We start from the raw sequence: 57,671 nt of genomic DNA on the forward strand, positions 1-57,671 counted from the left end.
TTCTTAAATCAACAAAACAAAAGGACACATCGTCACCAACATCAAACGTTCGAAATGGGGTGATTTGTTGCACGTTTCTAACGCCATCTGTTGCGCTTTTTATCCAAGCTGCTTTGATCTTTTTAGAGAGAGTAATCGCCCACAAGTATGGATTGGTCCCCTGAACATACGGGTAATTATTCCAATATTCGTGATCATCGGCTAAAAACCAGCACCCGCCGTGGCGATACAGTTTACGGTTGATATCCCACGTCTCTTCGTAATCCGTCGCGATTCGCTTATGCACTTCATTAATAACAGGAGAAAGCGAGTCTACCCCAATATCAAGATACACCTGATCACCCGTCAGAAATTTAACATGGGGGCGTTCTTCCGGTTTTCCCTGAAAATATAAGTGAGTGTATGCCTTGGCAGCCTGTCCCTTCTCATGCTTGCCGTTGTAAAAACAACTTCCAAGCATGGCAACAAAGGGCTCGGTTTCTGAAAGTGAAGTGGGTAAGGTTTTTAATGTGCCGGTTTCAAGCACTGTTTCTTGGATGGTCTTGTTGTGATTGTCACAGCCGCTAAACGTGTGCTCACCGCGGACAAAATCGATGTAATAGGTTTGATTAGGCGCCAACCCCGTAATAACGACAACCTTGAAAAAGCGTTCGCGCAGTTTGGTAAACGGCCGTTCCCAGTCCTGCTGTCGAATAAAGTAGGTGGCTATGGGGTGACGTTCTCGCTCAGTGATAGGTTGAGTGAACACGTTAACTTTGAAGGTATCCGGCTTGCCTTGGTATTCCGATAGCGTACCGACCCAGATCTTTGCTTGGTGGGTTCCCACCTCTTGAATAACCAAGTTCCATTTGTTTTTGCTCATCACTCATCCTGTGCTCTATCAGGCGATAAAGCAGGATTCGCCTAGGCTATATGGAATGATCCCCTGTTATTCTTGAAGTAATTGTTATTATTGTCAATGTTAATAATGAGAAACCGTTAGATGATGTCTGCGTCAAACCTCGCCGCTCTTGCCTGCGCGAGTGTGCAGTTGGTGTTTTCCATCAATTCAGCAAGGGTAATATTGGGATTAGCCAAGATAAGGGATCTCAGTTGATCTGAAAGAGGAAGGTGCTGTTCTCGTAATGCCTCCATACGTTCGTCAATTTTCTTGATGATGAATTGGTAGGATTCATAGTCGATTTCAGTCAAGGCAGCAGAGAAAGCACGCAGGTCTTCAAATTCGGCGACAACTTGCCAGTTTCTTGAACGGCGAACCCTTTTCAACTCCGCTTGATGTTGAAGTGCAATGGATTTGGCCTGTTTGGCATTTTCCCCCCCAACCCTATGGATCAGAGAAGGCAACGAGACAGCAATGTTATTTTTTCGCATGCCGATAATTGTGCAATGTTGCTGATGGAATAGCTATCAATATCCTTTTCCTCTTTAAAGACCTGTGATTTGGTACTTTGTATCGTAAATGTGCGGAGTCACTCTCAATTTTTCAGTCACCAATATTGAGTGTGTGGTTTCATATTTTTGTAACTGTATGATTTCACCGTCTTAGTTATATATCAATGGCTTTAAAAAGAGAAAAAATGAAAGAAGTTAAGTATTTAAATGTCAGTTATCCTTCTATGGTGAAAGACAGTAGGCTTGTGATTTTTGGTGAGGGTAGTCATTCCATTCCTCATTACAAAGAGGAAGTGATTCGTGCTTTGCCGATTCTTAAAGGGATGGGATTTACTCATTTAGCGATGGAGATGCTTCCTGTATCTCTTCAAGAAAAAGTGGACCTCTATAATAAAACAGGAAAAGGTGAACAGCATCTGGTTGACCATTTTAATCGTCATTGGGCTCATGGGATGCCTGCTGCAGAAAATGCCGCCAGATATTATAAGATTGTTGTCCAAGCTCGGAATGACAGTAGTTCCCTTAGATATGCCATATGAATTATACGACAGCCTCAAACTCGATTGTGATAGAAAAAATATGATGAAGGGTAAGTGTAAGGATAAGCATGTAATTAGAAATGAAATGTGGTCTAGAAATTTGGGACAGCTTCTAAAAAATGGATATAAAGTCGTTTCGTTCATGCATCACTACCACTCAGTAGTAAGATGGAAAAAGGATGTTGGAGTAAGAACGTTGGTAAGAGAACAGGGTTACAAAGCGGTTGTAATAAACATGATAGGGGGAGCATTCTGTTCTACTGAATCTGAAGATAGCTGTTCCGGAGGTAGTAAAGTTGAAGCTCCATATAATAAAAAACGCTTTTATATTGAAGTAGAAGCTGATCGAAATAAGGATTACGCGAAAGCCAATTATCAAGTTCATCTTCCCCAAGTTAGAGAACCGAGAAAAATGCGATGAGCTTCTTAAAATTTTGTATTCCAGTTATCTTCTTTGCCACGATTTCTATAGATGTATTTGCTGTCGTTCGACCCAGTGAACCATTTTGGAAGTACAAAATTGATGATCCTAACCTAACTCTAAAGCAGGCTGATGAGCGTTGTGTTAATAGCTTAACAATGGACACTTGGGGTATAGGAAAGTGGTGCCGAAAAGCCAAAGAGCTAGGGTCTGAATCCGCAGATGAGATAATGCTGTTGCATTTTGGTGACAGCATAAAGCACTTTCAAATTAATCTTGAAAAAGCAAAACAAGGTGATGCTATTGCGGCCGAAGCCGTAGGCCACGAGTATTTTTTAGATTTGGTGGTAGCGAAAGATGAATCTAAGACTATGTATTGGTACGAGAAATCGTACGCTGGTAGAAATGTCAGTGCAGGATTCAGATTAGCGAATTTTTATCTACACTTTTCTGAGCGATATCAGAACCCCAAAAGGGGAATAGAGATATTAAATGAACTGGCTGAACTCCCCGTTTACTCCGGTGTTAATGGAGTCTCCGAACAACAATTTAGAGCTCGTAGGAAACTGGCGGTGTTGTATCTTAAAGGTGACGTTGTTAAGAATAATCTCGCGTTAGCTTGGTATTACTTCGAGCGTGCATATAGTAATCGAAAATATGATTCGTATGAGATAGGTTATATGTACTTTCATGGACTTAGCGTGGATAAAAACATAGCTGAATCGAAAAAACACTTTTCCCGTAAACAATCCTTTGAGGCAATACTTTCTTCAAAAGAACAATTTCATCCTGAAGCTTTATATTATTTGGGATTAATGAAATATAAGGGCTTAGAAGCACCCCAAGACCTTGCTATGGCATATTCGCTATTTAAGCTAAGCAGCGAGGGATTGTACAATCGTTATGATTGGACGGAAGACTTAGACCCCGAATTCAGATCACATATGTATTACCTTTTGGGGTATATGTCGGAAATGGGAGTGGGTACGGACAAGGATATTTCTCTGGCGAAATATTATTATGAAAGATCTCAAAGGTTCGAATCCGAGTTTTCGGCTCTAAGTGCAGCAAGAATTTCCAAATTATAAAGCGCAGAGGAGCCCTGCGCTTTGAGTGTTGCTTTTTGAGAGGTTATTTCCCCAAATTCATCGACCACATTCTTGCCACGTTTTCAGACAGGTTAGTGAGGTTGTCACCAGCTTCCTGAAAGGCTGTGGGGAGATCTAACGCTCGGGGAACGGCCGCGAAAATAGCATCGATACCACATTGGTATGCGGCTTGGTAGTTTTCGCCGATGCATCCCGCGAGGGCGATTACGGGGAGGTCAAATTTCTTAGCCAGCGACGCAACGCCCATCGGGGTTTTTCCGTGCGCCGTTTGCCAGTCTATTCTGCCTTCTCCGGTGACCACCAAATCCGCCCCTTCAAGTTGGCTTTCTAAGTCAACGGTTTCGAGCACGATGTCTATCCCAGGTTGTAACTTAGCGTGAGTAAATGCGATCAATGCTGCTCCCATTCCCCCAGCGGCTCCAGCCCCTGTTTTGGTTAACACATCGCGACCGATTTGCTGGCGGATAAGTTGCCCGTAATGATTGAGGTTGTTATCGAGTAGGTGGATGTCGGCTTCGGTTGCCCCCTTCTGCGGTCCAAAGGTGGCCGAGGCCCCTTTACTTCCACACAGAGGGTTATCAACATCACACGCCACCAAAATTTCACAGTCGGCTAGCTTTGGGTTTAAGCCGGACAGCTCAATGTGCACAAGCTCTTTTAAGCCACTGCCATTGAGTGCGATAGGTTGACCATTTTGGCTTAAAAATTTGGCTCCTAATGCCGCCATCATGCCAACACCACCATCATTTGTGGCACTGCCTCCTAAGCCAATAATCAACTTTTTTGCACCTTGCTCAAGCGCATGGTTGATGAGCTGCCCTGTGCCAAAGGACGTGGTCAGCTTAGGATCGCGTTGAGAAAGCGACACATGGTGAAGACCACTGGCCGCCGCCATTTCAATCACAGCCGTTTGGTTATCGCCAAGCAACCCATAAAAGGCATCGACTGAGTTGCCTAAAGGTCCCGTCACCACAAGGTGAACCAAATGGCCTTTTGTGGCATCGACCAGTGATTGCACTGTGCCTTCTCCACCATCTGCGACAGGGACGTGAATGAACTCACTGTCTGTCCAAACTCGGCGAAGTCCAGATTCGATGGCCAGACATACTTCTTTGGCAGTCAGGCTTTCCTTAAATGAATCTGGGGCGATAACTACTTTCATATCACTCTCCTAACGCGGTGATGATTACAATAAAACAAGGCTTAGAATGTAAACCAGTACAATGGCTGTGATACCTTGCACTAAGGTTGCCATGGTCTGTGCGCGATATGCCAGCCCAACGCTCATGCGGCTAAACTGAGAGACGACCCAGAAGAAACTGTCGTTTGCATGAGAAACCGTCATTGCACCCGCACCAATGGCCATGACTGTAAGCACTCGGCCCATTTCGGAATCCAAGCCTAGCTGGCTAAGCAATGGAGCGACCAGTGCAGACGTGGTAACTAATGCAACGGTTGAAGAACCTTGTGCCGATTTAAGCGCCGCGGCAACGATAAATGGCATGAAAATGCCTATGCCTAATGCCGATAAGGTCGTGCCTAAATACTCCCCTAAAGGTGTGGCTTTCAAGACAGCACCAAATGCACCCCCTGCCCCTGTGATCAACAGAATGGGTGCCGCCGCCGTGATACCTTGGCTAATGCGTTCGCTGAACTCAACTGCTTTGTTATCCGATTTAAGCAAGCGAACGGCCAGCAGTAGACCAATAACCAACGCCGTTAAAGGCTGTCCAAGGAAATTGAGCGTGTCAAATAAGAAGCCATCACCCAATGGCGCACTTGGGAAGCGAGCAACCGAGCCTAAACAGATGAGCAAAATAGGCACGAAGATAGGCGCGAAAGCTTGTCCAGCAGTGGGCAGTATGCCGTAAGATTCTTTCAGTGCTTTCCAATCGATGTTTTCCGCTGGGTTTTGAGCGTCTTCTCCATCGGGTTCCACATCTTTAAAGCGATTCGCCCACAACATACCAGCGAGTGCCGCGACGCCCGCAACAAAAATACCGACGGCGATGACGAGACCAAGATTCGATTCCAAACCAAGGTTACCGGCTGCGGCAATAGGGCCTGGCGTTGGTGGAACGAAGGTATGAGTTGCGTATAAGCCAGTTGCTAACGCAACACTCATGGCGACGCTAGAGGTTTTCATCCGGTTCGCTAGTGATTCTTTCAGTGAGTTCAAGATGACGAAGCCAGAATCACAAAAAACGGGAACGGATACGATGTAACCAATCAGTGACATGGTCAGTGTTGGGAATCGATCACCCAAGACTTTGATCACGGTATCCGCCATGGTGATGGCCGCGCCGCTTTTTTCGAGAATGACACCGATAATGGTCCCTAATACGATGACCAAACCAATGTAGCCGAGTATGCCTCCAAATCCTTTGGTTATCGTTTTGGCAATACTGTCGGCAGGAAGCCCGTAAGCGAATGCTGCAATGAATGCAGCGACTAACAAGGCAAGAAAGGGGTGTAGCTTAAATTTGGTGGTTGCAATGACGATAAACGCGATCACAGCCAGCAGGATTAGTATAAGACTCATAATAACTCCGTTTATTTTTACCACTTTACTTACGTTTTTAAGCGTATTGCTCTTAAGCGTATTGCTCTTATGCGCAATGTTCCTATGTGTACCGCTTTTGTGCGTAAGGAGCGGTTATCTCTTTTTCCAAGCGTAGGTCTTCTTGGAATGCAATCCCTTATTCTTCTGATCGGCTGATCGGCTGATCGGCTGATCGGCTGATCGTCTTAGGGAATGGGACTATTATCGGAGTTTATTGAGTGAAATCCTTTAGGCAATGGTGACAAATTCGCTGCCAATGTGAAGCTTTGATTTTGTGCTTATGCACAATTTTGTGGTTGTTTTGTGATCTGGCTTGCAATATAAAGCTCGACCAATCCGGTAAAGTTTTTTGGAGAAATATGAGTGATCTTCTCTATCTTATCCAATCGGTATCGTAAGGTGTTCCTGTGTATAAATAAGGCTTCAGCACAGAGTTTTTGATTTCCTTGGTGTTCGAATAACACGTGCAATGTTTTGAGTAATTGCCCACTTCTATCAGCTTGGTTTAATTTAACGATGGATTGACATAATTGGTCACCTTGCCAAAAATCACCTAATGGTGAGAGCAACACAGGTAAGCGCATTTCTTCAAACAGGTATTTGTTTTTTTCAGGGTGATGCTTTTGTCCAAAGTGCAGAACTTGTTTGGCGCTTTGATAAGAGAGGTGAATATCGTTGATATTAGGGAAGTACTCACCCAGTGCGATATCCAGTTGATTGATCCCTTGTTGATTTAATCTGTCGAGTAAAATATCGATACGCAAGCTTTCTTGTTCGCTGTCCCACTTTCCATGTCTATTGTGGCTGGGTTTAAGCACAACAATCTCATGCATTGAAATGACCGCGACCAAATTGTCACGTTTGGGGTATTCCAGCAATTCTACTATTTGGCGGGTTTGTTCCAAGCTGATCGGAGCGCGTTCTGAATGCAATTCAATCACGACGGCGACACGAGGTGTATCAAGATTGATATCCAAGCGTGCCGCCCAATCTTTGAGTTCGGCAGAGGACACCGTATTGTGGATCCAAGCGGAGATGAATTCTTCTTTGTGTCTTCTATCCCATTGGAGCTGTTCAATAAGTGCAGCTTGGTTAACGATCATTTCAGCCGTCATCTTTACGAGTGACGCGTAATTCCGAATGGAGTTGGGATCGCCAGTAATGCCCACCACGCCAATGACTTCATGCTGGCTTTTCATTAACATGTTGATGCCCGGTTTGGCACCTTTAAGTGACTGGCAGCTGTGCTGGGTTACCTCAACCGTGTCGCCATGCTTTAGAGCCAAAAGCGCACCATCATGAGTTTGACCAATCCGGTAAGCGTCACCACTGCCGATAATGACACCAGCCTGATTCATTACATTGATATTATTGCCGATGATTGCCATGGTTCGGTCGACAATTTGTTGAGCCAGTTGCTGTTCTAGAATCATGACTTGACCTTAGCGTCGTACCGAATCCACAAGGTTATCGATAAGAGAGAGATGATGACTTTCAACCCCCGCAATTCTTCCGTATTTAGGTTTGAGGCGATCGTTTTCAAGAGGATGATGCCAGCCCAGTGTTGACTGAATAAAGTACTCTGCAAATGGAGTGGAGATGGATAAACACCCAGCCAAAACGGTATCAACGTAACTTTGCATTATGGGAGTACGAGGGCAGGGAGGTGTCGTCTCGTCTTTTACGTACATCCATATTTCACCGTGACGGTCGATCGTGTGCTCGCTGTCAAACTCAGAAACAGGAACCCGTACTCGGTGGTATCCTGCTTCACGTTTATCGAACTCCGCTAATTCTGCATGGTCGATTTCGAACAGTACCCCATTTAATGTGCCTTCACCGCGTGTCACCACTAACGGGGAAATTTGATAGCTGCCATCCACTTTACTCCAGTGACGGTTGAATCCGCGCACAATGGCAGGGTAAGCGTTGCCTGTTTGTCCCGTTAACTTGCGAGACTCAGGGTTGATCAAGCTGCCGTATCCGAAGATGTACATAGGTGAGTCGTGTCCTTTTCATGCGGTTCAATTAAGTATATACCCAAGTAACATGAAGAGGCTTGGTTCAACGAAGATGAACTGGAACAGAATAGGAGGCTCTGTATCCTGCGTCTTTAGGTTACTTAGGTTACTTAGGTTACTTAGGTTACTTAGGTACACCAGTATTCCATGAACTTCAAATCTCGTCGAATCGAACAGGTAAGTAAAAGTGGTTAGAAACGCGATTCTAAAATAGAAGAGATATTGTGATGATTATTTTCTATTGGGCTCATCAGCCGTGCGGCTATATTTTTTTAGAACGATGGGTGGGTAATATTTAAGATTATTATTGTTACATCCATTCCAATAATGGCGAATTTTATTTGGTCTTTAATTGTTTTCTTGATTCCTTGCTATTTTCCAATTAGCTCTTTCGGTGTCATACTTCTCATTATTTAATTATTGAAGACTGAGTTTAATGCTTATAGAAATTCTTATAACATTAGCTCTGAATATTTTTCTAGTTCTTTTCTAATCTCGGTAATCAATACTCTCATCTCAAATATCGGAAATTAACATTTAAATATACAGTTCACTATTCTTGGATATGGTTGGTGGTTTTTAATGTTGATTATGTTATTTTTTGCAATATATAAATCTACCATTAGTACTTTGGTGTTTTTCTAATTGATTGATAAGTAAAGTTTTATTTTTTATATGACAATAAATGCTTATTTATTTCCTACTTTTATATTGATCTGGTTGTATTGGTTTTTGAACCACCTCACAAATATTAATGATAAAAGTAAAAATATTATGAAATTATTTATTAGATGATCTTTAAATACGCCTGATACTTTTCTGGTTTTCAGTGGTACTAAAAAGTATTAATTAAAATAAGGTTATTTAAATAGAAATGGACTTCGGGGAATTGAATATGAGAGTCATAAAAAAGCTAGCGTTACTTTCTTTAGCAGCAATAGCGCCTAGCGCGATGGCAGTAACGGATACGTTCAACTCTAGTATTACTGTTTTAGAGCCACTGTCTATCTCCAAAACAAACGATCTAGATTTTGGTTCTATCTTCACGGATCAAGCGACGAATGTCACTGTTACGACGGCGGATACTGGTGCAGCCGCCTTCACTATTACTGGTCAAAGTGGCAGTACCGTTGACGTAACCGTTGATACTACGGCAACAATGGCAGACGGCAGTGGTAACAGTATTGGTGTAAACAGTATCGCTGTAGACAATGCATCGCCAGCACTAACTGGCGGTACAGCTACGGTTAAAATTGGTGGTGTGGCGAATATCGTTGGAGCAGGTACATTGGTTGCAGGTAACTACTCTGGCACAGTTAACATAACGGTTGCTTACCAATAAAACATCGGTCTAAGGTGGCTTTGTGTCACCTTATTTCCCCCTCCTTAACATTATGTCGCGCATCTACTTAGGTACTTTGCTGTTTTTCGGTTTGATGAGTTCAGCTCATTCAGTGCCGATAGAAATTACGCAATTGGCCCCCATGCAATTTGAAACGACGGTTGGCGGTTCCAGAACGGTTGTGTATCTAAAGCCTGACACATCGACAAACGGTGTCTTTCTCTTTAGGGTGGCTGGCGTTCCCACAAAGAAAATTCAAGTTACCGTGAATGGCTCTGAATTTCGAATGCTTAACCCTCTGTCTGGTCGCCATGTCATTGTAAAGGGCTTCAAGTATGGATGCGGGTTAAATATCAGAGGGCGAGTTCGGTTAAATGGACAAGGGCAATCCGGAGTGTTGTGCATTGGGGCAAGGGCGGTGGTAAAGGCAAGTTCTAAGTCCGGTGTATTTCTCACTTCTATTCCATTCACAGTGAAGTATTTATGAAGTTTCTTTTCTTAATTCTTGTTTGCCTTATCGGGGTTAGCCCGATGAGCTACGCGCAATTAAAAATTGCTCCTACTCGCATTGTCACTGAAGGTGAGCAACCTTCAACACATAAGCTCTTTATTGAAAACACGACTTCGGAGCCCATAAGGGTTAAGGTGTCGGTTATTTATCGCTCGGCACTCGTGGGGAATGATAAATCAAAGACTCGGCTTCAAGAGGGCATTGAAGTTAAAGAAGATTTGAGTCAATTTGTCAAAGTCTCTCCCCCTATCATTGGAAATTTGAAACCCAACCAAAGACGAACGGTACGCGTCAGAATTCAAGGTTTGCCCTCGGAATATGAAGAGGGTGAGTACCGAACATATCTGCTTTTTCAACCAGTTCCGATCTCTTCTCAAGACGTGGATAAAAACTCAGATGGGCAGAGTATGACGATGAACTTGGATTTTATTATTAACACCATGATCCCCGTTTATTCTCAAAAAGGCTCAGTAGAACGTCGAGTGCATTTGGAGTGTAAGGAAAATTCCATTCGGGTTTACAACCAAAGTAATTTTCAGCTGAAAGGCAAGCTTGTCTCGGGGAATGATGTACAAAACGTTTTCTTGGTTCGTAATGCATCACTGGATAAACCGGTTCGCAGTTCTGTAGGTGCTCAATTTATCGTTGATGATCAAATTGTGAGCTCCTGTCAGTAAGTTCATTGTTGAGTTGATCCGGCTTTGTGAAAACCAGTTTTGTGAATAACAGCTTTGTGAAGCGAAGTTTAGCGAGATTGAGAGCACCGTTTTTTGCTCTGTTAGCCTGTGCATTTGCTTGGGCAGGAAAGGCGCAAGCGAATATTGAGCAAAGCAACGACTCGAATAGGATCGACATTGTTGAAGCCTACGTTGAGTTGTTCATGCAATATGAACACAATAGTTTTTATCGAGTCATGCAAAACGCCAGTGAGGAACCCTATTTAGCGCTTCAAACGTTTGCTACACAATGGCTTCAGCTTGAAGGTGGCTGTCGCAATCAAGTGTGCTTGTTTTATCAACCAAAGGATGTTCAAGAGCAGCGGCAACCTTATCAGCTGGATTTGAACCGCAATCAGTGTCTTTTGCCCAACAGCAAAGACATTCGGACGATCGACTTTGTGACCATAGAAGGGGAGGCATGGCTTCATTGGGCATCGTTTGTTGATTGCTTCCCTATCTCCATTTTATGGGATATCGAGACCTATTCTCTCAAAGTGAAGCTCCATTACAACACGTATAAAGAATTAGAGAAAAAACTGGCGCAACGCCGAGAGATAGCAAAACAAAAAGCCAAAGAATTGGAAGAACGAAAAGCCCAAAAGCGTATCGAATCTACCCCAGTGACCTCAGCTTCAGCAAGAATAAAAGGGCGAGCAGAGTTTTCATCCAGTGGGCAGCCTAATTACAACCTCAGAACCGATGCTTACCTTGCCCATCGCGATGCTCGCTTTGAAGTATCTTACGACACCAACGTACCCAAAAACGTGGATTATTATCAATTTGAAATTAGCCCATTTCCCTTGGGGCATCAGCTTCAAGTGGGTCATGTCGTATTGGATCCGGGCTTGGCCACTAGCAGCGAAACGTTTGAAAACGGTGTGTACTACTCCCGATTAAAACCCAAGACGCAATCAGGGCGATTGGTCATCGAGGAGCAAACCCTACCCAATACCTTCGTGGATGTCTATGTGAACGACATTTATCGTGGAACACTCAGATCGGATGCCTCTGGGCGTTACAGTATTTCTGACTACCCCCTGTCAGCGGGCGATCAAGTTGAACTGCATGAAATGGTTCGCTCTGGTGTAGTGGAGCACAAAACCATAGAAGTGGCCGACATTGACGAAGTGCTCTTAGATAAAGGGCAGTGGGACTTGGAATTGGGTGCATCACTGACCGATGAACACACTGGTAAAGTCCAAATTAGTTATGGCGCAACCCACTCATTAACATTGGTTGGCTCCGCCTACAACATTGATGAGGATGCGATAGGAGGGCTCGGGCTGCGATGGCTTCCAACCCATTTTTTCTCTATTGCAATGGAATGGCTGCCTGATCAGTTTGTTATGCCAACTAGCATTGAGCTGGCTATCGGTGAAAAACATAGACTTGAAGCAAATATTAACCATGTTGATCTCTTTGGTCGTACTCCTAAAAAACGAGCGCATCAAATTCATTATCGCTACTTAGATAGCCCTATCAGCTTTAACCTAGATGCGACCTACGATGGCAACGAGCTGGCGGTGATTCCCCAAATTCGGGCACAAACCGTCTCGTCGCAATTTTTAACGTTAGAGCTCAAACATCGCCGAACCCCACAAATTATCCGAGATGAATTGAGCGCAAAATACGCAATACATACTCATAAATATGGTTCACTTAACCTCAGTTCTATTTTTAGCGACGGTAAGAGCCCAAGATATCGTGTTGGTTACCGTTATCTTTGTTCCAACTGTTTTTTCTCCGGTTGGTGGCAAACACTGCAAAGTAGCTACAGTACGCAACTGACCTGGCAGAATGCCAAGTTTGAGTATTCAGGCAATGCCAAATGGGCATTAACACCAAATTGGTCAGGAGAGGTTGCGATTCACAATGACAGCGTTTCTCTCGCCTTGGAAACAAAATGGGGAGGCAGGTTATCCAAAAGCGGAGCATCGGTATCGAGCTTAGAGCTTCCATGGGAAGAATTTATTTACGCCGAGCTCACAGGGCGGGTGCTGGATAACCACGATCAGCCAGTCGCGAATGTCGAGTTAAAGGTGAACAATAAAAAAGCCATCAGTGATGAAAATGGCGAGTTCCATTTTACTGGGATTGGTTACGGGGAAGACATGCAACTTCATATTGACGACTCAACACTAGACCTCCATCTAAAGCCAGAAGAAAACCCAATCTATTTTCACGCGAAGAAAGGCGGTAAAACACATATTGATATTCGGGTTAACAAGAGTTTTGGTGTCGATGGCATAGTAACAGCACCATACAGTTTCAGCGGTTGGCATGTGAATTTTTATCACGAAGAGAGCAGTCGTTCGTTTTCTACCAAAGTAGAGCAAGATGGCTTCTATTTTGTTGAAGACCTGATACCGGGAGATTATCGAATTGTGGTTGAAGATAACGATATAGAAGTGGAGACTCGCGCTCGTATTCGCAGTGAAGATTGGGTTAGCGGTTTAAACTTTATGATCTATAAGTTGCACAAAAACGCTAAACCCATACTTCAAATCGTATACCAACCTTGATGAAATCACCTGAACTTGGGATGACCGATTGTTTTCTCATGGCTCATGAGAAAGATCCGATTGAGAATAGGTATTGTCATGGATTCGCTAGCCGCTTATATCCCAAGTTCGGGTGCGATATTTTGTCTGCCAGTAAGTTAACTGATATTTTAATCAAGATTAAGATGGAACTATCCTGCCGCTAACGCATCCTAGGTCAACAGACACTAGTAATGGAGTCGATATATGAAGCAATTGGGCGTCATCGAGTCAGTGCTTACTGGCAAAACTCAGTCCTATTCACGAGGGGCTCTCAGTGCCATTAATAAAACGATCCAATCTGATAGATTACAAGTGACGACGCTGGGTTTTACTGAGGACGAACAGGGTGATCCTCGCTTCCATGGGGGAGTGGAAAAAGCGTTACATATCTACCCTTCAGAACACTACCAAAAGTGGCGCAGCGAGCTTGGTGAAAAACCCATTTTCGAATCGGTTGGGGCATTTGGTGAAAATCTGAGTTCTCGCGGTGTCGATGAGCATTCACTTTGCATCGGAGATGTTGTGCAAATGGGCAGCACCACGCTTCAAGTATCACAAGGGCGGCTGCCTTGTTGGAAGCTCAATGATCGCTGCGATGAACCGGATATGGCGCTTCGGTTTCAAATGACCATGCGAACAGGATGGTATTTTCGTGTGCTCGAAGAAGGGGATATTGGCGCGGGTGATGCCATATACCTGATAGAGCGCCCCTATCCAGATTGGTCTCTAGCACGTGTAATGGGGTTAATTTATCGCGGTGTGTTAGACGAACACGAACTGAAAGCCGTGCTGGATATTCCTTTGGTGTACTCATGGCGTGCGCTATTCGAAAGACGCATCGAAACAGGCAGCGTTGAGAACTGGGCATTTAGGTTGTTTGGCAATCAACACTAATGTTAACAAGCGATTTTCTTGTTTATTTATACCTAAGTCACCTCAAGATACTTGGTTCGGCGGGAATGAACTGGATTTTAGGTAAGACATCGATATGAAGACCTAGCGGCGCTAAATTAAGTACCTTGAGGTCACTGAGTATAAGATAAGAACCTAGATATCTAGGTTCTTATCTTTACTTATAGTTTCGGTTAAAAAGTTTTAATTATCGAATATTTGTCGTTGTTTGATTTTCTGGTGATCACATATCCAATTTGATTTTGATATGAACCACCACTCACTGAGTTAGAGGCATATATCAAGGCATCTTCAAAACCGTCGTGGTTAAAATCACCTTTCCACACAATGCTCATTCGCTGAATGCTTCCTACATTGTCTCTATATTCAGTAGTATTTGAATCTATTACGTTTACGTCAGTAATTTTTGTAACGTCTGACCAAGTTTTTGAAGCTGTAATTTTTGCTTGGGATTCGTCAGAGATACTTAATAGAAATTCTGAGGGGGCAAGAGATGGGAAATTTTTGTCTAGTTTAAGACCGGAAATAAATGTTTGTTCAGAGGAAGTTAAGGATAATGAAGCTTCTACCAATTTACAATTTAAGTAAACTGCATCAACCCAAGCCTTATCCATTTGACTTAATGGACTTGAGTGCTGATATTTGGATATCAAGTTTGAACAGTTATCTACGTCAAACTCTTCTTTCTTCTCGTTTAGCAAAGGCATTGAATAGTCCCAAGTGGTAACTAGAAGGTTCTGTATGTCCTTTTGTTTGATGAGTTCAACGCTTTGGTTTATGGGTAGCAAGCTTACAATATTTGAATATGTTGGGGAGAAGTTACACCCAAATACTAAAGGTGATGATACAGATGATAAAATTGCCAGTGATATAAATCTTTTTTTAACCATTGCTATTTCTCAGTAGGTTTTTGACGTAAGTGTTACGTTCCGGCGATATTCCTTTTCGATTACACTCCAAAGCTGCTTTGGTGAAGTCCCTAGCTTTAATGTGTTTATTGAAATTGACGAAAAGGCTTTTGAGCTTCGTCATGCCTAAGTTAAAAATCATGTCAAATAATGCAAGTTTCACTTTATCGGGATAGCTATAAAAATCATTGCTTCCGTAAATACTGACAAGTTCTTTTTCAAAACTATTGATGTGCTGATTAGTGATCTTATCTATTTCGGAGTCAGTGAGAACTAGTTTTGTATACTTCTTAAAAGTCCGTGCTCCATAGATATTACCAAACGGTTGTTTTTTTTAGGAGTTCAAACTCCGATTCAATATCTGCAGAAACTTTTTGATGGCTGCTACAGTTTTTGATCTTTCTGGTACGACGCCCAGTTTCCCATCAATTTTTAATTCTGGGTTCACTGTTTTTAGCTTATTTAGGGAAGTTTGTACCCATTTAATGTCTTCTTTATTGTTGAAACCACCTATGCCTACCGACTTATTCATGGTCATATCCATATCTCCTGAAAATTTAACTATATAAATCATTGATATAAGCTAATTACAATATTGAAAAGTTAATAAAATGAACGTTTTAGGTAGACTTACTGCTTTAGTGTAATAGGTTAAGTAATCAATTACATGAATGCTGGAAAATAGAAGTGAGTCAGGTATTTTAAAACAATCTCGGGTACATTAAGAAAATACAAACGAGTGATAGGTAAAATAGGGATGAGCAAACAGCAACTAAAAATTGATTTGGTATCCGATGTCTCTTGTCCGTGGTGTATTGTCGGGTATAAAAGGTTGGAACAAGCGATGGCGCAAGTTGCCGACCAAATTGAGGTGGAAGTGAATTGGCATCCGTTTGAGCTTAACCTCGATCTTCATCAAGGGGGCGTTAACTTGCGTGACTACCTGATGAAACGTTATGGCACAACCGCAGAGCAAAGTATTCAGGTGCGAAATAATCTGACTCAATTAGGGAAAGAGGTCGGCTTTGATTTTAACTTCTCCGACGAAATGAACGTATACAATACCCGCGATGCTCACAAGCTGGTCGCTTGGGCGGGTGGCTTCCATAAGCAAACCGAGATGAAGCTCGCGTTATTCCAAGCGTATTTTAGCGATGGGAAAGCGATTGAAAATCACGAAGTACTAACCCATTGCGCCGAATCGGTTGGACTTGACCCTGCGGAAGCGAGACAGGTTCTCTTATCTGAGCAGTGGAACAAAACGGTAGAAGATGAAGAAGTGCACTGGCTATCACTCGGTGTGCACGCTGTTCCGGCGATGGTGATCAATGAGCAGCATCTGATCAGTGGCGCACAACCCGTGAATATTTTGGTCGAGGCAATGAAAGACATTGCCTCGCAATAGGGGAAAGCTTACTTAAGCCACCAAGCTTGCTCGCCTAGCAGCCATTTTCGTATTAGTTATCTATTGCGTCTTTGATTTTCTGATCCGTTTTGTATTGGCTCAAGGCATAGACCGACCAAATCGCAGCAGGAATCCAACCAATTAATGTAATTTGCAGAATCAGGCAGATGATGCCACTGAATGGTCTGCCGATGGTGAAAAATTGCAGCCAAGGTAGCAGCAAAGCTAAAAGTAAACGCATAGTCTATATCCATGATTTGTTATGTCGTTCCACTATTATTGCGCCTGCTATCCAATTTAAAAAGTCTTATGAGTGAGAATGTTCCCTACAACCCTTTTCTAAAGGAAAAATCATGCCTTCTTTGTTTGATAGACCTCACAATCGTATAGGAACGGGCTCAGTGAAGTGGGACTGCAACCAACAGAAATTTGGTGCTGTCAGTGATGATGCTATTCCTATGTGGGTATCTGATTACGATTTTGCCATTCCTCCGCCAGTGTCTAAAGCGTTGCAGTCGCGGCTAGAACAGGGGGTTTTTGGGTACACCGAGATCACCCCAACGTATTTCGACACTGTCAAAACGTGGTATCAAGAGCAGCATCAGCTCAATCTGGATACCAATTGGGTACTGCCAGTGAATGGCGTTATGCCGGGCATCGCATTGGTGATTGAGCAAATCACAAACGAAGGCGATTCTATTGCGGTTCAGTCTCCGGGGTACGGTAAGTTTAAAGAAGCCGTTGCTCTATCAAATAGAGTGGTCGAAGAGATTGCCATGGTGTCGGGAGCCGAGGGTTATGGCATGGATCTGAATGCCATCGAAGCCGCTTTTGCATCCGGTGTGAAAGGATTCATTCTATGCAATCCTCACAACCCTGTAGGGCGGGTTTGGCGCTCTGAAGAGGTGCAAGCGATAGCGGAATTGTGCTACCGCTACGATGTGTGGCTGATCAGTGATGAGATATGGTGCGATTTAGCGTTAGCAGGGCACCAATGCTGGAGCGCGCTGAACTTGGAAGAACGGTATTTACAAAAGCTGGTGGTAACAACGGCTGCGACCAAAACGTTTGGATTGGCTTCCTTAAGGTTAGCCAACCTTGTTATACCGAATCCCGCGCTTAAAGGAGCGCTGGAAAAGCGAAGAAAAGCGCTGTTCCTTGATTTGTTTGATGCCATGGCCATCATTGCATCCCAAACGGCTTATGGTACATCGTTGAGTTGGTTAAATGACCTAAAGGCATACGTACTTGGGAACATGGAATACTTGAATGATTTTCTGCGTCAGTATATTCCAGAGGTTTCATTTCGAATGCCACAATGTGGATACCTTGTGTGGGTCGATTGCAGAGCACTCAATCTGACCGATGAAGCGCTTCGTCAGCAATTTGTTGATATTGGTGTATTGCCTTCGATGGGCACTGAGTTTGGTGTGGGTGGCAGTGGGTTTGTTCGATTGAATTTAGGGTGTCCCCGCGACACATTAGCACAGGCGTGCCAAAGGCTGTTAAAGCTTAAGAGCTAAAAAGCAGACACAAAAAGACCAGCGTCATGCTGGTCTTATAATATTAATATAAACAAAAGTTTACGTGTTTATACAATGCCATCACAATCGAGGTGATCAGTTATTGCTGTGAAGCTCGCTGTTTAACTCAACGGCTGTTTTGTTGGTTAGGCACTCAATTTGTCCTGTGACCGAGTTGCGACGGAACAAGAGATCCGATTTACCAGCAAGGTCACGTGCTTTCACTACTTCGACTTCTTTTCCGTCTGAATCCAGCATGCGCACTTTAGAACCCGCTGTAACGTACAGACCCGACTCAACCGTACAACGATCGCCCAGCGGGAAACCAAGACCAGCGTTAGCGCCAAGCAGTGAGTTCTCACCGATAGAGACAACGACTGTACCACCGCCAGAAAGCGTACCCATGATGGACGCACCACCACCGATATCAGAGCCATTACCGACAACCACACCCGCAGAAATACGACCTTCAACCATGCTCACACCAGCCGTACCAGCGTTGAAGTTGATGAAACCTTCGTGCATAACCGTCGTGCCTTCACCTACGTGCGCACCAAGGCGAACGCGAGACGTATCCGCAATACGAACACCAGTCGGTACGATGTAATCCACCATTTTCGGGAATTTATCCACGCAATCAACAGACAGGTTACGACCTGCTAAGCGTGCTTCGATTTGACGATCGGCCAGTTCAGGCAGATCGATCGGACCTTCGTTAGTCCATGCGATGTTATGCAGCAGACCAAAGATACCATCAAGTACGGTGCCATGAGGTTGTACTAGGCGGTTAGAGATCAGTTGAAGCTTTAGGAAACCTTCGGCAACAGAGGTTGGTTTCTCATCCGTTGCGAGCACAACAAGAACTAATGGTTGCTCTGATTCTGCTGCTTTTGCGGCAAAAGAAGCGTTAGCCGCGTCGCCGTTTGCTTCGAATGCGTTTGCCAATTCTGCACTTTGAGCCGCAGAGATTTCAATTGCTTGGTTGCCCTCTTGGTAACCCGCCACTTCCGCTACTGCTTTCACCAATGCATCGTTTGGGTTGAGCGTTGGGTTAGGGAAGAAAGCTTCAATGATTTTGCCGTCGCGGTTCTTGGTAGCCGTACCAAATGCCAGAGAAAATGTTGCCATGAGTGAAATCTCCTTGGTTGAATTTCTTTCGTTTGCTTAGGCGGGGGTCACCACCCAAACAAATCATCAATCTCGTTGACATGCATCCTACTTACCCCGCAGACGAGATGAAAGAGGGAAAAGCCGGATAGTCTGCCAAACGATATATGCTGTCTGATTAGAGATATAATATCTCTAAAAAGAAAATAGCCAGCAATATTAAACTGGCTATTTGGGTCAATGATGAGTGCGTAGCGCCGATGCAGATTAGGCTGCGTCTTCTTCAGGCTCGTTCGAGTCGTCCGCTTTATCTTTCACCGCTTTAGGCTTTTTAGGCGTCTCGGCTTTGCGCTTTTTCGCGCCAAGAGCATACAACACTTCATCTTTATTCTTCGCCAGATAAAGAGACAGTTCTTCTTGTTTCCCTTCATCTTCAATGAGATTGCTTCCTGATATAATACCGAACAGCTCATCAGCCATATCTAACATTTTGTCATAAGCGTCGGCTTCAGCCTTAGAGGTAAAAGTCATCTTTTCTTCTCCGTTGCGCTCCACCACGTACTTGACGATTACAGCCATGGTTATCCTCTTTTGAACTTAGATTTGATCTACTGGTTGTTTATACAGATTGTTTGCCTGAGTGTCTAGCCCACAAACGTATTGTGAGAGGTCAATACCTGTGTCTTCAAGCCCTATGTCTTCCAATCCTATTTCTTCCAACCCTGTCTTTGCCACACCTAAACCTGCCAACGTGAACAGAACTCCAAGAATGCTTTAAGAAGCGGGCTTTGGTACTTTTCTTTGTGCAGCAGTATCCAGAACTTTCGTTGAAAATCGATCGGCAAATCTAAAACAACAACTCGCCCAGCGTCAATCGCGTGTTGTACCGACCGGCGAGATATACACGCTAGCCCCAAGTTTGCGGTTGTACCGTTGATAATGGCTTCGGTTGTATTCAGTTGAAAAGATTCTTGCCAATACTCAATGCGTGGTGCAATTCGTTGGGTGAAAAACTCTCGGCTTCCCGACCCAGATTCACGTAAAAGCCAATCGGTGTATTCTAAATGTCGCACACCTAAGTTTGTCTGCTTTGCGAGTTCATGTTTTGGGCTTGCGATGATACACATTTCATCCAAGCACCAAGGTTGAGTGATGAGCTGGGGGTGCTGCGTTTTTCCCTCTATTAATCCAATGTCCAATTCATAGTCTGCCAGTTTTTCGCAAATGAGGGCGGTATTGGCAATAAAAAGCGATTGGTGATGGTGTTGAGTGACAGAGCGAAAATGACTGAGCATAAATGGGGCGATTTGGTTACCTATGGTATCACTGGCACCAATATTCAGTTCGCCATGTAGGGCTTGATCACTTTGGAATAACTGATCGATATCGTTGGCTCGATGCAACAGTTCGTCGGCAATGGGCAGCAGCCTTTTCCCTTCACGGTTCAATATTAAGCGATTGTTCACGCGGTCAAATAAAACATGCTTGACCTGCTTTTCGAGTTCGCTCAACGACATACTGACCGCCGCTTTGGACAAGTAAAGCTGGTCTGCAGCGGCGGTGATGGTTTTTTCCTGTGTTATAGCCACAAAAACTCGGAGCTGTTTCAGCGAAATATTCATTACGTTCAGTTTTTCTTAACCTTGGTTTAAATATATTCAGATATAATTAAATGGTTGGCAAGGTTATTATGTTACTACTGAGTTAATAGAAGATAAGCATCCATGATCAAGAAAATGACCACCAGAAGTGCTCTGGCACCTACTCCAATGGCAGGGTTAGCACTTGGTATTGCAAGTTTAGGGTGGAGTTGGGAAAACGCCGCCAATCTAAACGGTATAGGGCAATGGCTAAGTGCTGGTATTGCGAGTGTTCTCTTGATCATCTTAACGATTAAGTTCATGTCTCATCGGCATTTGCTTAAGGAGGACATGGCGCATCCTGTTGTTGGAAGTGTATTGCCTACTTTTGCGATGGCTTTGATGGTGATCTCTCACAGTCTCGGACAATGGAATCAAGGGCTTGGTGATGCTGTTTGGATGGCGGCGGTCTTAATACACCTCTCCTTTTTGGTTAGCTTTATCTATCACCGAAGCTTGAATTTCCAGTTAAGCCATATGGTGCCGAGTTGGTTTGTTCCACCAGTTGGTTTGATTGTTGCTGATGTCTCGTTTTCAGGGACGCCTGCGCTGAGGTATATTGCTGAAGGTGTGCTTAATTTTGGCTTGGTGACTTACGCCATTTTGTTGCCAACCATGATTTACCGTCTTGTTTTTTGTGACAATGTCCCCGATGCTGCGAAACCGACTATTGCGATTCTTGCGGCACCTGCCAGCCTATCTTTGGCGGGCTACTTGTCGGTAACACAAGAACCCTCTCCTATTTTGGTGGCATTATTATTTGGTATTGCCATTCTGATGACGGTGATCATTTATGCTGCTTTCTTCCACTTGCTTCGTTTGCCTTTTAGCCCTGCGTATGCCGCTTTTACCTTTCCAATGGTGATTGGTGCAACGGCGTTATTTAAGATGGCGGATTGGTTAGAAAGCATTGCTGTAATGCAGCAGTACGTTGAACAAGTTCGTTTTCTTGCAAATATTGAGCTGTTTGTTGCCAGTGCGGTCGTTGGTTATGTGTGTTGGTGTTACATTCGGCATGTACTACCAACCGTGATCATGTGCAAAAAAGTGGTGAATTAGTTGATCACGGGGTAGTTTTGGTGTTTCACATTGCGTGCTGAACGTGGTGTGTACAGAACATAATGTGTACAGAGCATAGTGTGTACAGAGCATAGTGTGTACAGAGCATAATGTGTACAGAACATAGCGTGTACAGAACAGTGTGTACTGAAGCGGCTCCTCAAACTCAAAGTGGGATCTTTATAACTTCTTTGGTCAGTAACGTATCGGTGATCAAGGCAATACCAATCTCATTCAAATCAATAGACAGGGCGACTCGTTCATCTTCTTCAATTTTTTTCCATGCGTTCTGCATACCTTCAGACCAATTAATGTCATCGATAATCATTACTGTGGTTTTAGCTAAGTAGGGTAGAGCCGTATTGAAGTAGTTCAGGACTGCATCATGGTCATGGTGCCCATCGTTAAAAAGGTAATCGATGGTTTGATGCGCCTCGAGCGTATTTTGAAATGTGGAATGAAAGGGACCAGTCACAACAGATGCATTCTTCAATTCCATGAAATCAAGGCTTTCTTGCGCAATCTTCGCCACTTCTGGTGAGCCTTCGAGTGTGAGTATTTTTCCTTTTTGATTCATCTTAAGGGCAGCGGCTTGGTAACAGGCTGATATGCCCACGCATGATCCCAATTCTAAGCATGTATCGGGCTTCAAATAGCGAATGAGTTTAAACAGAAATACTCCCCAAAATGCAGGTTTGCTAGAGCAGCACACTGCGCCAATGGTGGAATGGAATTCGATGCCCAATGCCATCTCTTCTTGCGTTCTCACGATATTTGGATGACCTGCCCCATAATCCAATACCGAAATCTCGGCATTCGACCCCAATAAAGTCGCACGGCGCTGTTCAATTTTCTCGAACGCAACTTTTTCGTCTGGAGAGTAAGTGTTATTAAGTGCATCGTATAATGCAGCCCCGACGGCTTGCACTTCGGGAGACTCGTGTTCCATTAAGCTTTCGAGCTCTAGCCTTGCCCGAAAACCATTCACTTTATGAACCGACGTTTTTAGCCAGCTTTTCACTGCCCTTGCCACAACATTTGGCATATCTAACCTTTTTTATGACTGTTCATTCAACGCCATCACTGCTATTACGCATGCGCTGAAACGGTGGTGTTAGCGCATAGAATAAATTAGCGTAAGCAGCACAGGCTAAATGAAAGAATTACAACACCCTCTCCTTTTTAAACCGACATGATTTGTCTAGTTGAAAGGAGCACCAAAGTAAGTCTGATCTTCACCTTTGCTTGTTACCTCATTATGGTAAAGGCATAAATTCAATCGATCTATGTTATAAAGCTGCAAATTATCAGTTAATAGAATAAAACGTGAATATTGTGACCATAACTGTGTAAATGGTCGCGAAAATGAGCCGCTGATGATATTCATTGGATTTAATAAAAATCTGAGTTTCATAATGCTCGGTTTGATCAAGAAAAATGAAATGTCACAGTGAGTGGATGATTCGTTTCCTACATGATGAAGTCAGGGATTGAAGAGAGGGGGGCGCGGATAGACCATTAGGATGCAATACATTGAAGTAACATACTGATTGCTCGCTCTTTCATTCGTATTTGGCTGCATATTTCAGTTCAGCAGATTCGATGCTCTATGCTAATCTAAGCAGTAACCGTCCAACCATGCCGCCGGATGCTTTGTGTTTACTGTCTATCACTCGAATCAAATAGAGTTGTTGAAATCTCTGCTTGTTGAGCTCATCAAACTTTCCCCATTAGAGAACCCCTTTGAAGCAGAGCAAATACTGGTTCAAAGCCCCGGTATGTCGCAATGGCTCAAAATGGAATTGGCGAAAGAATTTGGTGTCGCCGCCAACCTCGATTTCCCTTTGCCTGCCACGTTTATCTGGGACAGGTTTACGCAAGTGCTTCCTGATGTGCCGGCCCGCAGTGCATTTAATAAAGAGGCCATGACTTGGAAGCTCATGGATATATTGCCATTGCAGTTATCTCAGCCTGAGTTCTCACCTTTATTGCGCTATTTAGAAAACGATGAAGAACACTCCAAACTCTTTCAATTGTCAGAGAAAATAGCGGATATCTTTGATGGATACTTAGTATACCGTCCTGAATGGATAGCGGCATGGGAAGCGGGAGAAACGGTGCAAGAAATCGGCGACGATCACCCTTGGCAACCTCTATTGTGGCAAGCGCTTTACGATCGCACCGTGGTGCTTGATCAGTCGCCTTATCATCGCGCCAATTTATACGAACATTTCATCGATGCATTAAACCAAGCCCCCATGAACCTCTCAGATTTGCCAAAACGGTTGTTTGTCTTTGGCATTTCCTCTCTGCCGCCTCGGTATATGGATGCGTTAAAGGCATTGGGGGAGCACATTGATGTTCACCTCATGTTTACCAACCCCTGCCGTTATTACTGGGGAGACGTGCGAGATAGAAAATACCTCGCCAAGTTAGCGGCGCGTCATCGAAAACACCTCGAATGGAAACACGATCATTCTGAAGAACACGGTGTGACAGAGCAGCTAAAAGGCGAGCTTGAAGATAACGTGATGGATGAGCTTCATACCGATATGGTTGGAAACAGTTTATTAGCATCCATGGGAAAATTGGGGCGCGATAACTTGTATTTGCTCTCCCAGTTGGATGCGCATGAAGTGGAAGCCTTTGTCGAGGTGGAACGCGATAGCGTATTGCACCAATTGCAAGCGGATATTTTGAATTTAGAAGAGCACCAAAAAGACGAGGTGCTTGAAACCAGCCATCACAAACAGCGGGTTTCACCAAGCGATAAATCACTTTCGATTCATGCCTGTCACAGCCCGATGCGTGAAGTTGAAGTACTGCATGATCAGCTTTTAAGCATGTTTGACAGCGACTCTGGCTTAAAACCTCGTGATGTGATCGTGATGGTGGCGGACATTAATGCCTACAGCCCTGCGATACAGGCGGTGTTTGGCAATGCCCCCGGCGAGCGATTTATACCTTATTCCATTTCAGACAGGACCGCGCAAGAAGAGAGCCCCGTACTGTCTGCGTTTATGCAGCTCATGTTGCTTCCCGAGAGCCGTTTTCACGCTTCTGAAATGCTCGAGCTTCTTGAAGTCCCTGCCATTATGGCTCGGTTTGGTCTGGATGAAGACCAATTTGAGCGAGCCAAGATCTGGATTGAAGAAATCGGAGTGCGATGGGGGCTGGATGAACAAACTGCTGGGCAATTTGAACTGCCAGAGCTCACGCAAAACACCTGGCTTTTTGGTATTCAAAGGATGCTATTAGGCTACGCCATGCCAGAAAGTGCAGGGTTATATGAAGGGCAAAGAACCATTGCTTCCTACAATGAAGTGCAAGGGATGGATGCCGAATTAGCGGGTAAACTGGCACATTACGTCGATTCGCTTAACCGCTTCCAAAAACAGTTAAACGCCACCCAAAGCGCCGCAGATTGGGCTCGCATTATCAATGACATGCTGGAAGCCTTTTTCAGTGTAGAACTGGAAGGGGAAATGGCGCTTAAGTCTATTCGAGATACCCTTACTCAACTGCTTGAACAAATTCGTGACGCCGGATTTGAAAACGATATTTCTCATACGGTGTTACAGCAATACTTACAAAACAAACTGTCCAGAACCCGAGTCAGTCAGCGCTTTTTAGCGGGGCAAGTGAATTTCTGTACGTTGATGCCCATGCGTTCCATTCCATTTAAATTGGTGTGTTTGCTTGGCATGAACGATGGCGCTTATCCACGTTCTATGCCGCCTGAAGGGTTCGATTTAATGAATAATCGTGCTAGGGCGGGTGATCGTTCTAGGCGAGATGACGACCGCTACTTGTTTCTTGAAGCGTTATTGTCGGCACAACAATGTTTGTACATCAGTTATGTTGGGCGTTCTATTCAAGATAATACAGATAAAGTGCCGTCGGTGTTGGTGTCGGAACTGTTGGAGTACTGCCACCAAAATTACTGTTTGGCAGGGGACGAAACGTTGGGCGTGGATGCCTCGGGCGACAAGCTTTTAGAGGCACTCACTCATACCCATCCTATGGTGCCATTTAGCCCTCTTGCATTTTCTGGCGACGACAAAAGCTACGCTAAAGAGTGGTTGCCAAGCGCTAACCGTTTAGGGGCGCGTTCCAGTGCGTTTGAGCAACCCTTAGACGATTACTTAGCCGAGCTCAGCGCCCCATATCAACTGGACTTGGTTGAGCTTCAACGATTTTGGCGTTTACCCGTACAGTATTTCTTTAACCGACGTCTTAAAGTGTTTTTTGAGCCACCGATGGCGACATTGGAAAACGACGAACCGTTTATTTTAGGTGGGCTACAAAGCTATAAGATGCGCGACGAATTGGTGGATACCTTGCTTCAATGCCGAATGAACGGTGAGGAAGAAGAGCCCGTTTTAGCCCGTTATATGGCAAAACAACGAGCGAAAGGACGGCTTCCCATTGGTGCGTTTGGTGAACTGGAATTTGCCGCCAATCGAGAACAGACGGATTCGCTCGTTGATGTCCTCTATCCTTTGGCAGGAAAACCGCTTGAAGACAGTGAAGTGAAAGTGACGCTGACAATAGAAGGTCAACCTTGCCAGTTAACGGGGTGGTTAACGCATCGATACCAATCTGGGTTACTTCGATACCGAAGCGGGAAAATCCGCTCTCAGGACTGGTTATCGGCGTGGATCGATCACCTCTGTCTTGCCGCCATGGGAGGCGTGAGCCGCACGCACATCGTTGGTTACGATAAAAAAGACGGCGCAGTACACTGGGTGATTCCCCCTTTGGAGAGCCGCGATCAAGCCATTGCCCTGTTGCAAGAATTGGTTCGCTTGTTTTATCAAGGCATGAATCAACCGTTGCCCTATTTCCCCAAGACAGCGCTAGCCGGCATTCAAGCCTGCATAAACAAAGCAGGAGAATGGGTGGACGATGAAGAAGCCGCCCTCAAAAAGATGGAGGATGCCTTTAATGATGGCTATATGTTCCCCGGCGAAGGGTCAGACAATTACATCGAAAGGATATGGTCTCATTGGAGTGACGATCTGGGCAGAGAGGTGAGACTAAACGCAAGTTTGGTCTTACAAGCCGCCGTATTCGCGACGCAAACCAGTGACGAGATAGAATAAGTGTGGCGAGATAGAATAAGTGTGATGAAAGGGAGTGTAGGGTGGTCGCCAGCAAATCATTGTTATTTGTAGGGCGTTCGCTGTGCGACCACAGGGTCAGAGGTGACCACAATTCTGTGGCTCAGATACTAACCACAGCTGGTCGTCTGAACCGTGAGACAAGTCTCAACCTGATCCATTTTGAACATCAAAGTGAATGATAAATTACAAAATAAGTGTTCGATCACAAAATAAAAAGCGGAAGCGACGAGATATGACTAACCAATCCGATACAAAACCTCAACAAGCGAGTGTTTTGTCACCAATGGACTTCCCCCTTCATGGTGCCCGATTAATCGAGGCGTCTGCGGGAACAGGGAAAACATTCACCATTGCGGGGTTGTATCTACGTCTACTGCTTGGTCATGGTGATAGTGACACATCACATCCCTGTCAATTAACCGTTGATCAAATACTGGTGGTCACCTTCACTGAAGCGGCAACCGCAGAGTTGAGAGATCGTATCCGCGCGAAAATACACGATGCGCGTTTGGCGTTTTCTCGTGCTGACGCGTCACCAGAAAACCGAAGTAAGGATCCGGTGATCGCCCCTTTGCTGGATGCCATGTCCGATCACAAAGAAGCCGCAAAAATATTATTGCAGGCTGAGCGACAAATGGACGAAGCCGCCATCTATACCATTCATGGTTTTTGCCAGCGAATGTTGACTCAAAATGCATTTGAATCGGGCAGCCGATTCAACAACGAATTTGTGACCGATGAAACTCAGCTTAAAGCCCAAGTGGTTGCAGACTATTGGCGCAGGCAATTTTATCCGTTACCCATCAACCTTGCCGCCGAGATCAGCAAGATTTGGGGTTCTCCTTCGGCCCTTCTTAACGATGTGTCTCGGCACTTAACGGGGGCGGATATTGAGCTGACTGTGGCACCGCTTTCCACCAACATTGCGGACTTACATCAGCAGAATTTAAGGAAAATCGACGACCTCAAAACGCAGTGGCGCGCAGCACAAGACGATTTGCCAGACTTGATCTCAAACTCGGATGTGAACAAACGCAGCTACACCAAAAAAGCGTTGCCGAGTTGGTTAGATCAAGTCAATAGTTGGGCGGCGAGCCCGACGGTCGATTATGCGTTTCCTGACAAACTGGAGAAATTTAGCCAGTCAGTATTGAATGAAAAAACCCCCAAAGGTGCGCCACCTGTTCATCCTGTATTTGAACAGATAGACGACTTTATCTCGCAGTCGGTTTCGTTACGCGATCCCATTTTGGCGCACGCCATTGCTGAGTGTCGGGGGCTACTGGCAAAAGCCAAACAACGAAAAAACTGGTTATCGTTCGATGATCTTCTCACTCAGCTTTCAGCAGCATTGGAGGTCGACAGTGACGATCGGTTAGCGGAAAGAATCAGAACGTTGTACCCCGTGGCGATGATCGATGAATTCCAAGATACCGATCCCCTTCAATACCGGATATTCAGCCGAATTTACGTTGATCAGCCTCAAACTGGCTTGTTTATGATCGGTGACCCTAAACAGGCGATTTACGGGTTTCGTGGCGCGGATATTTTTACCTACATCAAAGCTCGTAACGAAGTGCAAGATCACTACACCTTGGACACCAACTGGCGTTCAAGCGCCGACATGGTCATGGCGGTGAACCGAATTTTCGACTTCAGCGATGCCCCTTTTATTTATGACGACGATATCCCATTCAGACCCGTTAAATTCAGCCCGAAAGCCGATTCCAGCCATTGGTATTTAAATGGGGTTAAACAGCCAGCTCTGAGGTTTTGGCTGCATGAAGACGAAGATGGCAGGCCTGTAACGAAAGGGGATTACCTGTCTGTGATGGCCTCTGCGACGGCGAGCCAAATCCAAACGATTTTAACCGCATCAGATCAACAGCAAGCTTGGTTTGAAACTGGGGGGGAACGCCACGATGTACAAGCGGGTGACATTGCGGTGTTGGTTCGAACCGGCGCTGAAGGCAGAAAAATAAAAGACGCCTTAGCGAAACAAGGTATCGCCAGTGTGTATTTGTCGAACCGAGACAGCGTGTTTGAGAGTGCGGTGGCGTCCGATGTACAGCGGTTGCTCCAAGCGGTGCTGACACCAGAACAAGACAAAACGCTTCGTGCTTGCTTAGCATCGTCTTTATTTGCGTTGAACGCCCGCGAGCTGGATGCGCTTAACAACGAAGAAACACTGTGGGAAAACACGGTGAATGAGTTTCGGGAATACCGAAAACTTTGGCAGCAGCGTGGCGTGATGCCAATGATCCGTTCCGTTATGGCAAAACGAACCATTGCGGAGCGTTTGCTGGAAGAAGACAACGGGGAGCGCACCATTACCGATTTGTTGCACATTGGCGAGTTGTTGCAGCAAGCCAGTTTGTCTTTGGAAAGCGATCACGGTTTATTACGTTGGCTCTCTGACACCATCAGTGATATTCAGTCTGGCTTAACGGGCGGCAGCGACGAACAAATCCAGCGTTTGGAGTCTGAGCGTAATTTGGTTCAAATTGTCACCATCCATAAATCTAAGGGGTTGGAATACGATTTGGTCTTTCTTCCCTTTGTCAGCAGTTACCGTGAAGCCAGCGAAGGCAAGTATTACGATGCAAAGCAAGACAAAACCGTCTTGGACATCACGAAGAACAGTGACGCCCTAGAGCTGGCAGACAAAGAAAGACTAGCGGAAGATTTACGTTTGATATACGTGGCGCTGACCCGTGCGGTTTATGGCTGCTTTATTGGTATGACCCCGATACGCAAAGGGCGAGCGACAAAAGGCCCATCTGGGCTTCACTTGAGTGCGATTGGGTATTTAGTGCAAAGCGGCGAGGCGAAAACGCCAGAAGAGCTAGCGGGGTGCTTGGGTCAGGTGACAACACATCAAGATGTCATGACCATTGAAGCGCCACCGGAGCTGCCCGCTCAGCCTTATTCATCAATAGAAGAAACGCGAGAAGCCCTGACGGCAAAAGAGTTGCAACAAGATATCGATCGCTTTTGGAGAATCAGCAGTTATTCGGGGCTGGTCAAGCAGTCAGGTTACGGCGCACATGACGCCTCTTTTGAAGTGGCAGGGTTTGATATTGATTCCTTTTCCGAAGAGGAAGCGCATTTACTGGAAGCGCCGGCACGCTCTATTTTTACCTTTCCTCGCGGTGCAAGACCGGGCACGTTTCTGCACACCTTGTTTGAAGAGGTGACGTTCACCGAACCTGCAAGCAGCGAAGCGAACAGAGCCACCCTTGCCCATTTGATGGAAGTAGAACAGCTTGATCCTGAATGGCAGCCTGTATTGGAATTATTAGTTGATACGGTGCTGAACACCCCTTTAGATGGTAAAGGGCTCTTGCTCTCGAACAAAACACCAAGCCAATTATTGGTTGAAATGGAATTCTTACTGCCGATAGATGTACTCCTTGCCCCAACGTTTAACCAACTGGCTCATCAACATGATCCGCTTTCTAAGCAGGCAGGAGATTTGGGCTTTCATCGCTTAAAAGGCATGTTGAAGGGGTTTATCGATTTAGTCTTCGAGCACGAAGGAAAGTATTATGTTCTCGACTGGAAATCGAATCACTTAGGGGATTCCGTTACGGATTACCATGGCGAAAACTTGGCCCGTGCGATGGCGGATCACCGATACGATTTACAATATCAAATCTACGCGTTGGCATTGCACCGCTTCCTAAAAAGTCGGCTGGCACGTTATGACTACGAACAACATTTTGGTGGTGTGTATTACCTTTTTTTGCGAGGTGTGGATGGGCAATCGAATAACGGGATCTTTTCAACCAAACCTTCCCAAACCTTCTTGGAGCAGTTCGATAAGCTCATTGATGGAGAAGCATTAGATGTCTGATTCTCAGCCAGTTAGCACTGGTATGCCCACAGCGGATTTACTCAATGTCATGCAGCAATTTGCTGCTCAAGGCACTGTTCGCCAGCTCGATTATCAATTTGCTCGATTCGTCGCGTCTTTGCAGCCAGATTTAAATCTCTTCGTGCCTTTTATTGCGGGGGTAGTCAGTTCTGAGCTAGGAAAAGGGCACATTTGTGTGCCAATGGACAGAGTCGATATGCCAGCTTGTCTTGGCTTATACGGTGAACAAGCACAGTTATTGCAAGAAAAACTCGCGGGTATGGATTGGAAAAAAGAGCTGGAAAGTTCCCCCGTTGTTGGGCGCAATGGTGAAGCCAAGCCTTTGATTTTAGACGGTGCAAACTTGTATCTGCATCGCTATTGGCATTACGAGGTGGTGCTCAGTCAAACGTTGCGTGATCTGATGTCGCCCATCGTGTTGGAGCCGAATCAAGCCGCTCGATTGAAAACTACCTTGGATCATTTGTTTGCCCGAAGTTACCGTTATTTGTTTTCGACCATCGTTCATTCCGAACCAAGCCATCAGGTCATGCGTCAGCAATGGGTATGCGATCATCTCGATGTGGTGACGCCTGAAGCATTGGACTGGAACGCGATCGATCACGTTTTGGTGAGTGCCAAGAAAGTGACCGACTTAAACGTTTTGGATACGTTAGTGCCCCAGTCTGCTTGTTTAAACTGGCAAAAAGTGGCGGCAGCGGTCGCGCTTACTCGGCGTTTTGCGGTGATTTCTGGAGGACCGGGAACCGGGAAAACGACAACGGTCGCGAAATTGCTGGCGGCGCTGGTTCAGCAGGGGAGTGATTTAGGTGAGGTGCCAGACATTAAGCTGGTTGCGCCAACGGGGAAAGCTGCGGCTCGTTTAACGGAATCGATCGGCAAAGCGGTGGACGTATTGCCAATCGAGCCTAGCATTCGCGACCAAATTCCAACCGATTCGAGTACGATTCACCGCTTACTTGGTGCCATCCCAGGGCGAGCGGAATTCCGACATCATAAAGGCAACCCATTACACCTCGATATTTTGGTTGTCGATGAAGCCTCAATGGTCGATCTTCCTATGATGTATAAGCTGGTGGATGCGATGCCACCGAAGGCGAGATTGATTTTGCTTGGCGATAAAGATCAGCTTGCCTCTGTCGAGGCTGGGGCCGTGCTAGGCGATATCTGCGATTTTAGTGATCAAGCCATGAGCCCAGCGCAAAGCCAGCAAATCGCCATGTTGACGGGCTACGATACCGTGAGTCACCAACACTCAGCGTCCTCCCCGCCCATAGTGGATTGTTTGTGTATGTTGCAAAAAAGCTATCGCTTTGATGTCCGCTCTGGCATTGGGCAATTAGCTAAGGCGATCAATTCAGGTCATCCTATTCGTGTTGAAAAAGTCTGGGAGCAAGGGTTTGATGATATTACTCATCATGACTTGGACAAAGACACTTATCAGCAGATGTTGCAAATGGTGACTAAGGGCTACGCCCCTTATTTACGAGAAGTCCACCGTACCATTTCACAGGATGAATCCGCCAATACGAAAGCAAAGCAAGTATTAAAACGGTTTTCAGAATGCCGGTTGTTGTGCGCCATTCGCGAAGGGGATTTTGGAATAACCGGACTGAATCATCGGGTTGAGCAGAGACTTAAAAAACAGAATACGTTGCCTGCCACGGATGACGTTTGGTACTCCGGTAGACCCGTCATGGTGACTCGAAATGACCATGCTCTTGGGCTTTATAATGGCGACATTGGAATTTGCATGTTGGACGAATCTGAAGAAGAGCCAAGGCTTAGAGTGTATTTTGAATTACCCGATGGCACAGTGAAGGGCGTTTTACCCAGTCGAGTGCCTGAACACGAAACGGCGTATGCCATGACCATTCATAAATCTCAAGGGAGTGAGTTTGAGCATACGATCATGGTTTTGCCGCCCAGTTTTAGCCCTATTTTAACGCGAGAGCTTATCTACACGGGCATTACGCGAGCGAAGAAAAAACTGGATCTGTTTGGTGAGCGAAATGTGATCAATCGAGGGGTGAAAATCAAAACGTTGCGTGCGAGTGGATTGGCTGGGCGATTGGTGTAGAGAAAAACACAATTGAATGTCTGGCTTCACCGTCCTTGGTGAACCATCAAATTATTAGGCTTCGGTGAGCGCTAAGAATCTGAACATATCGGTAACGTTGCCGTTTTCATTTAACCTCGTACTGAATACTTCTGAAAATGAAATGCTTTTTATATTGCAACGATTTTTATAAGACATGATGTAATGTTTCATGCTGTCGTTTACTGGAAAAACGCAGTGTACTTCTCTGCCATCTAAAAACTGATTGTCGGCCATATCCCAAAAGCTTTGGGCAGAGTTGCAAATAATGGTTCTCATTGAGTTTATGCTCGCAAGTTGTGGACTCTCGCTTCCTAGCATTTGGCTCCGTATTAGAGTGAACCTCCATGTGGCAGTGAACATTCTTGACGTTGACATTTTAAATTATGAGATTTGCAATAGAGCAAACTCAGAAATGAAACGGAATGGTTCAACTGAATTGATTACTGGAAATCAGGGCTTTCCAGTGCTAGGGATTGTACCAGCAGATTGTCATATGAAAAGTCAATTTGTGACCAATCTGCGGTTTTTTTTAGCAATTAATTATAAATCAGTTGCTTAAGTAATTAATCAGAATGGCGCTCCATTAAGTAACGTGAAGCTGTAAAATCTTAGAGCGTCGCTGATAGTTATATAAATCTTGTTTTTCTCCGGGTAATGCCTCAATACCCACTTCTGTAAAACCTTGCTCCCTAAACCAGTGAATACTTTGGGTGGTGAGCACAAATAAATTCTCCAACCCCATTGTTTTTGCTTGATTGTATATGTGCTTGAGTAAATGGACACCACGGTTACTATCGCGATAGTCAGGGTGAATAGCCACACACGCCATTTCCCCCGTTTTGTCTTCAATAAACGGATACAGAGCGGCACAGCCAATGATCATGCCGTCTTTCTCGATGATCGTGAATTGGTGGATTTCCTGTTCCAGCTGTTCGCGAGAACGACGAACCAAAATACCTTGTTCTTCTAGTGGGAGAATCAAATCCAGTATTCCGCCAATATCATCGATATCTGCACCGCGAACTTGCTCTGCACTGGCCATGACAATTTGGGTTCCGATCCCATCGAGCGAGAACAGCTCTTGTAGGATAGCGCCATCAAGCTTGTAGCTCACCAAATGGCTTCTTGGAACGCCCGCTCGACATGCGGAAATGGCCGCTTTAAGGAAGCGAATGGATCCTCTTTGCCCTTCGTCCGAATCGGAAACACGTTGTTGAAGTATTGCCTCGGCATCAGCTGGGAAGAGCTCCGCAATAACGTTACCTAAATCGTCCGTAATGCCTTGCTCAGAACTGAAGCCAATCAACTTATCAGCTTTGAGTTTGATGGCGACTTGCGTGGCGACTTCTTCCGAAAGCAAGTTAAAGCTTTCACCGGTAACAGAAGACCCAATAGGACCGAGAAGAACAATAGAGCCATGTTGAAGTGTTCGGTAAATTCCATCGGTATCGATCCGGCGAATACGACCGCTATGACAATAATCGATGCCATCGGCGACCCCAATGGGCTGAGCGACAATAAAGTTTCCGCTAACCACGTTCAGTTGAGTTCCCGCCATCGGCGTATTATTTAAGCTCATGGAGAGCCGAGCAGTAATGGCGAGCTGCAACTGCCCAGCCGCTTGCATTACCACACTGAGGGCTTTTTCATCGGTGACACGAATACCCTTATAGTATGGCGTATGATGATCTTGCTTCTCGAGTAATTGGTTAATTTGAGGGCGTGCACCGTGGACCAGCACGATTTTTACCCCCAAGCTGTGTAGCAGCGCGATATCGTTAATTATGTTGCCAAAATTCTGATCTTCGAACGCTTCTCCACCCAGCATGACCACCATGATTTTTCCACGATGAGCGTTAACATAAGGGGCGGATTGTCTAAACCCTTTAACCAGAGCTGTGCTTCTTATTTTCACTATTTAACCTTTCTGTGACTATTTATGCTAAATTTGTGACTATTTATTTTTGTATATTGACGCTAAATTCCTTTTTGTTCAATCAAAAATTTGGAACTGTGTCAAATAATGAATCATGTACTGCGAATTCATACAAACTAAGGTTTAAACTGAGTAAAAAGTCAGCGTAACTGCGCTGACGGTGACATTGTCAGAAGGTTAGTATAGGCACTGGTTGATATAGACGACTTGGTTTATATAGAGGTTGTAGTGTACACCTGTAATTCTTGACGCACGTGATGAGATGTATGAGTGATGAAGTGAGCAAGATGTTGCGGGGAAGTTTGAGTCGTGATGTGTCGTATTATGTGCGTACCATATTGTTGATCGGCACTGTTGTTATTGGCGCAGTTGTCGCGTTATATCATGTTTTGGGTGGCCATCAGGTTCATCAACAAGATCTCAAAAAGAAAATCTATGGCCATTGGGTAGAGCAGCACGTTGCCCCCTACGTGTCGGATTCCTATACCATTAAACCCGAAGGCATTTACCGAGATGGACGTATTCTGACGTCCAATTTCAATTTTAATGGCACTGAATTGGCGTTCGAAATTGGGGGCATTGAACATGAATTCATCGTGGTTTCTGAAAGTTTCAATAGAATGCGCCGGCTTCGGCCTGAACATTATGAATCCATATTTTTAAATACCTCACCTCCTGTTGTCTTAAATTCAAGCAATTAGGTATCTCAATAGGGTGACTAATGTTGCTGATGGCAGCATATTTTGCCATGCTGATAGAAATCATTTTGTCTGGATGTCTTTGTGTTTAAAAAAATTCTTTTCTTCGGTATCGCGTTGGTTCTTGTTGGGTGTGCTGCACCAAAAGAACGCGGTCAGCAATATCTTGATGGTGAGTTCTCATCGCCATTGAATCAAACGGCTCAAATTGAGTCGAATAAGCCCCGAAACTTTCTGGCGTTTGAGGCTCAGGCAAAGGTCGTTTTATCTCAATCGCCTTCGATGGCCAGCACCTATCAATCTTTGTATGAGCAGCTTTCTGCTTGGGTACTGAATAGTGGTGAGTTAAGTGATCTCGCCAATTATGGTATTCAGTCTGCTCAGCTCGGTGGCGGCGACAACAAAGGCAATGTGTTATTTACTGGCTACTTTTCTCCTGTTATAGAGCTTAGACACCAGCCTAACGATACGTTTCGCTACCCCGTTTACAAAATGCCAGAGTGTGACGACCAGTGTCCAACTCGTGCAGACATCAACGATGGCGCATTAAATGGGTTAGGGTTGGAACTCGGTTACGCGGCGAATAGGATTGACCCGTTTATTATGGAAGTGCAGGGCAGTGGCTTTGTGCATTTTGAAGACGATGACACGTTAGAATACTTTGCCTACAGTGGCAAAAACGGTCACCCGTATGTGAGTATTGGTAAAGTTTTGATTGAGCGAAACCAAGTCCCTCGCGAGAAAATGTCGTTAAAAGCCATTAAAGAATGGGTGTTGTCACAAGAAGAAAACGTGGTTCGCGAGCTTTTGGAGCAAAACCCCTCTTACGTTTTCTTTGAGCCTAGGCAAGCGGCTCCGGTGACGGGAACAGCTGGCATTCCGCTGTTACCCATGGCGTCTGTCGCGGGAGACAGGCGTTTGTTCCCAATGGGCACGCCTATTTTGGCGGAAGTGCCGCTACTCAATGCGGATGGTACGTTCAGCGGTGTACATGAGCTGAGGCTGCTGATTGTATTGGATACGGGGGGAGCAGTAAAACAGAACCACCTCGATCTCTATCATGGCATGGGACCAAGAGCTGGAACGCAGGCTGGTCATTATCGGCATTTTGGCCGAGTGTGGAAGCTAGGGCTGGAAGCGTCCCCCACACAATCACCCTGGGAGTTGCCTCCTGAAAAGCGCGATTAAACGGGTAGGCTAGACTTTTTTATGAAGAGTGCGTATAAATCGCACTCTTTCTTTTTGAACTCAATTTTTGCACAAGGTCATAACATGCAAGACAACCTTCCCCCAGCATCCGAGCAGTACGATCAGCGATTTGGTGGCACAAGGCGGTTATACGGACACTCTGAAGTGGACATACTTCGGGCGTCTCATGTTTGTGTGGTCGGTATTGGTGGTGTCGGTTCATGGGCAGTAGAAGCCCTTGCCCGAACGGGTATCGGCGAGCTGACATTGATTGATATGGATGATGTATGTGTCACCAATATCAACCGTCAAATTCATGCCTTAAATGGCACCGTCGGTCAAAGCAAGATTGAAGTCATGGCGGAAAGGGTCAAATTGATTAACCCTGAATGCAAGGTGAACTTAATTGATGATTTTATTTCACCGGATAACCTAAAAGAATACATCACTAAAGACTTTGATTATGTACTGGATGCGATCGACAGTGTTAAGGCTAAGGCGGCATTGTTGGCGTATTGCCGTAGCAATAAGATCAAAGTGGTGACAACCGGCGGTGCGGGCGGGCAAGTTGACCCAACACAAATTCAGGTTGCGGATTTAACCAAAACCATTCAAGACCCGCTTGCGAAGAAGATCAAAGACACGCTCCGTCGCCATCACAATTTCCCTAAAAATCCGCAGCGTAAGTTTGGGATTGAGTGCGTATTCTCCACTGAGCAACTGAAATACCCACAAGCAGACGGCAGCGTTTGTGCCACGAAATCGACAGCAGAAGGTCCGAAGCGCATGGATTGTGCCAGTGGCTTTGGCGCGACAACCGTGGTGACTGCCACTTTTGGTTTTGTGGCAGTTTCTCGCGTAGTAGAAAAGCTTCTTCTGCGTGGGATGAGGTGAGTCTTTTTCAACGAACTGTCATTGCCCGACCATAGCGTTGCCCGACCATAGTGTTGGGCTTTTTTATGTCTGTACGCTAGGCGCATCCATTGATGAAAATAGGTATAATCCCACTCAGTTAATTTCTAGGCATCAATTAAGACAATGAGCAACTTTCCTTCCTCCCCATTTGGAACTGATCTTTCTAGTGACGACATTGCAGACACCATGCAACGTTTTACAAGTTGGGAGGATCGCTATCGACAGGTGATTCAATGGGGTAAGAAGCTCCCCGTAATGCCAGACGTGTTGAAGTCCAATACCGTGACAATTTCTGGATGCGAAAGCCAAGTGTGGCTTGTTTCGGAAAAACGGGGTGAGCACTGGTATTTTTGTGCTGACTCAGATGCCAGAATCGTCCGTGGTTTAATTGCCCTTGTGCTGGCGGCTTATGACGGCAAAACGTCGGAGCAGATTGCGCAGTTTGATATAGAAGACTATTTTGAAAAAACGGGTCTTATCGCGCATTTAAGCCCGTCGCGAGGCAATGGCCTAAAAGCTATTGTGGATCACATTCGGCTCTCTACCCAATAGCCTCTTCTCCACTCAATAGTCCCTCTACCCAGTGGTAAATCAGCTCAAGGTGCTAGGTGTTGCGGTTTCACTGTGTCTTGATGTTATTCAGATATGTCACTATCAGAAAAGTGTAGATCAATGTCTGAGTTGCTCATTCTGAAATGTGCTATTGGTCTACTTTTTAGCAATGCTTTTCTGGCTTTTTTCAACATCATATCAATTGAATTCTCTTATTTGTCTTTTAAATCAAAACACTAGGGGGTGTTGGGTTTATTTCTTCTTCTGAGTGGTGTTGAAAACGTATGATTCATGTCTGTACAAAAAATCTCCATTTGATAAGGTTGTTAATGTTTGTATATAAAATGGAGTTTTAAATATGAATGTTAGCTATTTGAGAGTCTTTGCACTGACATCGATTTTATCACCCTTTGGGGTGATGAGTGGACCAGTCGCAATTCAAGGTGGCGAGCTTGCGATAGACAAAATTCAGTGGGTTAAGCGATCTAACATCGTTTACCAAAACCAACCTTCAGCCATAGATTTCGCTCCAATAGGGAATGGAACCGTTGGGGGATCTGTTTGGTGGAAAGATGGGTATGGGATGCACGTGCAAGTCCAACATACGAATCAAATCCTAGGGAATCGAAGTAATGGAGTTTTGTCGTTTCCAGATTTGGAGAACATGGATGGTAGCGCCCTTACACCTTTTCAGGCTTCTTTAGACTTGGCTGATGGCGTGTTTACTGCAAACGATGGAGCGGTGACAGTAAGAGTTTACGCCGACAAAACGAAAGATGCGATCATCGTTGATATGAGTGGCCTTTCCGCCAATCAAACTCAACGATTAAACCTTAATCTTTGGCCCGGTAGGGCACCGACCTGGGTAAACGATGCTCAAAATGGGGTGTTTGGGTTTACCGAAGGGCTAAGTGATCCACTCAATCCTACTTTTAGAGGAGGCATGGTAACGGCGATACAATCTACTGGAACGAGTATAACGAAAGCATCAATCTCTGATGGCATTCAACAAACGGTTTCAGCGGATGCGGATGGCAATTTGAGGGTGATATTTTCTGCCACTGAGTGGGAAAGTATGGCATTCAGTGACACCGGTGTTGCTGAACTTGCAACCGCTCATAATGGCATGTTGAGAGAGGCTAACTTACTACAAAATGCGAAATCGGAGTGGCATAACCGATGGGCAAACGTGATGCCTATCAGGATCGACGTGGATCGAAATGATACGTCTAAGCCAGAAGCGCTTTTTGAATCGGCGCGTACACTTAACCTCTATTACAGTTCGATCGGTGCGCAAGGGCAATACCCCATTACTCAAGGCGGTCGCTCTCGGCTAATTGGTCCGGGAAAAGAGGCAAACCGACAATGGAACTACTACTACGGTGGTGATTGGAATTTCAACTCACGAAATCAGTATTACACGATGTTGGCGTCCGGTCAGGCTCACTTAATGAAGCCTTATTTTGAGTGGTATACAGGCAATTTATCGAAGTCTGAAGAGAATACTCGAGATAATTTCCCTTCAACGGTGGAGGGGGTGTGTATCACAGACAATAATCGTTACGACAAACACAACTATTATGTATCCATTTCTGGTAACGATTTGGGGGATGGCACTGAGCATATTGGGGTTGAATACTGCAACCCAAATTCCCATTGGTATACAACAAACCAATACGAAACGGGAGCCGCTGTCGCCTTAACCTTGTTTCAGTATGCGGATTTGACTGGGGATACGGCGTACTTAGAATCCAAAGCAGAGTTTATTCGTAAAGTGACCTTGTTTATGGCCACCGTCGGAGAGGTGGATTCAACGACGGGTAAGTACACGGTAAAAGGCAATACATTTGAGAATTGGTTTTACACTCAAAACCCTTCTTTGATTGTCGCATCCATGAAAGCATTGTTTCCTAAAGTGAGGGCTTGGGCCCAAAATAAAGTGGATAGCAATAGCGATGGAAAGGGCGATTACGCAGCCCTTATCCGCAAAATCGATTCTGTAACGCCATACATGCCTTCTTTACCTATAACAAACAAAAATCACGGGTCAGACAATGCTTATTGGAGACAATCGGATCCGAACATCAGTAAAACAGATAGCAACGCGATTCTTGCGTGGACAGAGAATAAGTTAAACAGTGGGCTCAGTAACTTCCAGAATCCGGAAATGGAGGCCGTTTGGCCATACAATCTATTTGGTGTAGGAAAGCCAGATTTGGCTCTTGCCCAACGGTCATATAATTACCAGTACTTCCCAAATCGATACGAATGGAATTTCGACGCGACTTGGGCTGCGCGTCTTGGGTTGAAAGACAAAGTAGCAGATTCATTACTCTACTCATTAAAACATCATATTTATGGTGGAGCTCAGCTGACGAATGGATTTTCCAGTGGTGGGCACCCGGACTTTGGACCGGACAATGGGCATGGACAAATAGAAATGCTCGGCAATATGTCTCACGGAATTCAAGAGTCTATTGTGCAATATTATGACGGTGTGCTTCGATTGGGTGTTGGGCTGCCAAATACTTGGACGTTACAAGGTGCTGCAAAGATAGCTGGGCAACATATTGTGGCGGCGGATTTTCAAAGTGGTGAGTTGAAAGCGGCAGCAATAACCGCAGGTAGCTCAGGTAACTTGAAAATCAGTAACCCTTGGCAATCCATGAAAATTGTGGATTCTAACGGCAATGTGATTGCAAATAGCACCAATCGAGAAGTGGACATAACCCTTGTGTCTGGAAGGCGTTATACGATTGAAAACAATGATGAGCCCATTTCCACACTGGGTATACGAAGCATTGTTGATCAAGCCAATACCAGTCCTATCGTGTATGTTGGACAGGGCTTTACTCGGACATTAGGTGTCGTCTCTGATCCCGTTTCCGGGCAACCTGAAAACCTCGTCGCAACGCCTAAAGGTGGGTCAAAAATCTTACTGAACTGGGAAGACAAGGTAACCAATGAAACCGCTTTTGATGTCTGGCGAGATGGGGTGAAAATTGCCTCGCTGGCAGCCAATAGCACATCGTATCTGGACGAATCTGCGCCCGAAGGCAGACTGGTTAACTACCAAATTCAGTCGATACCAAACCAAACTGCGTCTGCGGTAGTATCGGTTCAAACCGTTGCTTTAAGGTTCAATGCTCCGTCGGCTTTTACTGCCAATCCGCTATCGGGAGATCACATGCGATTGACGTGGGATATAGGTGAGTACGGTGTTGTGTACGATAGAGTGGATGTCTACCGAAATGGGAATCAAATTGGTTCGGCTGCGAATGGGCAAAATTTTTATGATGATTTGAATGCCGGTCAATGTACGCTCACTTCTCCTTGTAATTATCAACTCAGGGCGTTTTACAACGCAGATTATAAGGATTCTGCCATTCTGTACGGCGTAGTCTATGGTCATCCTGTTTCGACTCAAGATCTTACCGGAAAAGTCGGGGCGAATTTTATTGAATTAAAATGGTCGGTGCCCGAAAACAGTGGGACAGTCGCGGTAACGGAAATATGGCGCAATGGTGGGCTGATAGATAGTATCCATGGTTCTAGCACTGTGTATTATGATAGGGATGTTTCCGTAGGTGGAGGCTACAACTATCAGATACGGTTTAAAAATGGATTGGGAAACAGTTCATCTAACCTACTGCAAGGGATCAAGTTCCAAGCGCCAGCAACCATCACAAATTTGGCGGTTCAGTCCAGTGTGGGTGGGCTAGCATTGAGTTGGACTCTACCTAATACTGGTGGTCTGGCCGATTCGTACCAAGTGTGGCGTTCTGGAGGTAAAATTGCGAGTATTGATGGTGATTTGACGAGTTATATTGATAGTACGGCGTCAGCGGGCTCAAGATACGATTATCAGCTAGTTGCTGTCAATGCGCTTGGTACATCAACTTCAAATGTGACTTCTTTCTAGCAAGATATTGAGTTGAGTGCGTCACAATATAAGAAAGCCAACCCAGTTTTATTTTAGGGTTGGCTTTATTGAATGAGCGTCATACTTAAATTGAGTCAGAAACAGGACTTCGTAGAGGCTATCTCGCTGCACTATTGCACTATTGCACTATTGCGCTATTGCGTGAGTACCCAAGGCTTCAGCTGGTCGTTTCACGTTTGATGCCTTTACAACAGCTCTAGTGCTTTCTCGACAGCTTTCACCAGCCTTTCTACCTCTTCTTCCGTATTGTAAATCCCAAACGAGACTCTGACGGTGCCTGACACGCCGAAGGCATCCATGAGTGGATGGGCGCAATGATGACCAGCGCGTACAGCGATGCCTTGCTGGTCTAAAAGAGTGGCGATGTCTTGGTGGTGAATGCCATCAGCAACAAACGTCAGCACGCTCGCGTTAGGCTGATAGCCAAGCAGCGTAATGTCGTCCATTTGGTTAAGTTGTTCAGCTGCGAGTGCTTGTAAACGGTGGATGTGCGATTCTATTTCTTTAAGAGGAAACGAACGATACCAGTTGATGGCGACGCCTAATGCAATGGCTCCCGCGACGTTTGGTGTGCCAGCTTCGAATTTTCCTGGAAGTTCGGAAAATGTGGTGCCGCTGAAACTCACGCGTTCCACCATTTTGCCACCGCCATGCCATGGGGGCATGGATTGCAGTAAATCGAACTTCCCGTACAACACGCCAATCCCTGCTGGTGCGTATAATTTATGACCAGAAAAGACATAGAAATCGGCATCCAGTGTTTTAACGTCTACGGATTCATGAACAATGCCTTGAGCCCCATCGATGACACTGATCGCGCCAACTTGGCGGCTGAGCGTTATGATCTGTTCAATCGGTTGACGGTGTCCTGTTACGTTCGTCATATGCGCGACAGCGACGATCTTCACGTTGCGAGATAACCGATCCTTAAATGCCACCATATCGAGTTCGCCCAACGGCGTCATTGGGATTTTAACGATATTTGCCCCCGTCTGCTCTGCCACAATTTGCCAAGGAACAATGTTCGCGTGGTGTTCCATTTCACCAATCAAAATCTCATCCCCCGCCTGAAGCGTGCTTCGAGCATAAGTTTGCGCGATCAAGTTTAACGCTTCTGTGGCGCCTCGGGTCCAAATGACCTCTTTCGGTTGCGCACCTATAAAGTGGGCAACCGTCTCTCTGGCTTCTTCAAACAGAGAAGTGGCCTTGGCGGTTAAAGAATGGCTCCCGCGATGCACGTTGGCATTTTGCTGGCTGTAATATTGTTGAATGGCGTCGATCACCACTTGCGGTTTCTGAGTGGTTGCGGCGCTATCCAGATAGACCAAAGGGGGCTGATTGGCATCTTGTGTCAGCGCAGGAAATTGTGAACGTACGTCGGCTAAAGGCATACTTTATTTACCCATCTCATGGTAGTGAAGGTTAGGTAAGGTCACCATGGGCTCGGCAACTTGCCACGCGTGGGGTTTGCCTGAAAGCTGAATTACGATTTCCATCGCAAATTCTAATGCGCTACCTGGCCCTTGGCTGGTGATGAGTTTGTGATTGATATCCGTGACAACGCGTTTTACGCGCCATTGCGCTTTGGGGATCTTATCCTCGAAGCTTGGGTGGCAGGTCATGATGGCTTTAGGGTAAAGATCGTGGGCTTGCAAAACGAGCGCAGGGCTTGCGCATATCGCCGCCATCCAGCGGGCTTCGTAACTATGTTGTTTCAAGATCTCTGTGAGTAATGTGCTGTCTCGAAAGACTTCGGCTCCCGGCACGCCACCAGGCAGCGCGATAACATCAAACTGCTCATCGGCAACCTCGACCAGTCTGCAATCCGCGGTGAGTGTGACCCCGCGAGAGGCTTTCATGGTAAGTGATCCTTCTGGGTCGACACTGGCAACCGTCACGTCATAACCCGCACGAACCATAATATCAATAATGGTTACGGCTTCCATTTCTTCTGTACCCGAAGCGATAGGGACCAGTATTTTATAGCTCATGATGAAATCCAGCTTTTTTCGATGGTTAAAATGGCATCCAGTAACGCTTGATTAGCTGGTACTGGAATACGATGACGAGCAGCAACTTGAATAAGGTAGCCAGTGATAAATTCTATCTCAGTTTTCCGTTGGTGAAACACATCTTGCTGCATTGACGAGTGGTTTTTGGCTGTAGCATGAATAACCGTGCTGATTTTCTCTCTCAACGCTCCAAAGTCAGCCGCGAAACCTTCGTGGCGCATCACGCAGACAAGCTCTTGAGTCACGTTATCCAATGTGGCGCTGAATTTGGGCAGGGCAAGATCGCCATTCAGGCATTGATGAATGCCCGTTAATGGGTTGATGGCACAATTGATGGCTAATTTATCCCAAAGGGCTTGATGGATATTGGGGTTCCACTTGACGTCGGGAAGGGCGTGATGAAGCACCTCTTCCAAAAACTCGCATTTCCCACCTTTGGAATTGAAACCACCAATCTGAGTCTGACCCACCCCCGTGTGCATGACTTGACTGGTATTGGGCTTGTAAGCCGCTTGAGTGGTGGTGCCCACAACGATAGGAAAGGCATCGATGTTGGACTTCAGTGTGTCAATAGCGCCCATTCCATTGTGCAGAAACAATAAGATAGTATCCGGGTGCAGGTGAGGCAAAATCGGGAGTAAGGCAGTTTGTACTTGCCACGCTTTCACTGTGATCAAGATGACATCCCCCTTTTCTAAGGTACTGAGCTTATTCGCTTCAAAGGTGATTGGGGCTTTATCGTCTAGAGACAGATCTTGTTGCTTGTGATTATGACGAGTCCAGAGAGAAACATGATGTCCAGCTGTTGCTAGCGACGTTGCCCAAAGTGAACCAACGGCACCGGGACCTAATATGACGATATTCAAACCTAGAAGCCTTATCAGAGATGATTGGAGCAAGGATAGCGACAGGGCTGAAAGATGCAATACAAAGTCGACATAAACAGGAGAAGTCAACGCAAGTAGCGCTTATTGAAACGAGTCGTGTAAGAGGATATTGGGGGGAATGGCGTTTCAATAGCGCCATGTTATCTCGCGAGGTATTTTGGGGCTGAAACCTCCGGAGTTTCGTATTTTCTGAGTGAATGAATATGAATTGTGATCGCGATGGGAGGGGCTTTCGTAAAGTCAGAATATAAAGAGAAAGGAAAATGAGCATGTCATTAATTACCAAATTATTTCCTTTAAGTTCCGTTGTTCTACCAGAAGGAAAAATGAGCTTGAGAATATTCGAGCCTCGATACAAGAGGTTGGTCAAAGAATGTTGTCAACAAAATGTGGGGTTTGGCATTTGCCTCATGTCAGATCGTGCTGAAGCCTCTCCTCATAATGTGTCTGAAATTGGTACTTTAGTCGAAATCGTTGACTTTGAAACATTAGAAGACGGTCTGTTAGGGATCACGGTTTACGGCAAGCAAAGAATTCGAGTGAAAAGAGTGTGGTCCGAAGCTGACGGGTTACGAGTCGGAGAAGTGGAACACCTCCCTAATTGGCAAACAGTGCCGTTTGTCCAAGAGACCGAGCACGTTTCGAAACAACTCAGGCATGTTTATAGCCAGTTTCCTCAAGTTAAAAACCTGTACGACCAATGCTTTTTTGATGATGCGACATGGGTGAGCCAGAGATGGCTTGAATTGCTGCCTATCAATCAAACGAAATTTGATCTTCTCGTCTCTCAGGATTCTTGCAATGCGGTATTGGATTTTCTGTCGGGAGTCATCGATAGAGGTCACTTGACCGAAAAAAGATAAATAGTTCCGAAAAAGTGATCGATCCTTTGGTGTGCTCGTATATGCTTTTCATAGGAAGAAAACATAATGTTCGTTGTTGGGGCAAACCTCAGCTCGATATTAAGGAACGATCATGAGCAAGACGCTGCAATCAGGCTCTGGATGTCAGCCCAAAGCCAAAGGAATCGACCGAGCACATTGGTCGGCTTGTATGGCTCGAATACAAAATGGAGACAAAGACGCGTATGCAGAGGTGTTTCGATTTTTTTCGCCGAGGCTTAGGGCATTCGTTGTTAAGCACGTGAGCAACGAGCACGTGGCGGTCGAGATCATTCAAGACACCATGGCAATGGTCTGGCAAAAAAGTCACCTTTTTGACCCTGACAAAAGCTCTCTCTCAACGTGGATTTACACGATTGCGAGGAATTTGAGTTTTGATTTATTAAGAAAGCAAAAAGGAAAAGAGCTTCACGTGCATTCTGAGGACATTTGGGCTAGCGATTACTGTCCTCCGGATCTTGTTGAGCACTATTCACCGGAACAAAATATGCTGAAAGAACAAGTCGTCCGATTTTTAGATGTACTACCTCAAAATCAAAAGGACGTTGTTAAAGCCGTCTATCTTGACGAGCTTCCACATCAGCAAGTTGCCGATATGTTTGATATCCCATTGGGAACCGTCAAATCGCGCTTGCGTCTTGCTGTAGAGAAGTTACGGCACTCAATGGAGGGGGATGCATTATGAACTGTCACCCAGAGATCGAACTGATCCACGCGTACGTGGATGGCACGATTGATCCTTGTCACGGCATCATGCTGGCAGCACATTTGGAAACGTGCAGCCAATGCCGGCAACATGTCCAGCGATTGGAAGCCGAAGCCGCCAATGACCTGTTTGAGCCTGAGAGCCTGGAAAAAGATTCAAGCGTTCCTAGTCTAGATTTGGATGCAATGCTATCAACCATTGTGGACATGAAGCAGCTTAAACCCGCTTCCGATGCTGAAGACGTTTCCTCTGTGCACATTGAGTTAAACGGTAAGCAGTTTGTTTTGCCCAAAGCGTTGAGAAATCAAGTATCGAGAATTGGTGAATGGCGCAGTTACGGTGGCAAGGTGTACAGCGCCGCAATTGAGCTTGAAGAAAATGAGGCGAAAATGAACCTACTTTACATTAAGGAAGGGGTTCAAGTTCCTCAGCATACCCATAAAGGCATCGAAACCACATTAGTGTTGCATGGAAGCTTCAGTGATGAAGATGGGCAATATGGTGAAGGCGACATCATGTCTCGCGATGCATCAGTGAAACACGCTCCGAAAACGTCGGAAACTCAGGATTGTTTGTGTTTGACCGTTTTGACAGAGCCGATGATATTCACTCAAGGTGTGGTCCGAGTCTTCAATTTGTTTGGGAGAGGGATGTACCCTTAAGTCTTTTCTTGCTATTGCATGCACTGTATGTCTTAGAACTGTTCAACGTTTTTAGAACGATGCAAAGTTCTTAGAACTATTCAGAGCTTAGAGCAATACAAATGAGAGAAAAAAGAGGCTCGTTTGAGCCTCTTTTTTAAGTTTTATTTTGCGGAAGGAGTATCTTCCGGCTCCGTCTGTTCCGCCTCTCTGCTCGCTTTGGCTAACAAATCGGTGAAGTGATGCCTTAGTGAGTAGAGCATAATCAAGCTTGGAATCACCATCAAAGCCGTTACGATGAAGAAAGTTGACCAATCGTTCAAGAAATCAACGAGTTCTCCACTGAAAGACGCCAGCGTCGTTCTTCCGAAATTACCCAGTGATGCCAGCAATGCGTATTGCGTGGCTGAGAACGCTTGACCCGTCATAGCCGTTAGGAAAGAGACAAATGCGACGGTTGAAAATGCCGTCGTGAAGTTATCGACAACAATGGTGGCGAAGAACAAAGTCTCACTTGGTCCGACTTTCGCTATCCAAGCAAACATCAAGTTACTTGCGGCCATGGCGATACCGCCAACCATTAAGCCGCGCACGATACCAAACTTCACATTGATCATGCTGCCCAAAATGGTGAACAAAATAGTAAAGCCCCAACCAATCAGCTTGGAGTAGTAGCCAATTTGTTCGTTACTGAAGCCGACTTCCTTATAAAACGTAATCGACATACGACCCAAGAAGGCTTCGCCAATTTTGAATAGGAAGACAAATAAAAGCAGGGTAATGGCAACTTGCACGCCGTTACGTTTGAAGAAGTCATAAAACGGCTCAATAACGGTCACGGTAAACCATGCAGCCACTGGAGAACCGACGACTTCGGAGTGACGTTCCTCGGCTTGTTTCTGAAGGGCATCCCGTTGAGTTTGTGGCTCACCTACCAATAACGTAAATAGGATCAGCACACCTACAATGATCGCCATGCCATAAAATACACCGTTCCAGCCAATACTGTCTGCATTGATAAAAGCCAAGTAGCCAGGAAGAGAATAACCTGTCCACCAACCTACGACGGCCATGGCTGATGCTTGAGGCAGCTTATTGGATTGTGATTTTGGGAAGGTATCGATTCGATAAGCGTCAATGGCGATGTCTTGTGTTGCTGAAGCGATAGCAATACCGAAGGCAATCATTGAGGTAACCATCAAGTTGGTTGCCGGATCAACCCCTGCTATAAACAAAGTACAAATCAATATTAGGGATTGGCACAGCAGTATCCAACTGCGTCTTTGCCCCAACCAAGCATGAAGAATGGGTAATTTTACGCGGTCGACTAAAGGTGCCCATAAAAAGTTAATAGCGTAAACCGCGAAAATAGAACCGAAGTAACCAATGGCAGCGCGTGTAAGCCCCGCATCTTTGAGCCAGCCAGACATGTTGGAGCCAATGAGTACCCAAGGAAAGCCGCTAGAGCAACCCAGCATAAAGACCCACAGCAAGCGTTTATCAAGGTAACTTCGGATGGTTTCCGTCCAAGTCATATTGCTTGACATAGAACACTCCTTGTATGAAAAGCGAAAGAAAACGCTAGCGTTTTGCCAGCGTTAATGTTGTTATTTTTGTAGCGTGACTTTTTTTATCACGATAGGTTCAACGGGAATATCTTGCATTCTGCCTATGGACTTGGTGGGTTTGGTGGCCATTTTTTGAACCACATCGAACCCCTTTGTCACCTTTCCAAAAACAGCATAGCCTGGGTTAGAAGACGAGTAATTCAGAAAATCGTTGTTTTGCAAGTTAATAAAGAACTGACGCGTGGCAGAATGAGGATCAGACGTACGTGCCATTGCGATAGTCGCTGTGTCATTTTTTAAACCATTGCTGGCTTCATTCTTGATAGCATCGTAAGTCGGCAAGCGCCCCATTTTTTCATCAAACCCACCGCCCTGGGCCATAAAACCAGCAATGACACGGTGAAATTGGGTGCCTTCATAGCTGCCATCTTCGATGTATCGAAGAAAGTTTTTGACTGTAATGGGCGCTTTTTCTTCGTTTAACTCAACAATGAATGAGCCAAGTGTTGTTTCGAACACAACGTTTTGCGCCCAAGTTGGTAGTGATAAAAGGCATACCAAAGATAAAATTAGGCTGCGCATTAGAATCTCTCCTTCATGTAGTTTAGAAGTTCTTTGTCGTTAGCGATTTCGGCGAGTACGAGATCGACTACATCATTGAGTACCAACTCAACATCGTCATTTGAAGCAGACAGAGAACCTGTTTTCGTCGCGGTACCGTTGTAAGATTTAACGAGTTTACCGCGCGGTGTTTCCGCTGTAACTTGAAGCGTTACTTTTGCGTTTAACTCATTTTTCATCAATGTGTTTGATACATTTACTAGAGCCTCTTGAACCTCAAGGCTAAGGGTATTGTTGCTATTTGCCACCATTTGGAAACCTTGAGAGACCAACTGTTGGTACATGGCTGTTTCGATGGCAATCCGCAAGTTTTGTTTAGTATGGATAGGCTGAGTGGTGCGGCGACCACTGTTAACTAACGCGACATATTGAGAAGTGCGTATGTCGCGGCTTTCTAGAGAGAAAGACAGTCCATTCACCAATTTTACGCTGCTCAAGGTGGGGGTCGGTGTGAGGTTTATTTGTTCTTCTTTTTGCGGAGAAGCACAAGCTGCTAACAGTATTACAGATGCAGCAAGTATCAATTTTCTCATGACGAATTCCTTAATTAAACATTCTCGCAGGACGTTTTCTATTTTTTAGTGGCTTGTAATATAACAAATTTACGATTCGATGCGACGAGCTTAACCTGTGATTTTCCAAATAAGCGTTCAAGTTTTATATCGTAGCCTAGGTGACGGTTCCCAATAACAAATAAATCCCCTCCACTGCTAAGAACATGCTTTGCATCACAGAACATTTGCCACGCAATGTGGTCTGTCACGGCTTGTTGTTGATGGAAGGGAGGGTTGCATAACACTAAGTAAGTACTCTCTTTTTCAAATCCATCAAGGCAATTATTGGCTATACACTGGATATTGCGATCTTCCCCCAGCGTTTCTGTGAGATTGCGCTTAGCCGATTCCACAGCCATGTAGCTTTCGTCCACACAGGTAATCGTCGCTTGGGGATTTAACTGTCCCGCTTTAACAGAAAGCACACCGTTGCCACAGCCAAGATCAATAATGTGCTTTAGTTGAGGGTTTTGAGGGATGTGCTCAAGCATAAAACGCGCACCCAAATCGAGCCCCTCACCGGAATACACGTTAGCGAGGTTGGTCAGTGAGAAGTTTTCTCCGTCCACTGCCCATTTTGTTTCAGGCTCTGCTTTATGGCTGACGGCAGAGTTCGGTGTCGAAAACACAAGTCGGTGCTTCTTCCATGCAAGAGAAGTCGTTGTTGTACCAAGGTGTTTTTCAAACAGCTTTAATGTGGATGTGTGTATTTCTTTAACTTTGTTCACCGCCACTATTTGGCAGTGCGAGGGTAACGCCGATCGCAATTGATTGAGCTGATACGTTAAAAATCGATTGATTTTGGGTATCTGCATTAGCACCAAATCTACGTCTGCTGGAATGTTTTCCAAGCTGGTCCGAAATTCAACTTTATTGCACTGATTTCGCTGTAGATTTTTTAGCGTACCATGGTGAGAAATGAATGAGTCCGTCATCATGGTAACGTGATGTTTTTCTGAAAACCAGCAAGATAGAGCACCGAAATGATCGTTTAATATCAGGATTTTTTTTCCGTCTGAAACGTTAAGCTCTTTTTCGACATAGTTAATTAGGTATTCATCGCCAGCATTCCATGCTTGAAGTGTTTCTTGTGCACGTTTGGGAAAACGATGCAGCGTTAAGGTTCGACCATCGATGTGTAGCTCGGTATTCATTGTGCTTGATTTCTAATGGGCTAAACGTGCATTGTCGCAGAAAGCGATAAATTCTAGAAACGAAAAGAAAAAGAAATCGGTTTGAACGTCTTCTTCGTTTTCCTCTCCTTCGACAGCCAACTTGGGCAGTCATCCAATCCGAGAATATGGGATATTGATAACAAGACCGTAACAGGCGATCATCAGTCAGGTATAATCTAATAAAAATGGAGCAAGGAACGAACATGATTCATGACATCATAGAAGAAAAATTGCGCAGTGCTTTTGAACCTAAGCATCTAGAAGTACTAAATGAAAGTTACATGCATAATGTCCCTAAAGGCTCTGAAAGCCACTTTAAAGTGATCATCGTCAGCCAAGCGTTTGAAAACTTGAGACTGATTGCTCGGCACCGCAAAGTTAATGGCGCATTGATAGAAGAATTAGAAAATCACATACACGCTCTCTCTATTCATACCTATACTGAATCAGAATGGTTGCAACAAACGGATGGCGCTCCAGAGAGCCCAATGTGTATGGGCGGAAGCAAACTGGGGTAAAGCTAGAGGCGGTGTTGCTGCTTTTTTAAGCAAATTGACGTTGAGTGAATGAATAGTAAAGAAGTGAATTGTTAAAAAAACATATAAATAAAAATGAATGGCTTAAGTCGATTTGTTTTTATGAAATATTAACATTTGTGCGACAGTTCAAACTTATTCACATTGATTAGCTAATCTATAACCAACACACAAAAAATTACCGATTTATCCAATGCGTGGTCATGGCATCATCTTCACAAAAGATGCTAGACTATCGCACCTGATAAAACTCGCTATTTTTTGTGACGAGTTAATTAATAGGATGTTGCGATTTTGGCCAGGGTGTCAGGCCAAAACCGGACACAAAGTGTCGTGTCTAACATTTACGCAATTAAAAGAATCTTTTTCCCGATAAAGTAGTGCAAGTGCGTATGATTACAATAAAGAAGGGTTTGGATATTCCAATTTCTGGAGTACCCTCCCAGGTGATAAGTGATGGCAAGCCCATCAATAAAGTCGCCTTGCTTGGCGAAGAGTACGTTGGAATGCGTCCTACGATGCATGTTCGCGTAGGCGATGAAGTGAAGAAAGGTCAGGCTCTTTTTGAAGACAAAAAGAACCCCGGTGTGTTATTTACTTCTCCAGCAAGTGGTAAAGTCATTGAAGTTAACCGAGGCGCAAAGCGCGTTCTTCAATCGGTAGTGATTGAAGTGTCTGGTGATGAGAAAGTGACTTTCGACAGTTACACAGCGGATAAACTGGTGAGCCTTGAGCGCGACGCGATCAAAACTCAACTGGTTAACTCTGGTGTGTGGACTGCACTTCGTACTCGTCCGTTCAGTAAGGTTCCCGCGATCGAGTCTTCAACTCAAGCTATCTTTGTCACTGCAATGGATACCAATCCATTGTCGGCAGATGCTGGAGTGATCATTAATGAGCAATCGGATGCTTTCATAGCTGGCTTAGACGTTCTTTCACGTCTAACGGAAGGTAAAGTATACGTATGTAAGAATGGCGAAAGCCTTCCTCGCTCATCTCAATCAAATGTTGAAGAACATGTGTTTGATGGACCACACCCTGCGGGGCTTGCTGGTACACACATGCACTTCCTTTACCCAGTTAACGAAGAACACGTTGCATGGAGCATCAACTATCAAGATGTGATTGCAGTGGGTCATCTTTTCCTTTCTGGTGAACTTTACACTGACCGTGTTGTGTCTCTAGCCGGCCCTGTGGTGAATAACCCGCGTCTGGTTCGTACAAGAATAGGTGCAAACTTGGAACAGCTTACCGATGGTGAGATGATGCCTGGTGATGTACGTATTATTTCTGGCTCTGTGCTAGCGGGGACTCAAGCGAAAGGGGCTCATGCCTACCTTGGTCGTTACCATCTTCAAGTGTCTGCACTTCGTGAAGGCTATGAAAAAGAGTTATTTGGCTGGGCGTTGCCAGGTAAGAACAAATACTCTATTACTCGCGCATATCTTGGTCACCTGTTCTCAGGGCGTCTATTTAACATGACAACAACGACCAACGGTAGTGATCGTTCTATGGTGCCAATCGGTAACTATGAGAAAGTGCTGCCTCTGGATATGGAACCAACTCTGCTGCTTCGTGATCTATGTGCCGGCGATACTGACAGTGCTCAGTCACTGGGTGCGCTTGAGCTAGACGAAGAAGATTTAGCGCTGTGTACGTTTGTGTGCCCAGGCAAATACGAATATGGCGAGTTGCTTCGTGAATGTCTAGACAAGATCGAGAAGGAAGGTTAAGTCATGGCTCTAAAGAAGTTTCTTGAAGATATAGAGCACCATTTTGAACCCGGCGGTAAACATGAAAAATGGTTTGCACTGTATGAAGCGGTAGCAACAGTATTCTACACGCCTGGTTTGGTGACAAAGCGTGGTTCACACGTTCGCGATAGCGTTGACTTAAAGCGCATCATGATCATGGTTTGGTTTGCGACATTCCCAGCAATTTTCTGGGGTATGTATAACGCAGGTAACCAAGCAATTATGGGTCTTAATCATCTTTACCAAGGTGCAGAGTTCGCCAGTGTTGTGGCGGGCAATTGGCACTATTGGCTAACAGAGATGATTGCCGGACCGCTCTCCCTTGAAGCAGGGTGGGGAACCAAGATGATTCTTGGTGCGACCTACTTCTTGCCAATCTACCTGACGGTATTCGTTGTCGGTGGCTTCTGGGAAGTTCTATTCTGTATGGTTCGTAAGCACGAAGTAAACGAAGGTTTCTTTGTTACCTCCATCTTGTTTGCGCTAATCGTTCCGCCAACACTTCCTCTTTGGCAAGCTGCTCTGGGTATTACCTTTGGTGTTGTCGTGGCGAAAGAAATCTTTGGTGGTACGGGGCGTAACTTCTTGAACCCGGCGCTTGCTGGTCGTGCTTTCCTATTCTTCGCCTACCCAGCACAAATCTCTGGTGATGTTGTTTGGACTGCGGCAGATGGTTTCTCGGGTGCAACGGCTCTTAGCCAGTGGGCACAAGGTGGTAACGGTGCACTAGTGAACACAATCACTGGTGAAGCGATCACTTGGATGGATGCTTTCCTAGGTAATATCCCCGGCTCAATTGGTGAAGTGTCGACTCTGGCATTGATGATTGGTGCGGCGTTTATTGTCTATATTGGTGTCGCTTCGTGGCGAATCATCGGTGGTGTTTTATTGGGTATGGTGGCAACGTCATTCCTGTTCAACGTCATTGGTTCTGACACGAACCCATTGTTCAACATGCCGTGGCACTGGCACCTTGTTTTGGGTGGGTTTGCATTTGGTATGTTCTTCATGGCAACCGACCCCGTATCTGCTTCCTTTACTGATAAAGGTAAGTGGGCTTACGGTTTATTGATTGGCGCAATGTGTGTGATGATTCGTGTGGTTAACCCAGCCTACCCAGAGGGTATGATGTTGGCGATTCTATTCGCGAACCTATTCGCACCTCTGTTCGACCACGTTGTGATCGAGAAGAACATCAAGCGGAGAAAAGCACGTTATGGCAAGTAGTAACGATAGCATTAAAAAGACGCTGGGTGTTGTTGTCGGATTGAGCTTGGTTTGTTCAATCGTCGTATCAACAGCAGCTGTGGGTCTACGTGGTCAACAGAAGGCGAATGCTGTTTTAGATAAGCAAAGCAAAATTGTTGAAGTTGCGGGCTATGAAGCAAGCAGCCCAGCTGAAGTTCGTTCATTGTTTGGTGAAAAGATCGAACCTCGTTTGGTCAACTTCAGCACGGGTGAATACGTTCAGGAAACGGAAGACGGTTTAACGGCTTCTAATTACGATCAGCGTAAAGCCTCTAAAGACCCATCTCAGTCGATTAAACTGGCACCTGAAGACGACAAAGCAAAAATTCTTCGTCGTGCAAATACAGGTATTGTTTACCTAGTTAAAGATGGCAATGACTTTTCTAAAGTGATCATCCCTGTCCATGGAACAGGTCTATGGTCAATGATGTACGCGTTTGTTGCAGTTGAAACAGACGGTAACACAGTGTCAGGTATTACTTACTACGAGCAAGGTGAAACGCCTGGACTTGGTGGTGAGGTTGAAAACCCAACTTGGCGTGCACAGTGGGCAGGTAAGAAACTGTTTGATGAAAACCACCAACCCGCTCTCAAGGTTGTGAAAGGGGGGGCTCCATCCGGTTCTGAACATGGTATTGACGGTCTGTCGGGTGCGACACTAACTAGTAACGGTGTTCAAAACACATTTGACTTCTGGTTAGGAGATATGGGCTTTGGACCATTCCTAGCAAAAGTTCGTGACGGAGGTTTGAACTAATGTCTAGTGCAAAAGAGATTAAAAAAAGTGTCTTAGCGCCAGTTTTGGATAATAACCCAATCGCGCTTCAGGTACTGGGTGTGTGTTCTGCACTGGCAGTAACCACTAAACTGGAAACAGCGTTTGTAATGACTCTGGCGGTTATGTTTGTAACGGCATTGTCAAACTTCTTTGTTTCTCTTATCCGTAACCACATTCCAAACAGTGTTCGTATTATCGTACAGATGGCGATCATTGCTTCATTGGTTATCGTGGTAGACCAAATCCTAAAAGCTTACTTATACGATATCTCTAAGCAGCTATCTGTATTCGTTGGTCTGATCATTACAAACTGTATTGTAATGGGTCGAGCAGAAGCATTTGCGATGAAATCTGCCCCTTTACCGTCTCTAATTGATGGTATTGGTAACGGGCTTGGCTACGGTTTTGTGCTGATTACTGTTGGCTTCTTCCGCGAGCTATTCGGGAGCGGTAAGTTATTTGGTATGGAAGTACTTCCGCTAGTGAGTAACGGCGGTTGGTATCAACCAAACGGTTTGATGCTTCTGGCACCATCCGCATTCTTCTTGATCGGTTTCCTAATCTGGACGATCCGTACGTTCAAACCAGAACAAGTAGAAGCGAAGGAGTAAGGTTGTCATGGAACATTATATTAGTCTGCTAGTTAAATCGATTTTCATCGAAAACATGGCACTGTCTTTCTTCTTGGGTATGTGTACATTCTTGGCGGTATCGAAGAAAGTTAAGACATCTTTTGGCTTAGGTGTCGCTGTTGTCGTTGTACTGACTATCGCAGTACCTGTAAACAACTTGGTTTACAACCTTGTGCTTAAAGAGAATGCTCTGGTTGAAGGTGTTGACCTGAGCTTCCTGAACTTCATTACCTTCATTGGTGTCATCGCAGCATTAGTACAGATTCTAGAGATGGTTCTTGACCGTTTCTTCCCGCCTCTGTACAACGCATTGGGTATTTTCCTTCCGTTGATCACAGTGAACTGTGCCATCTTCGGTGGTGTATCTTTCATGGTGCAGCGTGATTACAACTTTGCTGAGTCCGTCGTTTACGGTTTCGGTTCTGGTGTGGGTTGGATGCTTGCTATCGTCGCGTTAGCAGGTATTCGTGAGAAGATGAAGTACTCCGACGTTCCTCCAGGTTTACGTGGTCTTGGTATCACATTTATCTCTGTAGGTCTGATGGCACTGGGTTTCATGTCATTCTCTGGTGTTCAACTGTAAGGCATAAGGAATAGTCAATGGACATTATTCTTGGTGTAGTGATGTTTACACTGATTGTTCTAGCCCTAGTTTTGGTTATTTTATTTGCCAAATCTAAGCTAGTACCAACAGGTGACATTACCATTTCCGTAAATGGCGATCCTGCAAAAGCGATCGTTTCTCAACCAGGTAGCAAGTTGCTAAGTGCTCTTGCTGGTGCTGGTGTATTCGTTTCATCTGCTTGTGGTGGCGGTGGCTCTTGTGGTCAGTGTCGTGTGAAAGTGAAATCTGGTGGTGGCGATATTCTGCCAACAGAACTTGACCACATTACGAAAGGTGAAGCCCGTGAAGGTGAGCGTTTAGCTTGTCAGGTGGCAGTGAAAACTGACATGGACATCGAGCTTCCTGAAGAAATCTTCGGCGTTAAAAAGTGGGAATGTACGGTTATCTCTAACGATAACAAAGCGACATTCATCAAAGAACTTAAGATTCAGATCCCAGATGGCGAATCTGTCCCTTTCCGTGCTGGTGGTTACATTCAAATCGAAGCGCCAGTTCACCACGTGAAATACGCTGACTACGATATTCCTGATGAATATCGTGAAGACTGGGACAAGTTCAACCTGTTCCGCTATGAGTCTAAAGTGAACGAAGAAACCATTCGCGCTTACTCAATGGCGAACTACCCTGAAGAAGAAGGCATTATTATGCTGAATGTGCGTATCGCTACGCCGCCGCCTAATAATCCTGATGTGCCACCTGGTATCATGTCTTCGTACATCTGGTCTCTTAAAGAAGGTGACAAGTGTACGATCTCTGGTCCATTTGGTGAATTCTTCGCGAAAGATACCGATGCTGAAATGGTCTTCGTTGGTGGTGGTGCGGGTATGGCGCCAATGCGTTCGCATATCTTCGATCAGCTTAAGCGTTTGAACTCTAGCCGTAAGATGTCGTTCTGGTACGGTGCGCGTTCTAAGCGAGAGATGTTCTACGTAGAAGATTTTGACGGTCTGCAATCTGAAAACGATAACTTCGTTTGGCACTG

At 45.2% G+C, this 57,671-nt stretch carries 52 protein-coding genes (2 of these 52 only partly in view); 29 read left to right on the forward strand and 23 right to left on the reverse strand.

Translation table 11 applies throughout. The annotated features are described in order from the left end of the window. Together HC752_RS01770 and HC752_RS01775 are read right to left on the reverse strand one after the other, a co-directional pair. Nucleotides 1-862, reverse strand: the 5' portion of a protein-coding gene (locus tag HC752_RS01770; RefSeq protein ID WP_190333360.1) for a hypothetical protein. It extends 650 nt beyond the left edge of the window; 862 of the gene's 1,512 nt are visible here — the first part of the coding sequence; the start codon lies at nt 860-862; the stop codon falls past the left edge of the window. Nucleotides 863-978: 116 nt separating this feature from the next. Then, nucleotides 979-1,371 (reverse strand): ribosome recycling factor family protein, encoded by a 393-nt coding sequence (locus HC752_RS01775; protein ID WP_190333361.1) that lies wholly within the window; start codon nt 1,369-1,371, stop codon nt 979-981. 206 nt (nt 1,372-1,577) lie between these two features. On the opposite strand from HC752_RS01775, the gene HC752_RS01780 reads away from it, so the two are divergent. Genes HC752_RS01780 through HC752_RS01790 form a run of 3 tightly spaced genes read left to right on the forward strand, consistent with a single transcriptional unit; the run spans nt 1,578 to nt 3,440 of the window. Then, entirely contained in the window at nt 1,578-1,931 is a 354-nt protein-coding gene (locus HC752_RS01780) for a hypothetical protein (RefSeq protein ID WP_190333362.1), read from the forward strand. After that, complete coding sequence (locus HC752_RS01785; RefSeq protein ID WP_190333363.1) at nt 1,900-2,352, forward strand: hypothetical protein; 453 nt, start codon at nt 1,900-1,902, stop codon at nt 2,350-2,352. The genes HC752_RS01780 and HC752_RS01785 overlap by 32 nt, the downstream gene beginning before the upstream one ends. Then, nucleotides 2,349-3,440, forward strand: coding sequence for an SEL1-like repeat protein (locus tag HC752_RS01790; RefSeq protein ID WP_190333364.1), 1,092 nt, complete (start codon nt 2,349-2,351; stop codon nt 3,438-3,440). The genes HC752_RS01785 and HC752_RS01790 overlap by 4 nt, the downstream gene beginning before the upstream one ends. Nucleotides 3,441-3,483: 43 nt before the next feature. Here the strand turns inward: HC752_RS01790 and HC752_RS01795 are convergent, their stop codons facing one another. The 4 genes from HC752_RS01795 to HC752_RS01810 form a co-directional block, all read right to left on the reverse strand. Continuing rightward, on the reverse strand, nt 3,484-4,623 hold the full coding sequence (locus tag HC752_RS01795; protein WP_190333365.1) for a glycerate kinase: 1,140 nt from the start codon (nt 4,621-4,623) through the stop codon (nt 3,484-3,486). Between the two features lie 24 nt (nt 4,624-4,647). Beyond that, nucleotides 4,648-6,003 (reverse strand): GntP family permease, encoded by a 1,356-nt coding sequence (locus tag HC752_RS01800; RefSeq protein WP_190333366.1) that lies wholly within the window; start codon nt 6,001-6,003, stop codon nt 4,648-4,650. A gap of 299 nt (nt 6,004-6,302) precedes the next feature. Beyond that, nucleotides 6,303-7,457: a sugar diacid recognition domain-containing protein gene (locus HC752_RS01805; protein ID WP_190333367.1), complete on the reverse strand. Its 1,155-nt coding sequence runs from the start codon at nt 7,455-7,457 to the stop codon at nt 6,303-6,305. 9 nt (nt 7,458-7,466) lie between these two features. Beyond that, nucleotides 7,467-8,021 carry a gamma-glutamylcyclotransferase family protein gene (locus tag HC752_RS01810; RefSeq protein ID WP_190333368.1) on the reverse strand — a complete coding sequence of 185 codons (555 nt, stop codon included), beginning with the start codon at nt 8,019-8,021 and terminating at the stop codon, nt 7,467-7,469. A 919-nt stretch (nt 8,022-8,940) separates the two neighbouring features. On the opposite strand from HC752_RS01810, the gene HC752_RS01815 reads away from it, so the two are divergent. From HC752_RS01815 to HC752_RS01835, 5 genes are all read left to right on the forward strand, one after another. After that, nucleotides 8,941-9,387 carry a DUF4402 domain-containing protein gene (locus HC752_RS01815; RefSeq protein WP_190333369.1) on the forward strand — a complete coding sequence of 149 codons (447 nt, stop codon included), beginning with the start codon at nt 8,941-8,943 and terminating at the stop codon, nt 9,385-9,387. Nucleotides 9,388-9,409: 22 nt separating this feature from the next. Next, nucleotides 9,410-9,874, forward strand: coding sequence for a hypothetical protein (locus HC752_RS01820; RefSeq protein ID WP_190333370.1), 465 nt, complete (start codon nt 9,410-9,412; stop codon nt 9,872-9,874). Nucleotides 9,875-9,918: 44 nt separating this feature from the next. Continuing rightward, nucleotides 9,919-10,575: a molecular chaperone gene (locus tag HC752_RS01825; protein ID WP_190333371.1), complete on the forward strand. Its 657-nt coding sequence runs from the start codon at nt 9,919-9,921 to the stop codon at nt 10,573-10,575. Nucleotides 10,576-10,631: 56 nt separating this feature from the next. Then, nucleotides 10,632-13,139 (forward strand): hypothetical protein, encoded by a 2,508-nt coding sequence (locus HC752_RS01830; protein WP_190333372.1) that lies wholly within the window; start codon nt 10,632-10,634, stop codon nt 13,137-13,139. A gap of 225 nt (nt 13,140-13,364) precedes the next feature. Beyond that, nucleotides 13,365-14,054: an MOSC domain-containing protein gene (locus tag HC752_RS01835; protein ID WP_190333373.1), complete on the forward strand. Its 690-nt coding sequence runs from the start codon at nt 13,365-13,367 to the stop codon at nt 14,052-14,054. A gap of 191 nt (nt 14,055-14,245) precedes the next feature. Here the strand turns inward: HC752_RS01835 and HC752_RS01840 are convergent, their stop codons facing one another. Continuing rightward, nucleotides 14,246-14,962, reverse strand: coding sequence for a hypothetical protein (locus HC752_RS01840; protein WP_190333374.1), 717 nt, complete (start codon nt 14,960-14,962; stop codon nt 14,246-14,248). 352 nt (nt 14,963-15,314) lie between these two features. Further along, the gene (locus HC752_RS01845; RefSeq protein ID WP_190333375.1) at nt 15,315-15,512 is read right to left on the reverse strand and encodes a hypothetical protein; all 198 of its coding nucleotides are present in this window, start codon (nt 15,510-15,512) and stop codon (nt 15,315-15,317) included. 225 nt (nt 15,513-15,737) lie between these two features. Here HC752_RS01845 and HC752_RS01850 point away from each other — a divergent pair, with 225 nt between their 5' ends. Then, nucleotides 15,738-16,385 (forward strand): DsbA family oxidoreductase, encoded by a 648-nt coding sequence (locus tag HC752_RS01850; protein ID WP_190333376.1) that lies wholly within the window; start codon nt 15,738-15,740, stop codon nt 16,383-16,385. Nucleotides 16,386-16,437: 52 nt separating this feature from the next. On the opposite strand, the gene HC752_RS01855 is transcribed toward HC752_RS01850, so the two are convergent. Beyond that, nucleotides 16,438-16,626 carry a YqaE/Pmp3 family membrane protein gene (locus tag HC752_RS01855; protein ID WP_190333377.1) on the reverse strand — a complete coding sequence of 63 codons (189 nt, stop codon included), beginning with the start codon at nt 16,624-16,626 and terminating at the stop codon, nt 16,438-16,440. Nucleotides 16,627-16,738: 112 nt separating this feature from the next. On the opposite strand from HC752_RS01855, the gene HC752_RS01860 reads away from it, so the two are divergent. Further along, entirely contained in the window at nt 16,739-17,908 is a 1,170-nt protein-coding gene (locus tag HC752_RS01860) for a MalY/PatB family protein (protein ID WP_190333378.1), read from the forward strand. Nucleotides 17,909-18,004: 96 nt separating this feature from the next. On the opposite strand, the gene dapD is transcribed toward HC752_RS01860, so the two are convergent. The 4 genes from dapD to HC752_RS01880 all read right to left on the reverse strand — a co-directional run bounded on the left by dapD (nt 18,005) and on the right by HC752_RS01880 (nt 20,637). Next, nucleotides 18,005-19,036 (reverse strand): 2,3,4,5-tetrahydropyridine-2,6-dicarboxylate N-succinyltransferase, encoded by a 1,032-nt coding sequence (gene dapD, locus HC752_RS01865; RefSeq protein ID WP_190333379.1) that lies wholly within the window; start codon nt 19,034-19,036, stop codon nt 18,005-18,007. A gap of 246 nt (nt 19,037-19,282) precedes the next feature. Next, on the reverse strand, nt 19,283-19,594 hold the full coding sequence (locus HC752_RS01870) for a YebG family protein (RefSeq protein WP_190333380.1): 312 nt from the start codon (nt 19,592-19,594) through the stop codon (nt 19,283-19,285). Nucleotides 19,595-19,612: 18 nt separating this feature from the next. After that, a complete protein-coding gene (locus HC752_RS01875; RefSeq protein ID WP_190333381.1) occupies nt 19,613-19,750 on the reverse strand; it encodes a hypothetical protein in 138 nt (45 codons plus the stop codon). Between the two features lie 2 nt (nt 19,751-19,752). Then, nucleotides 19,753-20,637, reverse strand: a complete 885-nt coding sequence (locus HC752_RS01880; protein ID WP_190333382.1) for a LysR substrate-binding domain-containing protein — start codon at nt 20,635-20,637, stop codon at nt 19,753-19,755. Nucleotides 20,638-20,739: 102 nt separating this feature from the next. Here HC752_RS01880 and HC752_RS01885 point away from each other — a divergent pair, with 102 nt between their 5' ends. Beyond that, nucleotides 20,740-21,714 carry a TDT family transporter gene (locus tag HC752_RS01885; protein WP_190333383.1) on the forward strand — a complete coding sequence of 325 codons (975 nt, stop codon included), beginning with the start codon at nt 20,740-20,742 and terminating at the stop codon, nt 21,712-21,714. 166 nt (nt 21,715-21,880) lie between these two features. Here the strand turns inward: HC752_RS01885 and HC752_RS01890 are convergent, their stop codons facing one another. Continuing rightward, a complete protein-coding gene (locus HC752_RS01890; protein ID WP_190333384.1) occupies nt 21,881-22,759 on the reverse strand; it encodes an O-methyltransferase in 879 nt (292 codons plus the stop codon). A gap of 610 nt (nt 22,760-23,369) precedes the next feature. Between HC752_RS01890 and recC the strand changes: the two genes are divergently transcribed. From recC to recD, 3 genes are all read left to right on the forward strand, one after another. Continuing rightward, a complete protein-coding gene (gene recC, locus HC752_RS01895; RefSeq protein ID WP_190333385.1) occupies nt 23,370-26,819 on the forward strand; it encodes an exodeoxyribonuclease V subunit gamma in 3,450 nt (1,149 codons plus the stop codon). Nucleotides 26,820-27,072: 253 nt separating this feature from the next. Further along, the gene (gene recB, locus HC752_RS01900) at nt 27,073-30,696 is read left to right on the forward strand and encodes an exodeoxyribonuclease V subunit beta (protein WP_190333386.1); all 3,624 of its coding nucleotides are present in this window, start codon (nt 27,073-27,075) and stop codon (nt 30,694-30,696) included. Next, nucleotides 30,689-32,797, forward strand: a complete 2,109-nt coding sequence (gene recD / locus HC752_RS01905) for an exodeoxyribonuclease V subunit alpha (RefSeq protein ID WP_190333387.1) — start codon at nt 30,689-30,691, stop codon at nt 32,795-32,797. The genes recB and recD overlap by 8 nt, the downstream gene beginning before the upstream one ends. 54 nt (nt 32,798-32,851) lie before the next feature. On the opposite strand, the gene HC752_RS01910 is transcribed toward recD, so the two are convergent. Together HC752_RS01910 and argA are read right to left on the reverse strand one after the other, a co-directional pair. Next, entirely contained in the window at nt 32,852-33,094 is a 243-nt protein-coding gene (locus tag HC752_RS01910) for a hypothetical protein (protein WP_190333388.1), read from the reverse strand. Nucleotides 33,095-33,401: 307 nt separating this feature from the next. Continuing rightward, the gene (argA, locus tag HC752_RS01915; RefSeq protein ID WP_190333389.1) at nt 33,402-34,733 is read right to left on the reverse strand and encodes an amino-acid N-acetyltransferase; all 1,332 of its coding nucleotides are present in this window, start codon (nt 34,731-34,733) and stop codon (nt 33,402-33,404) included. 287 nt (nt 34,734-35,020) lie between these two features. Between argA and HC752_RS01920 the strand changes: the two genes are divergently transcribed. The 5 genes from HC752_RS01920 (at nt 35,021) to HC752_RS01940 (ending at nt 42,029) form a co-directional block, all read left to right on the forward strand. Further along, the gene (locus HC752_RS01920) at nt 35,021-35,455 is read left to right on the forward strand and encodes a DUF2850 domain-containing protein (protein ID WP_190333390.1); all 435 of its coding nucleotides are present in this window, start codon (nt 35,021-35,023) and stop codon (nt 35,453-35,455) included. 81 nt (nt 35,456-35,536) lie between these two features. Then, the gene (gene mltA / locus HC752_RS01925) at nt 35,537-36,640 is read left to right on the forward strand and encodes a murein transglycosylase A (protein WP_190333391.1); all 1,104 of its coding nucleotides are present in this window, start codon (nt 35,537-35,539) and stop codon (nt 36,638-36,640) included. A gap of 84 nt (nt 36,641-36,724) precedes the next feature. After that, the gene (gene tcdA, locus HC752_RS01930) at nt 36,725-37,534 is read left to right on the forward strand and encodes a tRNA cyclic N6-threonylcarbamoyladenosine(37) synthase TcdA (RefSeq protein WP_190333392.1); all 810 of its coding nucleotides are present in this window, start codon (nt 36,725-36,727) and stop codon (nt 37,532-37,534) included. Between the two features lie 144 nt (nt 37,535-37,678). Next, complete coding sequence (csdE, locus tag HC752_RS01935; protein ID WP_190333393.1) at nt 37,679-38,107, forward strand: cysteine desulfurase sulfur acceptor subunit CsdE; 429 nt, start codon at nt 37,679-37,681, stop codon at nt 38,105-38,107. Nucleotides 38,108-38,465: 358 nt separating this feature from the next. Continuing rightward, nucleotides 38,466-42,029: a hypothetical protein gene (locus HC752_RS01940; protein ID WP_190333394.1), complete on the forward strand. Its 3,564-nt coding sequence runs from the start codon at nt 38,466-38,468 to the stop codon at nt 42,027-42,029. Nucleotides 42,030-42,235: 206 nt separating this feature from the next. On the opposite strand, the gene csdA is transcribed toward HC752_RS01940, so the two are convergent. From csdA to panE, 3 genes are read right to left on the reverse strand one after another with little or no spacing between them, the layout of a single operon-like run. Next, on the reverse strand, nt 42,236-43,441 hold the full coding sequence (csdA, locus tag HC752_RS01945; protein WP_190333395.1) for a cysteine desulfurase CsdA: 1,206 nt from the start codon (nt 43,439-43,441) through the stop codon (nt 42,236-42,238). A 3-nt stretch (nt 43,442-43,444) separates the two neighbouring features. Next, on the reverse strand, nt 43,445-44,041 hold the full coding sequence (locus HC752_RS01950) for a DJ-1 family glyoxalase III (RefSeq protein WP_190333396.1): 597 nt from the start codon (nt 44,039-44,041) through the stop codon (nt 43,445-43,447). Next, nucleotides 44,038-44,928 (reverse strand): 2-dehydropantoate 2-reductase, encoded by an 891-nt coding sequence (panE, locus tag HC752_RS01955; RefSeq protein WP_190333397.1) that lies wholly within the window; start codon nt 44,926-44,928, stop codon nt 44,038-44,040. The genes HC752_RS01950 and panE overlap by 4 nt, the downstream gene beginning before the upstream one ends. A 290-nt stretch (nt 44,929-45,218) precedes the next feature. Here panE and HC752_RS01960 point away from each other — a divergent pair, with 290 nt between their 5' ends. From HC752_RS01960 to HC752_RS01970, 3 genes are all read left to right on the forward strand, one after another. Next, entirely contained in the window at nt 45,219-45,812 is a 594-nt protein-coding gene (locus HC752_RS01960; RefSeq protein ID WP_190333398.1) for an LON peptidase substrate-binding domain-containing protein, read from the forward strand. Between the two features lie 190 nt (nt 45,813-46,002). Continuing rightward, nucleotides 46,003-46,536, forward strand: coding sequence for a sigma-70 family RNA polymerase sigma factor (locus HC752_RS01965; protein WP_190333439.1), 534 nt, complete (start codon nt 46,003-46,005; stop codon nt 46,534-46,536). Continuing rightward, complete coding sequence (locus HC752_RS01970) at nt 46,533-47,219, forward strand: ChrR family anti-sigma-E factor (RefSeq protein WP_190333399.1); 687 nt, start codon at nt 46,533-46,535, stop codon at nt 47,217-47,219. Before HC752_RS01965 ends, HC752_RS01970 begins: the two co-directional genes overlap by 4 nt. Before the next feature lie 143 nt (nt 47,220-47,362). Here the strand turns inward: HC752_RS01970 and HC752_RS01975 are convergent, their stop codons facing one another. Genes HC752_RS01975 through HC752_RS01990 form a run of 4 tightly spaced genes read right to left on the reverse strand, consistent with a single transcriptional unit; the run spans nt 47,363 to nt 51,095 of the window. Next, nucleotides 47,363-48,745: an AmpG family muropeptide MFS transporter gene (locus tag HC752_RS01975; protein WP_190333400.1), complete on the reverse strand. Its 1,383-nt coding sequence runs from the start codon at nt 48,743-48,745 to the stop codon at nt 47,363-47,365. A gap of 60 nt (nt 48,746-48,805) precedes the next feature. Next, nucleotides 48,806-49,348: a peptidylprolyl isomerase gene (locus tag HC752_RS01980; RefSeq protein WP_190333401.1), complete on the reverse strand. Its 543-nt coding sequence runs from the start codon at nt 49,346-49,348 to the stop codon at nt 48,806-48,808. Then, on the reverse strand, nt 49,348-49,920 hold the full coding sequence (locus HC752_RS01985) for a YajG family lipoprotein (protein ID WP_190333402.1): 573 nt from the start codon (nt 49,918-49,920) through the stop codon (nt 49,348-49,350). The genes HC752_RS01980 and HC752_RS01985 overlap by 1 nt, the downstream gene beginning before the upstream one ends. Nucleotides 49,921-49,958: 38 nt before the next feature. Next, nucleotides 49,959-51,095, reverse strand: coding sequence for a methyltransferase (locus HC752_RS01990; RefSeq protein WP_190333403.1), 1,137 nt, complete (start codon nt 51,093-51,095; stop codon nt 49,959-49,961). A 224-nt stretch (nt 51,096-51,319) separates the two neighbouring features. Between HC752_RS01990 and HC752_RS01995 the strand changes: the two genes are divergently transcribed. From HC752_RS01995 to nqrF, 7 genes are all read left to right on the forward strand, one after another. After that, nucleotides 51,320-51,634 (forward strand): BolA/IbaG family iron-sulfur metabolism protein, encoded by a 315-nt coding sequence (locus HC752_RS01995; RefSeq protein ID WP_190333404.1) that lies wholly within the window; start codon nt 51,320-51,322, stop codon nt 51,632-51,634. Between the two features lie 410 nt (nt 51,635-52,044). Then, the gene (locus HC752_RS02000) at nt 52,045-53,385 is read left to right on the forward strand and encodes a Na(+)-translocating NADH-quinone reductase subunit A (RefSeq protein WP_190333405.1); all 1,341 of its coding nucleotides are present in this window, start codon (nt 52,045-52,047) and stop codon (nt 53,383-53,385) included. A 3-nt stretch (nt 53,386-53,388) separates the two neighbouring features. After that, nucleotides 53,389-54,633: an NADH:ubiquinone reductase (Na(+)-transporting) subunit B gene (locus tag HC752_RS02005; RefSeq protein ID WP_190333406.1), complete on the forward strand. Its 1,245-nt coding sequence runs from the start codon at nt 53,389-53,391 to the stop codon at nt 54,631-54,633. Further along, nucleotides 54,623-55,411 carry a Na(+)-translocating NADH-quinone reductase subunit C gene (locus tag HC752_RS02010; protein ID WP_190333407.1) on the forward strand — a complete coding sequence of 263 codons (789 nt, stop codon included), beginning with the start codon at nt 54,623-54,625 and terminating at the stop codon, nt 55,409-55,411. The genes HC752_RS02005 and HC752_RS02010 overlap by 11 nt, the downstream gene beginning before the upstream one ends. After that, on the forward strand, nt 55,411-56,043 hold the full coding sequence (locus HC752_RS02015) for an NADH:ubiquinone reductase (Na(+)-transporting) subunit D (protein ID WP_190333408.1): 633 nt from the start codon (nt 55,411-55,413) through the stop codon (nt 56,041-56,043). Before HC752_RS02010 ends, HC752_RS02015 begins: the two co-directional genes overlap by 1 nt. A gap of 7 nt (nt 56,044-56,050) precedes the next feature. Next, nucleotides 56,051-56,647, forward strand: a complete 597-nt coding sequence (gene nqrE, locus HC752_RS02020) for an NADH:ubiquinone reductase (Na(+)-transporting) subunit E (RefSeq protein ID WP_006957944.1) — start codon at nt 56,051-56,053, stop codon at nt 56,645-56,647. Between the two features lie 17 nt (nt 56,648-56,664). Then, nucleotides 56,665-57,671, forward strand: the 5' portion of a protein-coding gene (gene nqrF / locus HC752_RS02025) for an NADH:ubiquinone reductase (Na(+)-transporting) subunit F (RefSeq protein ID WP_190333409.1). Its footprint extends 217 nt past the window's final position; only the first 1,007 of its 1,224 coding nucleotides appear in the window; the start codon lies at nt 56,665-56,667; the stop codon falls past the right edge of the window.

It is taken from the genome of Vibrio sp. S9_S30 (assembly GCF_014694455.1).
Taxonomy (GTDB): Bacteria; Pseudomonadota; Gammaproteobacteria; order Enterobacterales; family Vibrionaceae; genus Vibrio.

What these genes read in the sequence shown, in the direction of transcription:
- HC752_RS01775 (WP_190333361.1), bottom strand. Translation starts at nt 1,371, where the DNA reads ATGCGAAAAAATAACATTGCTGTCTCGTTGCCTTCTCTGATCCATAGG.
- HC752_RS01780 (WP_190333362.1), top strand. Translation starts at nt 1,578, where the DNA reads ATGAAAGAAGTTAAGTATTTAAATGTCAGTTATCCTTCTATGGTGAAA.
- HC752_RS01785 (WP_190333363.1), top strand. Translation starts at nt 1,900, where the DNA reads ATGACAGTAGTTCCCTTAGATATGCCATATGAATTATACGACAGCCTC.
- HC752_RS01790 (WP_190333364.1), top strand. Translation starts at nt 2,349, where the DNA reads ATGAGCTTCTTAAAATTTTGTATTCCAGTTATCTTCTTTGCCACGATT.
- HC752_RS01795 (WP_190333365.1), bottom strand. Translation starts at nt 4,623, where the DNA reads ATGAAAGTAGTTATCGCCCCAGATTCATTTAAGGAAAGCCTGACTGCC.
- HC752_RS01800 (WP_190333366.1), bottom strand. Translation starts at nt 6,003, where the DNA reads ATGAGTCTTATACTAATCCTGCTGGCTGTGATCGCGTTTATCGTCATT.
- HC752_RS01805 (WP_190333367.1), bottom strand. Translation starts at nt 7,457, where the DNA reads ATGATTCTAGAACAGCAACTGGCTCAACAAATTGTCGACCGAACCATG.
- HC752_RS01810 (WP_190333368.1), bottom strand. Translation starts at nt 8,021, where the DNA reads ATGTACATCTTCGGATACGGCAGCTTGATCAACCCTGAGTCTCGCAAG.
- HC752_RS01815 (WP_190333369.1), top strand. Translation starts at nt 8,941, where the DNA reads ATGAGAGTCATAAAAAAGCTAGCGTTACTTTCTTTAGCAGCAATAGCG.
- HC752_RS01825 (WP_190333371.1), top strand. Translation starts at nt 9,919, where the DNA reads ATGAGCTACGCGCAATTAAAAATTGCTCCTACTCGCATTGTCACTGAA.
- HC752_RS01835 (WP_190333373.1), top strand. Translation starts at nt 13,365, where the DNA reads ATGAAGCAATTGGGCGTCATCGAGTCAGTGCTTACTGGCAAAACTCAG.
- HC752_RS01840 (WP_190333374.1), bottom strand. Translation starts at nt 14,962, where the DNA reads ATGGTTAAAAAAAGATTTATATCACTGGCAATTTTATCATCTGTATCA.
- HC752_RS01845 (WP_190333375.1), bottom strand. Translation starts at nt 15,512, where the DNA reads ATGAATAAGTCGGTAGGCATAGGTGGTTTCAACAATAAAGAAGACATT.
- HC752_RS01850 (WP_190333376.1), top strand. Translation starts at nt 15,738, where the DNA reads ATGAGCAAACAGCAACTAAAAATTGATTTGGTATCCGATGTCTCTTGT.
- HC752_RS01855 (WP_190333377.1), bottom strand. Translation starts at nt 16,626, where the DNA reads ATGCGTTTACTTTTAGCTTTGCTGCTACCTTGGCTGCAATTTTTCACC.
- HC752_RS01860 (WP_190333378.1), top strand. Translation starts at nt 16,739, where the DNA reads ATGCCTTCTTTGTTTGATAGACCTCACAATCGTATAGGAACGGGCTCA.
- dapD (WP_190333379.1), bottom strand. Translation starts at nt 19,036, where the DNA reads ATGGCAACATTTTCTCTGGCATTTGGTACGGCTACCAAGAACCGCGAC.
- HC752_RS01870 (WP_190333380.1), bottom strand. Translation starts at nt 19,594, where the DNA reads ATGGCTGTAATCGTCAAGTACGTGGTGGAGCGCAACGGAGAAGAAAAG.
- HC752_RS01880 (WP_190333382.1), bottom strand. Translation starts at nt 20,637, where the DNA reads ATGAATATTTCGCTGAAACAGCTCCGAGTTTTTGTGGCTATAACACAG.
- HC752_RS01885 (WP_190333383.1), top strand. Translation starts at nt 20,740, where the DNA reads ATGATCAAGAAAATGACCACCAGAAGTGCTCTGGCACCTACTCCAATG.
- HC752_RS01890 (WP_190333384.1), bottom strand. Translation starts at nt 22,759, where the DNA reads ATGCCAAATGTTGTGGCAAGGGCAGTGAAAAGCTGGCTAAAAACGTCG.
- recB (WP_190333386.1), top strand. Translation starts at nt 27,073, where the DNA reads ATGACTAACCAATCCGATACAAAACCTCAACAAGCGAGTGTTTTGTCA.
- recD (WP_190333387.1), top strand. Translation starts at nt 30,689, where the DNA reads ATGTCTGATTCTCAGCCAGTTAGCACTGGTATGCCCACAGCGGATTTA.
- HC752_RS01910 (WP_190333388.1), bottom strand. Translation starts at nt 33,094, where the DNA reads ATGAGAACCATTATTTGCAACTCTGCCCAAAGCTTTTGGGATATGGCC.
- HC752_RS01920 (WP_190333390.1), top strand. Translation starts at nt 35,021, where the DNA reads ATGAGTGATGAAGTGAGCAAGATGTTGCGGGGAAGTTTGAGTCGTGAT.
- tcdA (WP_190333392.1), top strand. Translation starts at nt 36,725, where the DNA reads ATGCAAGACAACCTTCCCCCAGCATCCGAGCAGTACGATCAGCGATTT.
- csdE (WP_190333393.1), top strand. Translation starts at nt 37,679, where the DNA reads ATGAGCAACTTTCCTTCCTCCCCATTTGGAACTGATCTTTCTAGTGAC.
- HC752_RS01940 (WP_190333394.1), top strand. Translation starts at nt 38,466, where the DNA reads ATGAATGTTAGCTATTTGAGAGTCTTTGCACTGACATCGATTTTATCA.
- csdA (WP_190333395.1), bottom strand. Translation starts at nt 43,441, where the DNA reads ATGCCTTTAGCCGACGTACGTTCACAATTTCCTGCGCTGACACAAGAT.
- HC752_RS01950 (WP_190333396.1), bottom strand. Translation starts at nt 44,041, where the DNA reads ATGAGCTATAAAATACTGGTCCCTATCGCTTCGGGTACAGAAGAAATG.
- HC752_RS01960 (WP_190333398.1), top strand. Translation starts at nt 45,219, where the DNA reads ATGTCATTAATTACCAAATTATTTCCTTTAAGTTCCGTTGTTCTACCA.
- HC752_RS01965 (WP_190333439.1), top strand. Translation starts at nt 46,003, where the DNA reads ATGGCTCGAATACAAAATGGAGACAAAGACGCGTATGCAGAGGTGTTT.
- HC752_RS01970 (WP_190333399.1), top strand. Translation starts at nt 46,533, where the DNA reads ATGAACTGTCACCCAGAGATCGAACTGATCCACGCGTACGTGGATGGC.
- HC752_RS01975 (WP_190333400.1), bottom strand. Translation starts at nt 48,745, where the DNA reads ATGTCAAGCAATATGACTTGGACGGAAACCATCCGAAGTTACCTTGAT.
- HC752_RS01980 (WP_190333401.1), bottom strand. Translation starts at nt 49,348, where the DNA reads ATGCGCAGCCTAATTTTATCTTTGGTATGCCTTTTATCACTACCAACT.
- HC752_RS01985 (WP_190333402.1), bottom strand. Translation starts at nt 49,920, where the DNA reads ATGAGAAAATTGATACTTGCTGCATCTGTAATACTGTTAGCAGCTTGT.
- HC752_RS01990 (WP_190333403.1), bottom strand. Translation starts at nt 51,095, where the DNA reads ATGAATACCGAGCTACACATCGATGGTCGAACCTTAACGCTGCATCGT.
- HC752_RS01995 (WP_190333404.1), top strand. Translation starts at nt 51,320, where the DNA reads ATGATTCATGACATCATAGAAGAAAAATTGCGCAGTGCTTTTGAACCT.
- HC752_RS02000 (WP_190333405.1), top strand. Translation starts at nt 52,045, where the DNA reads ATGATTACAATAAAGAAGGGTTTGGATATTCCAATTTCTGGAGTACCC.
- HC752_RS02005 (WP_190333406.1), top strand. Translation starts at nt 53,389, where the DNA reads ATGGCTCTAAAGAAGTTTCTTGAAGATATAGAGCACCATTTTGAACCC.
- HC752_RS02010 (WP_190333407.1), top strand. Translation starts at nt 54,623, where the DNA reads ATGGCAAGTAGTAACGATAGCATTAAAAAGACGCTGGGTGTTGTTGTC.
- HC752_RS02015 (WP_190333408.1), top strand. Translation starts at nt 55,411, where the DNA reads ATGTCTAGTGCAAAAGAGATTAAAAAAAGTGTCTTAGCGCCAGTTTTG.
- nqrE (WP_006957944.1), top strand. Translation starts at nt 56,051, where the DNA reads ATGGAACATTATATTAGTCTGCTAGTTAAATCGATTTTCATCGAAAAC.